Below are 54,584 nucleotides of genomic sequence, written 5' to 3'. Positions count from 1 at the left end.
TCGAGCCCGGCTCGACCGCCATATGGTCGGGAACCGCATAGGAATAGGCTTTTGGCGCCGGCATGGGCACCAGGACCGGCACGACGCGACGGGCCGAAGCGGGCCCGAGCAAATCGCCGAATAAATCGGTTGAATCGCGAGTCATTTTGCCGTGACCTTGCCACGTGTTTCGGTTAAAGAAAACTGCGCTGCGAACCGCAGCCTTGCAGGCCGCAGGGTTTGTCACGGTTCCACCAGAGTTTCAACGCGCGCGATCTCTGCCAACGGAATTCCTCCCCGGTAGATATGCGCCCGAACGGCAATCGTGCCCCAAGGGAGTGACCCCATGAAATTTTTCGTTGATACCGCCGACGTCAAGGAAATCCGTGAGCTGAACGATCTCGGCCTTCTCGATGGCGTCACCACCAACCCGTCGCTGATCCTGAAGTCGGGCCGCGACATCACGGAAGTCACCAAGGAAATCTGCGGCATCGTCGAGGGCCCGGTTTCGGCTGAAGTCACCGCCACCGAATATGCCGAGATGATGAAGGAAGCCGCCGTTCTATCGAAGATCGCCGACAACATCTGCATCAAGCTGCCGCTGACGCTCGACGGCCTCAAGGCCTGCAAGGCGCTGACCTCTGACGGTCACCAGACCAACGTGACGCTGTGCTTCTCGGCCAACCAGGCGCTGCTCGCTGCCAAGGCCGGCGCGACCTTCGTCTCGCCCTTCGTCGGCCGCCTCGACGACATCGCGTTTGACGGCATGGACCTGATCCGCGAAATCCGCCACATCTTCGACAACTACGGCTACGAGACCGAAATCCTCGCCGCCTCGATCCGCACGGTCAACCACGTCAAGGAAGCCGCCCTCATCGGCGCCGACGTCGTCACCGCACCGCCGGCAACGCTGAAGGCGCTCGTCAAGCACCCGCTGACCGACAAGGGCCTGGAAATGTTCCTGGCCGACTGGGCCAAGACCGGCCAGAAGATCGCCTGATCGGTTCAGCAATGAATGAAAAACCCCGCAGCGATGCGGGGTTTTTTGTGCCTATTCGTCGTCGTCCATCAGGCCCGTCAGCCGCATGCCGTCGATCCAGGTGGCGCTGTCTTTGCGGATCACCCGGCGCGGTCGGACGCCTGAGCGCTGCCGCACCTCCTCTGCCAGCCGCTCCGAATGGGTGACGATCCAGATCTGACTTTCGCGCGAGGCGCTGGCGATCATGTCCGCAAGCGCCGGCAGCATGTCCGGATGCAGGCTTGTCTCCGGCTCGTTGAGCGCGATGAAGCGGGGCCGGCGATAGGACAGCAACGCGGCCGCCAGCGCCAGGAAGCGCATCTGCCCATCGGAAAGCTCGCGCGGCGAAAACGGCCGGCTCGGAAAATCCGGAAAGATCAGTGAGAATTCGGCAAACTGGCCGGGCTCGGGAACGTCGAGACGGGCACCGCCGAAGGCGTCGGCGATCGCACGATCGAGATCGACCGTGTCCTCGCGCGTGTGCCGGAGCGTCGCAAAGACCGCCGCCATGTTGACGCCGGTCTCATCCAGCATCGGCGCGGTGACGGCGAGGCAGGGCAGCCGCAGGGGCGATTCGCGGTCGGTGCGGAAGCCATGGAAGAAGCGCCACTGGTCGACGGCACGGCGGAAGGTGCCGACCTCCGGATAATGGCCGGCGTCGCCGAGCAGCGAGATCGCCGTCTCCGAGGTCAAGGCCTGCTCGGGATAGTCCTCCATCCGTCCGCGCTCGCCGCGCACGAAGATACCCGGGCCGGAGCGCTTCATCATCGTCACCGGCCGGCGGCCGGTTTCGACGGTCAGTTCCTCCTCCTTGACCTGCGGCTCATAGGCAAACCCGGCCGCAGGCGGAGGCGGGCGCAGTCCAGCCTCGATGCGGTAACGGAAGGTGATCGCACGTTCTTCGTCCAGAAGCTCGGTTTCGAGCCTAATGCGCACCGGCTTGTCGGCGCGGCGGCGCCCGCTCCAGAGCGCCGAGGACATGCCACCCTCCTCGGCGATCTCGCGCGCCAGCGTTCCACGCGTGGCCGACTGCACGAGCTGAAGCGCGCGATAGAGATTGGACTTGCCGACACCGTTCTCGCCGATGAACAGGTTAACGCCGGTCAGATCCATGCGGATCGACTTCAACGAACGGTAGTTTTCGGCGAACATGGATTGAAGCTGCATGGTGCAAGACCTAGCCGATCCGCCCACCGCCGTGAAGCCCGCGTTCGCACCGGCGTCGACTGTCGCTAGAGCGCGGCCGCCAATTGCAGCCTCGGCCGGAATTCAGCGTCGGCATCGATCGCCAGATCGAAGACCGTGTGCCTTTCCAGCGCCTTCGTCACCTCGCCGGCCTCGCCGTCGAGCGCCTCGGGCGGAATGAGGTTGCCGATGCGGAAGTCGAAGAGATCGCCCTTCTTGTTCAGCAATTCGTGGAAGACGGTCATGTCGCGCAGCTCGGTCGACCACTTGGCGAACCAGTAGAACAGGCCGGAATTGCGGGCGCTCATATGCACCGGCAGGATCGGCAGGCCGTACTTGCGCGCAAAACCCACGGCCGAGGTCTTCCATGGCCGCTCGTTGAGGCAGCCGTCGGCCCAATAGGCGATGCGGCCGGAGGGAAAGAGCACCGTCGCCTTGCCCTCGCCGATCGCCCGGTTGGTCACCTGCAGCGTCTCGCGCGCCTTCAGCTTGCTCTTGTGTTCCTCGCGCCATTCGACCGGGATGACCATTTCGACGAAGCGCGGGTTGACGCGGACCGCATCGCGATTGGCGAAGAACATCATGTCCGGTCGCCGGCTCTTCAAGAGGTCGAAGACGGCGATCCCGTCGGCAATGCCGGTCGGATGGTTGCTGACGAGCAGGAAGCCGCCCTTGCCAGGTATGCGCTCCGGCCGGTCGACGCGCACTTCCAGCGAGAGCAGCGAACTCAGATGCTCGAAGGCCTGGAAACCCGGCATGTTGGCGACAGCATCGGCGAACTCGTGCGCCTTGCGATAGTTCAGCAACGTGTAGAGGAAAGGCCGCATCAGCGGCCAGAACGGGCTCTTGACGATGCGCTGGCCACGCTCCGCGATCAGGGTGTCGACGATGTGGCCAGGCTGCCCCTGGGAGACCAGGGCGATTACTTCAGCAAAATGCGCGAATCCGTTCACCGAATCCCGTCCCGCCATAGTCCGATCCGTTAGTTTGCGGCTGACCATCGCAATTCTATATGATCGAAGGATGACAAATTCCAAGGGTGCATTAGCAAAAACATAAGACGCGTCAGGGCATTGTCGCGGGCGGACATCAATGGAAAGCGACAATGAACGAGCTTCTCGTCATCGGCCATCCGGAGCTCCTCGCCGAGCGCCAGCGCTGGCTCGACGGCCTCATGCGCGAGCGCCGCCTCTCCGACAACACCGTCGAGGCCTATGAGCGCGACACGCGGCAGTTTCTGACGTTTCTCACCGGCCATCTCGCCGGACCGCCAAGGCTTTCCGACATCCGCACGCTGCGCCCCGCGGATCTGCGTGGCTTTCTCGCCCAGCGCCGCAAGGGGGGTGCTGGCGCACGCACGCTTGGCCGCGGGCTTGCCGGCCTTCGCTCCTTCCTGCGCTACCTCGAACGCAACGGCCTTGCCAATGCGGCCGGTGCGGCTGCGGTGCGTTCGCCCAAGCAGCCGAAATCGCTACCGAAGCCGTTGACCGACCGCGAAGCGCTGAATGTGGTGACCTCGCAGGCGCAGCTTGCCGAGGAACCCTGGATCGCCGCCCGCAATGCCGCCGTGCTGACCCTGCTTTACGGCTGCGGCCTTCGCATTTCCGAAGCGCTCGGCCTCACGCCGTCGGAGTTTGCCGGCGCGCCCTCGTCGCTACGCATTCTCGGCAAGGGCGACAAGACCCGTATCGTGCCGCTGATCGACGCCGCACGCGAGGCCGTCGCCACCTATCTCAAGCTCTGCCCCTACCCGATCGCCGCGGACGAACCGCTGTTTCGCGGCGCGCGCGGCGCCAAGCTGCAGCCGGCGATCATCCAGCGCGAAATGCAAAAGCTGCGCGGTGCGCTCGGCCTGCCAGAGACCGCGACGCCGCACGCTTTGCGCCATTCCTTCGCCACCCATCTGCTTGCCGGCGGCGGCGATCTCAGGACCATCCAGGAACTGCTCGGCCATGCCAGCCTGTCGACCACCCAGGTCTATACCGGCGTCGATTCCGCCCGGCTGCTGGAGATCTACGACCGCGCCCATCCGCGTGCCTGATTTTCGGCGGAGAGGCGGATTAACCATGCCCGTTAAGGAAGCCGTGACCGGCCCGGGCCTAGGGTCGACCATCGACCATGCGACTGTCAGGGAAAAACGATGACCGCCTTTGCGAGACCTCAGCGAAACCTGCCGCGTCACCTTTTTGCGCGGCTCGCCGACGGCGCGCTCTGGCTGGTCGCCCTGCTGCATGTCCTGCTCGCCGCCTGCCTCGTCGTCGCTCTCGTCTTCGTCGCTGACGCCGACGCCACGGAAATCGAATGTGGCGGCGCCAATGTTCTGACCGCGCTTGCAAAAACCGACCCGGCGAAACTGGCCGCGCTCGAAGCGGAAGCCGCCGCCATCCCGAACAGCAAGGGCATCTTCTGGAAGATCGAGAAGGACGGTGTCGCGCCGTCCTGGCTGCTCGGCACGATGCATGTCACCGACCCGCGCGTTCTGGCCCTGCCGGCCGCGGCGCCCGCCGCCTTCGAGGCCGCCTCCACGGTCATCGTCGAATCGGACGAGATCATCGACGAGAAGAAGTCGGCCGCCGCGATCCTGATGCGGCCCGATCTCACCATGCTTCCGGACAACAAGACGATCGCCGACTTCCTGAAGCCTGAAGACCGCGAACAGCTCGAAACAGGCCTCAAGGCACGCGGCATTCCGCTCACACTCGTTTCCCGCATGAAACCCTGGATGATCGCGAGCTTCGTCGCGCTGCCTGCCTGCGAAATGAGCCGCAAGGCGGCGGGCGCCTCCTTCCTCGACAAGAAGATCGCCGAGGATGCCGTCAGTCAGGGCAAGACGCTGAAGGGCCTGGAGACGCTGGTCGAACAACTCGCCGCCATGGACTCGCTGCCGACCGAGCTGCATCTGCGCGCGCTCATCGAGACGCTGGCGCTCGGCAAGACGATCGACGACGTCTTCGCGACGATGACCGATCTCTACCTTGCAGGCGACACCGGCATGATCATGCCGATGATGAAGGCCGTGTCGGACAAGAGTACCGAGGATTTCGGCTATGCCGACTTCGAGCAGCGCATCATCGTCGACCGCAACAAGACGATGGCGACGCGCGCCGAACCGATCCTCAAGGACGGCGGCGCCTTCATGGCCGTCGGCGCGCTGCACCTGCCGGGCAAGGAAGGCCTGGTCGAGCTGCTGCGCGACCAAGGCTTCACGGTCACGCGCGCCAACTGATGGCGCTGGTCGGAAGGTGCGGGGTTCGGCACCTTCAGTTCTGCACGGTCACAGCCGAAGCATCTTCGGCCCGAGGCGCAGCAGCGACATCGGGCTCGCCCCTCGATAGGCCGCGATAGCCCCAGACCGCGGCGCCGACGATCAAGGCGCCGGCGGCGAGCGCAATGGTGAAGCCGGCAGGCACGCCGAAGCGGGCGACCACGCCTCCCGACACCGCGGCACCCGCAGCAACCCCTATCCCGAGGCCAGTCGTCAGCCAGGTCAGTCCTTCCGTGAGTTTCGACGGCGGCACCGCGACTTCGCCGATGCTCAAGGCAACGATCATCGTCGGCGCGAAGAACACGCCCGATACGAACATCATGACCGCAAGGCTGCTGATGCCGCCCGCAAACAGCAGCGGCAATGTGCTGGCAGCCGTCATGCCCGCGCCGATCAGGAACAGCTTCGGCAGCGGCAGGCCGATCCTGACCGCGCCGAACGCCAGGCCGGCGATGCAGGAACCGAGCGCATAAAGCGAAAGCACCAGGCTTGCGGCCGCCGGTCGCCCCTCGGCCTCGGCAAAGGCGACGCTGACCACGTCGATCGTGCCGACGATGACGCCCATGCCGGCGAGCGCGACGATCAGCACGCGCAAGGCGGGGTAACGAAGAACCGAACCCGGCGCGATCGTCTCTGCCGGTTTGACCGGTGGCTCGGTCCGCGTCTGCAGCACGAAGGCGGTAACGCCGACGGCAAGGCAGATGGCCGCTGCCAGCGGTCCGGCCTCGGGAAACAAGCCGACGCTCAGGCCGACGGCGATCGGCGGTCCGATGATGAAGCAGATCTCGTCGAAGACGGATTCGAGCGAGAAGGCGGTCTTGAGTTCGGGACGGCCCCGATAGAGCTCCGTCCATCGCGCCCGGGTCATCGCCGACATGCTCGGCGTGCACCCGGCAAGGATTGCAAAGGCGAAGAGCGTCCAGTCCGGCGCCTGCCAATGGGTCGAGATGAGCAGCGCCGACGTGCCGAGAAGGCTGAGCGTGGCGGCAGCCGGCAGGACGCGGCTTTGGCCGAACCGGTCGACGAACCGGGATACCTGTGGCGCCAGGAGTGCAGAGGCGAGCGTAAAGGCGGCAGCAACGCCGCCGGCAAGTCCGTAACTGCCGCGCGACTGGGCCAGCATGGTGATGATGCCGATGCCCATCATCGACAGCGGCAGGCGCGACACCAATCCCGCCAGGGTGAAGCCCACCGTGCCTTTGGCGGCGAAGATCTGTGAGTAGGGATTGGCCATGAAACCTCCTGCGATACTTGTCTGAGCGTCGCGCCATTGGCATACGTCGCGTATGGGAGTGATATTGACATACGCCTCGCATGTCAATTAACATACGCACCGTATGAGAAAAGGAGCTGCAAATGACGAGGCGTGCACGCAGCGACATGATCGCGGAAACGAGAGGAAAGCTGATTGCCGCCGCCCGGGATGCCTTCAGCCGGAACGGCTACGCCGAGACCTCCATGGACGACTTCACCGCGTCGGCCGGCCTCACGCGCGGCGCGCTCTACCATCATTTCGGCGACAAGAAGGGTCTGCTGCGAGCGGTGGTGGAGACCCTGGACGGCGACATGGATGCGCGGCTCGATGCGGCCTCGCAGGCACCGGACCCTTGGGAGGGTTTCGTGCGACGCTGCAGGCTCTATCTGGAGATGGCGCTCGAACCGGAGATCCGGCAGATCGTGTTGAAGGATGCGCCGGCCGTTCTCGGGGCAAGCGTGCTGGAGCCGAGCCGACGCCAATGCCTCGCGTCGCTTGCCGCCAGGCTCTCGGCGATGATGGCCGCGGGCATCGTGCGGCAGGGGGATGCCGAGACCTTGGCGCGGCTGATCAATGGCGCGCTTGCCGATGCGGCGCTCTGGATTGCCGAGGCGGACGATCCGCAGCCGCGCCTTGCCAATGCGATCGACAATCTCGACCTGCTGCTTTCAGGGCTGAAAAACGCTGCGCGGACGGCGACGAGCCGTTAGAAACCCGGCCGGCCGACACCTTCAAGAAGCGTCGGCACGATCATCTTGTGAAACGGCATCACCGCCGCCAGGTAGATGCGCCCGAGCGCGTTGTGGCGGCGGATCAGCGTCGTGACACCGACGATCTGGTTGACCGCCGATCCCGCCCTGACATCGACGACGATGCGAAAATCGAGATGCCTGTCGTCGAACCCCAGCACCACCTCGTCGTCGGTCCTCGACAGCACGGGAAACGCACCCACCAGCCCAAGACGTCCCGGCTTCGGCGCTGCGGACTTCAGACCGATGAGCGAGACAACACGATTGCGCAGGCGCAGCAGATCGCGGACCCAGCGGGGCGAACGGCCGAGCGACAGCTCTGCGGCTTGCGCGGCGGTCATTCCCTTGCCATCCAGGGCCAGCTCGAAGCGATCCGCCCAGTCGGCATGTGGAAGATGCCGGTTCGGCAATGGCGCGGCCACGGCTCTCGGTTTCATGGTTCCTCCTGAGACATCGGCATCCCTGATCGTGCATGACGTGAAGCATGATCGCGCCCCTTTTCTCCGCTGCACAGGCCGCCGCTTGTCGCAGCCCCTCGGGCCAATCGTCACACCTCGCCACCTCCCGCCGGCAAGACCACCCTTCCCTTCGCGCAAGCAAGCCCGCATAACTCGGATCAGACGCCGCAACCGCATCCATTGAGGAGATGAAGATGGAAACCAGCCATGACCCGCGCGAACTCGAAATGGTCGTGCTGATGACGCCCGACATGGCGAACTTCAGCGGCAAGGTCCATGGTGGCGCCCTGCTCAATCTGCTGGACCGCGTGGCCTTCTCCTGCGCCTCGCGCTATTCGCAGCAATATGCGGTGACGCTCTCGGTCGACCAGGTGATCTTCCGCCAACCGATCCAGGTCGGCGAACTCGTCACCTTCCGCGCCTGCGTCAACCACGCCGGCCGCACCTCGATGGAAATCGGCATCCGCGTCGAAGCCGAGAACATCAGGAGCGGCGAGCGCCGGCACACCAATTCCTGTTACTTCACCATGGTCGCCGTCGACGCGGACGGCAGCCCGACGCCGGTTCCCACCCTTGTCACCGACACGGCCGACCGCAAGCGCCGGCAGCGCGCCGCCGAGGCACGGCGCAGCCTGAGGCGCGAGTTCGAGCAGCGTTTCCACGACGCCAGATCTGCAATTGAAGAGTGATACGGTCGCTCGGCGACCAGAAAAGCCGGTGGCGGCAATGTCAGCGGACGCTGACGCCGCCGAGGTGGCGATGGCCACAACGGGTAGTCGGCACGCCCGGAGCGTGGCCGGAAACAGGGGGCCGCTTGCCGCAGCCCCCTCGCATGATCCTTACATGTGGATCGGCTTGAAGAAGGTCGAAAGTGCAGCTTCCTTGACCGCTTCCGACATGGTCGGATGCGCGTGGCAGGTGCGGCCGAGGTCTTCCGACGAACCGCCGAATTCCATCAGCACGGCAATCTCGTGGATCATCTCGCCGGCGCCGAAGCCGACGATATGGCCGCCGAGTACCTTGTCGGTTTCCTTGTCGGCCAGGATCTTCACGAAGCCGTCGGTGGCGAGCATCGCGCGCGCACGGCCGTTGGCGGTGAACGGGAACTTGCCGACCTTGTAGGCGACGCCTGCAGCCTTCAGCTCTTCCTCGGTCTTGCCGACGGAGGCGACTTCCGGCTGGGTGTAGACCACGCTCGGGATGACGTCGTAGTTCACGTGACCGGCCTGGCCGGCGAGGATCTCGGCAACCGCGACACCTTCGTCCTCCGCCTTGTGGGCGAGCATCGGGCCGCGCACGACGTCGCCGATCGCGTAGATGCCGGCAACGCTCGTCTGGTAGTGATGGTCGATCTCGACGCGGCCGCGCTGGTCCATAACGACGCCGGCCTTGTCGAGGCCGAGACCGTCGGTATAGGGCCTGCGGCCGGTGGCGATCAGCACCACGTCGGCATCGAGCGTCTGGGCGTCACCGCCCTTGACCGGCTCGAAGGTCACCTTGGCGCCCTTGCCGTCCTTGACGACGCCCGTCACCTTGGCGCCGAGCTTGAAGTCCATGCCCTGCTTGGCCAGCATCCGCTGGAACTGCTTGGCGACTTCGCCGTCCATGCCGCCGAGGATCGTGTCGAGATACTCGACGACCGTGACCTTGGCGCCGAGGCGGGCCCAGACCGAGCCGAGCTCGAGGCCGATAACGCCGCCGCCGACGACGATCATGTTGGCCGGGACCTTTTCGAGCGCGATGCCGCCCGTCGACGAGATGATCACCTTCTCGTCGATATCGACCTTTACGCCCGGGATGCCGGCGACGTCGGAGCCGGTGGCGATCACGATGTTCTTGGTTTCGAGGATCTGCTCCTCGCCCTTGTCGTTGGTGACGGAAACCTTGCCCTGGCCGAGCACCTTGCCGGTGCCCTGGATGCCGTCGATCTTGTTCTTCTTGAACAGGAACGAAACGCCGTCGACGTTGGCCTTAACGGTCGCGTCCTTGTGCGCCATCATCTTTTCGAGGTTCAGCTTCGGTGCCGCGACTTCGACGCCGAGCGCGTCGACGCCGTGGGCGACCTGATGGAACATCTCGGAGGCATGCAGCAGCGCCTTCGACGGGATGCAGCCGATGTTGAGGCAGGTGCCGCCATAGGTAGCGCGCTTCTCGACGACGGCCACCTTCAGGCCGAGCTGAGCCGCCTTGATGGCGCAGACGTAGCCGCCGGGGCCGCTGCCGATAACGATGAGATCATAAGCCATTTTCTTATCCTTCCTTCAGGGGCGGTTACCGCCCGCCGCTGACATTGAGAATTGCCCCCGTCACATAAGTCGCCTTATCCGACAGGAGGTAGAGAACCGCGTCAGCGACTTCCTCGGCCGTGCCGGGTCGCTGAACGGGAATGGTGTGGGCGAGATCGCGTGCCCTGTCCGGCAGGCCGCCGGAGGCATGGATCTCGGTATCGATGATGCCGGGGCGGACCGCGTTGACGCGAATGCCTTCGGCCGCGACCTCGCGCGAAAGACCTGTCGTCAAGGTATCGATCGCACCCTTGGAGGCGGCGTAGTCGACATATTGCGCCGGCGAACCGAGCACGGCAGCCATCGAGGAGATGTTGACGATGACGCCGCCCTTGCCGCCGTAGCGCGTCGACATGCGCCTGATAGCTTCGGCCGCGCAGCGGATGGAGCCGGTGACGTTGATGCGGAACATGCGCTCCAGCCGATCGACGGACATTTCGTCGACGCGGGCCGTCTGCCCGACGATGCCGGCATTGTTGACGAGGCCGTCCAGCCGTCCGAAAGCCGCATCGACGGCGGCAAAGATCGCCTGGATATCCGCCTCGGAGCCGACATCGCCCTGAACCGCGATCGCTTCACCGCCAACCGACGTGATGGCATCGACAACCGCATCAGCTGCGGCCCGGTTCGAGGCATAGTTGACCGCAACCCGCCAGCCGGCCTTTGCGGCGCCAAGGCAGATTGCGGCGCCGATGCCCCGGCTGCCGCCGGTCACGAGAAGGACGGGGCTTTCGCTCATGCGGCGCATCCCTTGAGCGTGAAGGCGTCCCAGCTGTCGGCCTCCGCCCGGCCCTTGCCCCAGGCGGTCGAGGCCCTGAGCGACGGCCCGAAATCGGGCAGCAACAATCGCTCGGCCGCCGGTTCGGTTTCGGCGGGGATCTCACCGACCGCGCCGACCTTGTCGAGCGCATAGACGACGCCCTGCCACACCGTGCAGGCGCGCAGTTCCTCGCCGGTCGCATCGCCCTCGGGGCAATTGTGCATGATCAGCCCGGTCGCCCGTTCCGGTTCGCCCGCCGGCATGACGACGCCGTCGAGCAGCAGGCCGGACTTCAGGACCGCCACCTTGAAGTGGTTGCTGGTTGCAGCACTTACCGAGCCGACCGGTTCGAAGCGCAGCTCGTAGCCGCCGTCGCGGTCGCCATAGATCGCATGCGACTGCTTGCAGTCGGCGGCAATCGCCGGCGCAGCAAAGGCAAGGCCGAACAGGGTTGAAAGGAGGCGACGGGAGAGCATGATCAGGCGGCCTTCTCCGTCGCGAGCTTGAGGCCGAGCGCAATGAAGACGACGCCGCTGGCGCGGTCGATCCACTTGCTGGCGCGGGTGAAGGCGGCGCGCATGCGCGGCGTCGTCATGAACAGGCTGACGCCGACGAACCAGAGGATCAGGCACGAAGCCATGACGAGGCCATAGCCGAACTTCACGAGGATCGGCGTGTGGGCGCTGACGACGGTCGAGAAGATCGACAGGAAGAAGAACACCGGCTTCGGGTTCAGCGCATTGGCGGCAAAGCCGAGGCCGAAGGCCTTGGCCGCCGACTGCCCCCTGACCGACCCGTTGCCTTCCGTGTGGTCGACCTTGATCTCGGTCTGCCCGGCCCGAAGCGCCTTGATGCCGATATAGATCAGGTAAGCGACGCCGCACCATTTGACGATGTTGAACAGGTAGATCGACTGCGAAATGATCAGCCCGAGACCGAGGATCGTGTAGGTCACGTGGAACATCAGCGACGTGCCGATGCCGAAGGACGTGATGATCGCCGGGCGGCGGCCATGCACGATCGACTGGCGCATGACCATGGCGAGATCGGCGCCGGGAGAGACGATGGCGAAGGCGAAGATTGCCATCAGCGAGGCGAATTCGAGGAAATACTGGCTCATGGGTTTGCGACCGGTGCGTTGAAGGCCCAGACGTGGCCGAAGGGATCCTTGATGCGCGCGTAGCGTGCGTGCCAGAAGGTATCCTGCGGCTCCAGAACTGTCGATGCCCCGGCGGCCATCGCCCTGGCATAGGCTGTATCGACATCGGCGGGCTTTGCCAGGTTGATGCTGATCGCAACCCCGGTGCCGCCGATCGTGTTTGGCGACAGCACGCTGCCGCCGAATTCGGGGAACTCGTCATGCAGCATCACTTCGCCGCCATGGATCGCCAGATTGGCGTGCATGACGCGTATGCCGTCCTCGGCCATCGCGTGGAACGTGTTCACCGCGCCGAGCGCCTTTTCGTAGAAGGCGATGGCGGCAAGCCCGTCCTTGACGCAGATATGCGCCTGTATCGGTGGAACGTCGGGTCCGAATGCCATGCCAGTCTCCTCTTGCCTTGTCGGCGGGATGCTATGCCATGAGCCGGACGACCATCAGCACAAGGGCGATGATCGACACGAACCAGACGAGGGTGCGCAGCACGGGAACGCCGGCCACGTAGAGAGCGGTATAAACCACCCGTGCCAGAAGCCAGGTCACCGCGCCGATTGCGCCGAGGCCACCGGTCTTGCCGGTCACCGCCAGCGCCAGCGCAAGCGCGACGAAGGCAGGAAAGGTTTCCAGCATGTTGTGAAGCGAGCGCAGCAGACGACCGGACACCACGCTCTTGGGCGCCCTTTGCTCGTCGCGCGGGCCGAGCAGGTACTTGATCGTAAAATCGCCGGACAGGTCGAGCGACAGCGCCTGCACCAGGATATGCGCGATCAGGAACAGCACGCTCCAGCCAAGCACCCAGATTTCAGTCGACGCTGCAGCGGCTTCCATCATCCCTCGCAATCGCAGGAGCGGTTCAGATCGGCATCATCGGCCCTGAAGGCCAGTCTCTCCGGCCAGGCCGCAGAGACGGTTCTCGCCGAGCGTAATCGCGGACGGCGATCGGTGGGGGCACGAAAGGCGCCCCCACCGTTTCCGGATCTCAGAGATCGAGAACGAGGCGTTCCGGATCTTCCAGGCTTTCCTTGACGCGCACGAGGAAGGTCACGGCTTCCTTGCCGTCGACGATGCGGTGATCGTAGGAGAGCGCGAGGTACATCATCGGGCGGATGACGACCTGGCCGCCGATGGCGACCGGACGGTCCTGGATCTTGTGCATGCCGAGGATGCCCGACTGCGGCGCGTTGAGGATCGGCGAAGACATCAGCGAACCGTAGACACCACCGTTGGAGATGGTGAAGGTGCCGCCCTGCATGTCGGCCATCGACAGCGCGCCGTCACGGGCAGCCTTGCCGAGGCGACCGATGTCCTTTTCGATCTCGGCGATCGACATCTGGTCGGCATCGCGAACGATCGGAACCACAAGACCCTTGTCCGTGCCGACGGCGACGCCGATGTGGCAGTAGTTCTTGTAGATGATGTCGGTGCCGTCGATCTCGGCGTTGACGGCCGGGATTTCCTTCAGCGCGTGGGTGACGGCCTTGGTGAAGAAGCCCATGAAGCCGAGCTTCACACCGTGCTTCTTCTCGAAGATGTCCTTGTACTTGTTGCGCAGCGACATGACGGCGCTCATGTCCACCTCGTTGTAGGTGGTGAGCATGGCGGCCGTGTTCTGCGCATCCTTGAGGCGACGGGCAATCGTCTGGCGCAGGCGGGTCATCTTGACGCGCTCTTCGCGAACGACGTCTTCAGCCGTCGACGGCGCACGGGCCTGGACCTTGGCCGGCTCGGAAGCGGCCGGCGTCGAGATGCCCTTGGCAACGGCTGCAAGCACGTCACCCTTCAGCACCTGGCCACGCTTGCCGGAGCCGTCGACCTGATCGGCCGAGAGGTTGTTTTCGGCAAGCAGCTTGCCGGCAGACGGTGCCGGCGGCATCGACGAGGCGGCGGGAGCTGCAGCAGCCGCCGGGGCAGCCGGAGCGGCAGCGGCCGGCTCGACCTTCTTTTCGGCGGCAGCAGCCGGAGCGGCTGCAGCGGCGCCAGCGGCACCTGCAGCGATCTGGCCGAGCAGCGCGCCGAGACCGACGGTCTCGCCCGCCTGGGCGACGATTTCGGAGAGCGTGCCTGCGGCCGGGGCCGGCACTTCGATCGTCACCTTGTCGGTTTCGAGTTCGAGCAGGGGTTCGTCGGCCTTGATGGCGTCGCCGACCTTCTTGAACCAGGTGCCGACGGTCGCTTCGCTGACGGATTCGCCAAGGGTGGGAACGCGGATTTCTGTTGCCATGATTTTTGTTCCGTTGATCAGATATCTGTTTCTGGTGGCTCAGAGCGAGGGGAGCGTCAGCCCCCCAGCGCGTCCTCGAGGAAGGCGGCAAGCTGCGCCAGGTGCTTCGACATCAGGCCCGTCGCCGGCGATGCGGCAGCCGGACGACCGGTGTAGCGCACGCGCTGATACTTGGCGTCGATATGGGCGAGAACCCATTCGAGATACGGGTCGATGAACGACCAGGCGCCCATGTTCTTCGGCTCTTCCTGGCACCAGACCATCTCCGCGTTGCGGAAGCGGCTGAGCTCGTTGATGAGCGCCTTGGCCGGGAACGGATAGAGCTGTTCGACGCGCAGCAGGTAGATATCGTCGATGCCGCGCTTTTCGCGCTCTTCGAGCAGGTCGTAATAGACCTTGCCCGAGCAGAGCACGACGCGACGGATCTTCGAGTCCTTCTGCAGCTTGATCGGACCATCCTTGATCACCTCGGCATCGTCCCACAGCAGGCGGTGGAACGAGCTCTCGCCGGCCATTTCCGACAGGCTGGAGACCGCACGCTTGTGGCGCAGCAGCGACTTCGGCGTCATCAGCACCAGCGGCTTGCGGAAGTCGCGCTTCACCTGGCGGCGCAGGATGTGGAAGTAGTTCGCCGGCGTCGTGACGTTGGCGACCTGCATGTTGTCTTCGGCGCAGAGCTGCAGGAAGCGTTCGAGGCGGGCGGACGAGTGTTCCGGACCCTGGCCCTCATAGCCGTGCGGCAGCAGGCAGACGAGACCCGACATGCGCAGCCACTTGCGTTCGCCCGACGAGATGAACTGGTCGAAGACGACCTGCGCACCGTTGGCGAAGTCGCCGAACTGGGCTTCCCAGAGGGTCAGCGCGTTCGGACGGGCAAGCGAATAGCCGTATTCGAAGCCGAGAACCGCCTCTTCCGAGAGCATCGAGTTGATGACTTCGTAGCGCGCCTGGGTCGGCGACAGGTTGGCAAGCGGGATGTAGCGATCTTCGGTCTGCTGATCGTAGAGGACCGAGTGACGCTGCGAGAAGGTGCCGCGTTCGCAGTCCTGACCGGACAGGCGGATCTTGGTGCCTTCGGTCACCAGCGTGCCGAAAGCCAGCGCCTCGGCCATGGCCCAGTCGACACCTTCGCCGGTCTGGATCATGTTGGCGCGGTTTTCCATGAAGCGCTGGATCGTGCGGTGGGCGCTGAAACCAGCCGGGATCTCGGAGATCTTGCGACCGACTTCCTTCAGCTGCTTCATCGGCACCGAGGTCTTGCCGCGGCGCTGTTCGTCCTGGTTGTCGGCCGAGCGCAGGCCCGACCATGCACCGTCAAGCCAGTCGGCCTTGTTCGGATTGTAGGACTGGCCGGCCTCGAACTCCTGCTCGAGATGGGCGCGCCAGTCGGCCTTCATCTTCTCGACTTCGCCTTCGGAGATCAGGCCTTCGGCGATCAGTCGGTCCGAATAGAGCTGGACGACCGTCTTGTGGGCGCGGATGACCTTGTACATCTTCGGCTGCGTGAACGCCGGCTCGTCGCCTTCGTTGTGGCCGAAGCGGCGGTAGCAGAACATGTCGATGACGACCGGCTTGTGGAACTTCATCCGGAATTCGGTCGCGATCTTGGCCGCGTAGACGACGCCTTCCGGATCGTCGCCGTTGACGTGGAAGATCGGCGCTTCGATCATCTTGGCGACGTCGGACGGATAGGGCGACGAACGCGAGAAGGCCGGATTGGTGGTGAAGCCGATCTGGTTGTTGATGATGACGTGCACCGTGCCGGCAACGCGGTGGCCGCGCAGACCGGAAAGGCCGAGGATTTCGGCAATCACGCCCTGGCCGGCAAAGGCCGCATCGCCATGCAGCAGGAGCGGCATGACCTTGGAGCGCTCGCGCAGCGGAATGATGTCGCCTTCGAAGACGGTCGCCATCTGGTCCTGCTTGGCGCGGGCCTTGCCCATGACCACAGGGTTGACGATTTCGAGGTGCGAGGGGTTCGCCGTCAGCGACAGATGCACCTTGTTGCCGTCGAATTCGCGGTCGGAGGAGGCACCGAGGTGGTACTTCACGTCACCCGAACCTTCGACGTCGTCGGGTGCGTAGGAGCCGCCCTTGAACTCGTGGAAGATGGCGCGGTGGGGCTTCGCCATGACCTGCGAAAGCACGTTCAGGCGGCCGCGGTGGGCCATGCCGAGAACGATCTCCTTGAGGCCTTCCTGGCCGCCGCGCTTGATGATCTGCTCGAGCGCCGGGATCAGCGATTCACCACCGTCGAGACCGAAGCGCTTGGTGCCCTTGTACTTGACGTCGATGAACTGTTCGAAGCCTTCGGCCTCGATCAGCTTCTGCAGGATCGCCTTCTTGCCTTCCGGCGTGAAGTCGACACCCTTGTCCGGCCCTTCGATGCGCTCCTGGATCCACGCCTTCTCGTCCGGGTTGGACATGTGCATGAATTCGACGCCGATCGTCGAGCAATAGGTGCGCTCGAGGATTTCGACCATCTCGCGGATGGACGCGTATTCGAGGCCGAGCACGTTGTCGATGAAGATCTTGCGGTCGAGGTCCTTGTCCTCGAAACCGTAGTTCGACGGCGAAAGCTCGTTGTAGTCTTCGACCGGGGCGGCAAGGCCGAGCGGGTCGAGCTTGGCATGCAGGTGGCCGCGGGCGCGATAGGCGCGGATCATCATGATGGCGCGAACGGAATCGCGCGTCGCCTGATGGATGTCGGCAGCGCTGGCGACGGTACCGGTCGCTGCGGCGGCTTCTTCAGCCTTCGCCTTGACCTTCTTCTCGATCACCTTCTCGACCGTGCCCCAGTCGCCATCAAGCGCCGAGACCAGTTCGCCATTGGCCGGGATCGGCCAGTTGTTCTTTTTCCAGGAGGCGCCCTTGGCCGCCTTCACGACGTCTTCGGGCCGGTCGGCGAGCGCCTTGAAGAAGGCCTGCCATTCGGCCGACACGGACGCCGGGTCCGCCTCGTAGCGTGCATGGAGCTGCTCGATATAGGCGGCGTTGGCGCCGTCCAGAAACGAAGTGAGCTGGAATTGCTCGTTGGCCTCTTGCCTTGTCATGGTCTCACGCGGACTGATCTGTCCGCCTCCTGACTGAAGTTGGGTTGCCGGGTATCCCGGTCGTTCATGTTCGTTCGGCGCGTCCGGGCGCCGGGCCTTTTTCCTACGGCGCCGCGCGTCGTCAGGACGCGCCGGGTCACCGTGGCAGTCATTGCCGCATGTCCTGATCTTCAATCAGCCAAGGAAACAGGCGGCAGGCAGCTTGTCCGGGCCGGATCGGCCGGCCCGGACAAATGGTTTGAGATCAGCCCTTGAGGACTTCGACCAGCGTCTTGCCGAGGCGTGCCGGCGAGGGCGACACGCGGATGCCTGCCTGCTCCATCGCAGCGATCTTGGATTCCGCATCGCCCTTGCCGCCGGAAACGACAGCGCCGGCGTGTCCCATGGTGCGGCCCTTCGGAGCGGTACGGCCCGCGATGAAACCGGCCATCGGCTTCTTGCGGCCCTTCTTAGCTTCGTCGATGAGGAACTGTGCAGCATCCTCTTCGGCCGAACCGCCGATTTCGCCGATCATGATGATCGAGGTCGTGGCTTCGTCCGCCAGGAACATCTCCAGCACGTCGATGAACTCGGTGCCCTTGACCGGGTCGCCGCCGATGCCGACGGCCGTCGTCTGACCGAGGCCTTCGTTGGAGGTCTGGAACACGGCTTCATAGGTCAGCGTGCCGGAGCGCGAGACGATGCCGACCGAACCCTTGCGGAAGATCGAGCCCGGCATGATGCCGATCTTGCATTCTTCCGGCGTCAGGATACCGGGGCAGTTCGGGCCGAGCAGGCGCGACTTGGAGCGGTCAAGGCGTGCCTTGACGCGCACCATGTCGGCAACCGGGATGCCTTCGGTGATGCAGGTGATGAACGGGATTTCCGCATCGATCGCCTCGATGATCGCGTCCGCGGCACCTGCCGGCGGAACGTAGATCACCGATGCGTCCGCGCCGGTCTTTTCACGGCCTTCGGCAACCGAGGCGAAGATCGGCAGGCTTTCGCCCTTGGAGCCGGTCCAGGTTTCGCCGCCCTTCTTCGGGTGAATGCCGCCGACCATCTGCGTGCCGTAATAGGCAAGCGCCTGTTCGGTGTGGAAGGTGCCGGTCTTGCCGGTGAGGCCCTGAACGAGGACCTTGGTGTTCTTGTTAACGAGAATCGACATGAGGTCTGGTCCTTCAGTTAGCCGTTGATCGCGGCGACGATCTTCTTGGCAGCGTCATCCAGATCGTCGGCGGCGGTGATCGCCAGGCCGGATTCGTTGAGGATCTTCTTGCCAAGCTCGACATTCGTGCCTTCGAGACGAACGACCAGCGGAACCTTGAGGCCGACTTCCTGCACGGCCGCAACGACACCTTCAGCGATGACATCGCACTTCATGATGCCGCCGAAGATGTTGACGAGGATGCCCTCGACCTTCGGGTCGGCCGTGATGATCTTGAAGGCTGCCGCAACCTTCTCCTTGCCGGCGCCGCCGCCGACGTCGCAGAAGTTCGCCGGCTCCTTGCCGTAGAGCTTGATGATGTCCATCGTCGCCATGGCAAGGCCCGCGCCGTTGACCATGCAGCCGATGTTGCCGTCGAGCGCGACATAGGCGAGATCCCACTTGGAGGCCTCGATTTCCTTGGCGTCTTCTTCGGTTTCGTCGCGCAGCGCCTTGATGTCGTCGTGGCGGAAGAGCGCGTTGCCGTCGAACGAGACCTTGGCGTCGAGAACGCGCATGCGGCCGTTCTTCATGACGATCAGCGGGTTGATCTCGAGCAGGCTCATGTCCTTCTCGACAAAGGCCTTGTAGAGGATCGGGAAGAGCTTTTCGGCGTCAGCCTTGGCTTCGCCTTCGAGCTTCAGGGCCGAGGTGAGCTTGGAAAGGTCAGCGGCGGTGACGCCGGCTTCCGGGTTGATCGCGACGTTGACGATCTTTTCCGGCGTGTCGTGCGCGACAGCCTCGATGTCCATGCCGCCTTCCGTCGAAACGACGAAGGCAACCTGGCCGACCGAGCGGTCGACGAGCAGCGACAGATAGAGTTCGCGCTCGATGTCGGCGCCGTCCTCGATGTAGAGGCGGTTCACCTGCTTGCCGGCAGCGCCGGTCTGCGCGGTGACCAGCGTGTTGCCGAGCATTTCCTTGGCATGAGCCTTGGCTTCGTCGACCGAGAAGGCGAGACGCACGCCGCCCTTGGCGTCGGCGGAAAGTTCCTTGAACTTGCCCTTGCCGCGACCGCCGGCATGGATCTGGCTCTTGACCACGTAGAGCGGGCCCGGGAGCGACTTGGCAGCGGCTTCAGCCTCGTCGGCGGTGAAGATCGCGACACCTTCCGCGACCGGCGCGCCATAGCTCTTCAGGAGAGCCTTGGCCTGATACTCATGAATGTTCATGGTTGTCTTCCTGTCTGGAGCATTGTGCGGGCAGGTGGGGCACCTACCCGCACCAATGCGGCAAAAACAAAGAGGCCGAGCGGAACTCAAGCGTCCGCCCGACGGGAGGCGATTACTGCTTCAGGCTCGGCGCAATGCCGATGCAGGCTTCGCAAAGGCCGGCGACGGACGCGACCGACTTGTCGAACGCTTCCTTCTCGGCCTTGTTGAGATCGATCTCGATGATGCGCTCGACACCACCGGCACCGATGACGGTCGGAACGCCGACATACATGTCCTTGACGCCGTACTGGCCGGTCAGGTGCGCGGCGCAGGGCAGAACGCGCTTCTTGTCCTTGAGGTAGGCTTCGGCCATCTCGATCGCCGAAGCGGCCGGAGCGTAGTAGGCCGAACCGGTCTTGAGCAGGCCGACGATTTCGGCGCCGCCGTCACGGGTGCGCTGGATGATTTCTTCCAGGCGCTCCTTGGTGACCCAGCCCATCTGGACGAGGTCGGTCAGCGGAATGCCGGCAACGGTCGAGTAGCGGGCGAGCGGCACCATGGTGTCGCCGTGGCCGCCGAGAACGAAGGCGGTGACGTCCTGGACCGAAACGTTGAATTCCTGGGACAGGAACAGGCGGAAGCGCGAGCTGTCGAGAACGCCGGCCATGCCGACGACCTTGTTCTTCGGCAGGCCCGAGAACTTCTGCAGCGCCCACACCATGGCGTCGAGCGGGTTGGTGATGCAGATGACGAAGGCGTTCGGGGCATACTTCTTGATGCCGGCGCCGACCTGCTCCATGACCTTGAGGTTGATGCCGAGCAGGTCGTCGCGGCTCATGCCCGGCTTGCGGGCGACACCGGCAGTGACGATGCAGACGTCGGCGCCTTCGATGGCGGAGTAGTCGCTGGCACCCGTCAGGTTCACGTCGAAGCCTTCGACCGGGGAGGACTGGCCGATGTCGAGGCCCTTGCCCTGCGGAATGCCGTCGGCGATGTCGAAGAGGACGATGTCGCCCAGTTCCTTCAGGCCGGCGAGATGCGCCAGCGTGCCACCAATCATCCCTGAACCGATAAGTGCGATCTTGTTGCGAGCCATGAAAGTGCTTCCTTTGTGATCCCAATATGATCAAGGCCTGAAACGCGGCAAACGCCAAACCTTCGCCGGAAGCCATTAAACGGCAAACGTTAAAATATCAATCGATACTTTTTGGTAGAGTAATTTCAATCGGTTAGATCATAAAATTCTTACGTAAACGTAAGAGTTTTCGCCACATCTGCGTCACGAAACAGCAACATTTGCGGGATGCGCTGCGGCATATTCCTCGCTCTGCATCTCGATCAACCGCGATACCGTGCGGTCGAACTCGAAGCCTTCCGTGCCCTTCTTCTGGGTCAAGAGATCCTGCGGCTCGGCGGCGGCAGAGGCAAAGAGCCGGGCACCGTTGTCGTAGAGCGTGTCGACGAGCAGGATGAAGCGCTTGGTTTCGTTGCGCATGTGGGGACCGAGATGCGGCACGTGGTCGACGAAGATCGTCGAGTAACGCTCGAGGATCGCCAGATAGTCCGCAGCCCCGAGCGGCTGCTGGCAAAGATCGGCGAAACTGAAGCGGGCACTTTTTCCCGATGCCGCCGGCACCGGGATCTTCCGGCCCTTGCGCGGCACTTCGGCAGGCGCCGCCTGAGCGTTGCCGGTCTCGTGAGCCCAGGCCCGCGCCATCGCCGCATCGGCCTCGGGCCCAAGCGGCGACAGCCACACCGGGCTGCCATCGGTCTTCGTCAGCCGGTAGTCGGTGTCCGTATCCAGCGAGATGACCTCGGCATTCGCCTTCAGGAGATCGATGAAGGGCAGGAACAGGCCGCGGTTGAGGCCGTCGCGGTAGAGATCGTCCGGCGCCACGTTCGAGGTCGCGACCAGCACGCAACCCTTGGCGAACAGCTCGCCGAACAGGCGGCCGAGGATCATCGCGTCGGCGATGTCGGTCACGGAGAATTCATCGAAGCAGAGCAGCCGGGCTTCGCCGAACAGTTCGGAGGCAACCGGCGGGATCGGATCGGCCTGCTTCGTCTCGCCGTTCTTCAGCTTCTGGCGGTGCTTGTAGATGCGCTCATGCACATCGGCCATGAATTCGTGGAAATGCGCCCGGCGCTTGCGCTGGATCGGCACCGCGTCGAAGAACATGTCCATCAGCATGGTCTTGCCGCGCCCGACGCCACCATGGATGTAGAGGCCCTTGACCGGCGGATGGTCCTTCTTGCGCGAGGCAAACAGCCAGCCGAGCGCATTGGTCTTGCGCGACGGACGGCTGGCGAGCAGCTCGGCCGAGAGATGATCGAAGCGCCGGGCAATCGAAAACTGCGCCGGGTCGCGCTTGCGCTCGCCGCTCGTAACGAGCGCTTCGAGCTTGCGGTAGATGCTGTCGTCAGGATTGAGCACGTCTCACCCGAGATGGGACGGAAAACAAAAGCCCGGCGCGAGACCGGGCTGGAGAAGCGTCAGCGGCTGAGGCTGACCGGCTGGCCGCCATTGGTCGAGCCGTCGAAACGGGCATCGGCCGTCTTGTAGAGGCGGGCGATGGCATTGCCGCTGCGGTCCTTAAGAACCACCTGCTTGCCGGCCACTTCCCAGGAGCCCATGGTCGTCAGTTCGCCGGCGCATCCGCGGGTGCCGCCACGCGAGCCGGAGCCGAGATTGGTGAGCGTCAGGAACATGTCGCAGGAGGAGCCGGCGCTGGAAACGCGCCAGTTGCCGACCATCGATTCCTTGGTGACGTCGAGCCCGCCGCCTGCAGCCGCGGCGACCTGCGTGCCAGGCTGCTGAACCGTACCGGGCGTCACCGTGCCGCTCGTCGGTGCAGCCGGGAATTGCGACGTGTTTCCGCTCGGCGCCGGAAGCTGATTCGACGAAACCGAGGGAACCGGTGCGGCTTGGATGGGAGCGGGCGAGGCGTCCTGGGAGCTGAAACCGCCCATCGACGTCCGTTGGCATCCGGTCAGCGCAAGCACAACCGCCAGCCCCGCCGCCGCATGAATAACCCGCATATCCCTACTCCTGTTCGTGTCCGCGAACCATGATGCAACGCGATAATATAGGCCGAAATACAGCAAATCCACCTGACAAATCAAGGGACGACGATTCCTGGCGATCTGTTGCAGGATTGAAACGTCCGGGCGGCCGGGTCGCGCGCCATGCCCTCGACAAGGTTCATCGCCGCGCTGCCGACGGCCAGGCACTTTGGCATCGCCACAATCACGAATTGTCGGCCGCCCAACAAGGGCATCGAACGGAAAACGGCGGGCCATGGCCCGCCGTCTCTGAATTCTGCTTCCGACCTGACCGATCAGACGCGGCGTTCGACCAGCATCTTCTTGATTTCGCCGATCGCCTTGGCCGGGTTCAGGCCCTTCGGACAGGCCTGGGCGCAGTTCATGATCGTGTGGCAGCGATAGAGGCGGAAGGGGTCCTCGAGGTTGTCGAGGCGCTCGCCGGTCGCTTCATCTCTGGAGTCGATCAGCCAGCGATAGGCCTGCAGCAGAACCGCCGGTCCGAGATAGCGGTCGCCGTTCCACCAATAGCTCGGACAGGAGGTCGAGCAGCAGGCGCACAGGATGCACTCGTAGAGGCCGTCGAGCTTGAGGCGGTCCTCGTGGCTCTGCTTCCATTCCTTGGCCGGCGTCGGCGACACCGTCTTCAGCCAGGGCTCGATCGAGCGGTGCTGGGCGTAGAAGTTGGTGAGGTCGGGCACCAGGTCCTTGACGACAGGCATGTGCGGCAGCGGATAGACCTTCACCGCACCCTTCACCTCGTCCATGCCCTTGGTGCAGGCGAGCGTGTTGGTGCCGTCGATGTTCATGGCGCAGGAGCCGCAGATGCCTTCGCGGCACGAGCGGCGCAAGGTCAGCGTCGGGTCGATCTTGTTCTTGATGTAGAGCAGACCGTCGAGCACCATCGGGCCGCAATCGTCGACATCGATATAGAAGGTATCGATGCGCGGATTGGCGCCGTCATCCGGGTTCCAGCGATAGATGCGGTATTCGCGAACGTTGGTCGCGCCGGCAGGCTTCGGCCAGACCTTGCCTTCCGTCATCTGCGAGTTCTTGGGGAGAGCGAGTTCAACCATGTGGCTTGTTCCTCAAGATCAGTAGACGCGGGCCTTCGGCGCGATCTTCTGGGGATCGATGCCTTCGGCGATCAGGTCGGTATGGACGGGGCGGTAGTCGAGCTTGACGTCGCCGGCCTCGTTGACCCAGGCGAGCGTGTGCTTGCGCCAGTTGACGTCGTCGCGGCCGCCGAGCGGGCCTTCGGTGAAGTCCTCTCGGGCGTGCGAACCACGGCTCTCCTTGCGCGCTTCGGCGCCGTAGATCGTCGTGATGGCGTTGGCCATGAGGTTTTCGAGTTCCAGCGTCTCGACGAGGTCGGAGTTCCAGATCATCGAGCGGTCGGTGACCTTGATGTCGGGCAGTTCCTTCCAGATCGCCGAGATGCGCTTGCAGCCCGATTCCAGCGATTCCTGGGTGCGGAACACGGCCGCGTCTTCCTGCATGGCGCGCTGCATCTTTTCGCGCAGCACCGCCGTCGGCGTCGAGCCATTGGCGTGACGCAGGCGGTCGAAGCGGTCCATGATCCGGTCGCAGGAAGCCTTGTTGAGTTCCGGCACCGGCGCGTTGCGGTCGATCACCTGGCCGGCGCGGATGGCGGCGGCGCGGCCGAAGACTACGAGGTCGATCAGCGAGTTGGAGCCGAGACGGTTGGCGCCGTGCACCGAGGCGCAGCCGGCTTCACCGACCGCCATCAGGCCGGGCGCGATGCGCTCCGGGTTCTGGCTGTCGGCATTCAGGACTTCGCCCCAGTAGTTGGTCGGCACGCCGCCCATGTTGTAGTGCACCGTCGGCAGAACCGGGATCGGCTCGCGCGTCACGTCCACGCCGGCGAAGATCTTCGCCGATTCCGAGATGCCCGGCAGGCGCTCGTGCAGGACGGCCGGATCGAGGTGGTCGAGGTGCAGGAAGATGTGGTCCTTGTTCTTGCCGACGCCGCGGCCTTCGCGGATTTCCATCGTCATGCAGCGCGAGACGACGTCGCGCGACGCAAGGTCCTTGGCCGAGGGCGCGTAACGCTCCATGAAGCGCTCGCCCTCGGAGTTGACGAGGTAGCCGCCTTCGCCGCGTGCGCCTTCGGTGATCAGGCAGCCCGCGCCATAGATGCCGGTCGGGTGGAACTGGACGAACTCCATGTCCTGCAGCGGCAGGCCGGCGCGCGCGATCATGCCGCCGCCGTCGCCGGTGCAGGTGTGCGCCGAGGTCGCCGAGAAGTAGGCGCGGCCGTAACCGCCGGTCGCCAGCACCACCATCTTGGCGGAGAAGCGATGGATCGTGCCGTCGTCGAGGTTCCAGGCGACGACGCCGGTGCAGCGGCCGTCATCCGACATGATCAGGTCGAGCGCGAAGTACTCGATGAAGAATTCGGCGTTGTTCCTGAGCGACTGGCCATAGAGCGTGTGCAGGATGGCGTGGCCGGTGCGGTCGGCAGCAGCACAGGTGCGCTGGACCGGCGGGCCTTCGCCGTAGTTCTGCATGTGGCCGCCGAACGGCCGCTGGTAGATCTTGCCTTCGGCATTGCGCGAGAACGGCACGCCGTAATGCTCGAGCTCATAGACCGCCTTCGGCGCTTCCATGGCGAGATACTGCATGGCGTCGACGTCGCCGAGCCAGTCGGAGCCCTTGACGGTGTCGTAGAGGTGCCACTGCCAGCTGTCCGGCGTCATGTTCTGCAGCGAGGCGGCAATGCCGCCCTGGGCGGCAACCGTATGCGAGCGGGTCGGGAAGACCTTGGTGATGCAGGCGGTCTTCAGGCCCTGCTCGGCCATGCCGAGGGTCGCGCGCAATCCCGCGCCGCCGGCGCCGACGACGACGACGTCGAAGGCGTGATCGACATATTGATAGGCCTTGCCGTTTGCAGCGGGTGAACTGTTCGATGCCATGGCGAAATTACCCTGCAAAAGCGATCTTCAGGATGGCGAAGAGACAGAGCCCGCCAACCGCGATCGTGAAAAATGTATTGAGCATGAGAAGGAGGATCTTCATGCCTTCGCCATGCACGTAGTCTTCGATGATCACCTGCATGCCGAGGCGCATGTGGATGAGGCCCGAGAGCACGACGAGCGCCATGACGACCGCAACGAAGGGGTTCGCAAGTGCGGCAAGGACGTCCGCATAGGGGGCGCCGGCGTAGCGAACGAGGAAGATGACGAAGAAGATCAGGAGCGGAACGTTGGCGACGGCCGTCAGGCGCTGGCGCCAGAAATGATCGGTGCCTTCCTTGGCCGAGCCAAGGCCGCGAACCTTGCCGAGAGGTGTGCGCATATCCATGGGGTATTCTTCCTCTCAGTTAGCGGACGAGAAAGCCGACCACCCAGATCAGCAGCGTCAGCGCCACCGAACCGATGATCGTCGCCTTGGCCATCTTGGTGGCGAAGTGCTTCTCATAACCGTAGCCAAGGTCCCACATGAAGTGGCGCAGCCCGCCGAGCATGTGGTGGACGAGAGCCCAGGTATAGCCAAACAGCACCAGCTTGCCGATCAGCGTGCCGAATAGCCAGCTGACCCAGTCGTAGTAGGCTTCACCCGATGCGGCGGCAATCAGCCACCAGGCAACGAGAATGGTCCCGAAGTAGAGCGCGCCGCCGGTGATGCGGTGCACAATGGACATGACCATTGTCGGGATCGGCTTATAGATTTGAAGATGCGGCGACAGCGGCCGGCTTCTTGTGACATCCGTCATCGGAACCTCACGGAAATGCCCGGATTTACGCCCCAAAAGTGGACGATTTTAGTCCGGTATCGCACCTGATTGTGCGCAATTCAGTCCTTCGGACCTTTAATCACCATATTGCTTAACGACAAGTGTGTTTGCAGTGCAAAATCAATTTAATCGATTAGACGAATTGCGCCATTTTCCGCTCTGCCGGAGACATGCTGGTGCGTTAACGATAGCCGCAGAAAACCAAGCGATTCCGTGACTTTCCGTCGAAAATGGCCCAGAGTGAGCTTAACGATTTGTTAAGCGTCACCCGGAGGGCGGGCAGAATGATTCTGTTCAGGGCAATCCATGCGACCAAAGTGCTAGCGATTGCCGGCCTGGTCATCGCCACCAGCTTCATTCCGATGGAAGCCCGGGACCGGGGTGGGCCACCGGAGATGCAGACGCGAACGCGACATATCCGGCTGAACTCCGATCGCCCCTATCCGCGCCACGAGTTCGACCGCCAGGGCCATCGCAACGACTGGAACCGCAATCGCGGATCGCGCCGTGACTGGGCGTCCAACGGCGGGCCGCCGGAACTGAAGACGCGTGTCCGGCACAATCGCCTGCCACGCCCCTACCCCGAACCCTATGCCGGACAGTGGGAGCATCGTGGCGGATGGGTCCGCGACCGGGCGGGCCGCGACATCTGGACATCCGACGCCCGCAGGCATCATGGTCGCCCCGGCATCTATGACGTGCCGCCGCAGGCCAATACCCGAACCCGGCATGTTCGCCTGCCGCAGTACGGCGCCTATCCCGACCGTTGGGGCAATGGCGGCGGATGGGTGCGCGATCGGTCCGGACGCGAGATCTGGACATCGAGCGGCCGCGACTATCGCCCGAGCTACTATGGCGGCGACGAGTATCCCGACATCATTCCGGGCATCGGCACCTATGTCGGCGGCATCTCCGCCTATGTCGATGTCGGCAACGGCATCTACTTCAGCCAGGAAGGCGACTACCGCTATGGCGAAGACGCCGAGCTTGCGCCGCCGCCGGAAGCAAAACGCGCCAAGATCATCGACGTCACGCCGCAAACGATGAACAGCGCCTGCACCTACGAACACGGGGTTTGCGTGATCCGCCGCTAACCGCCGCGATGCGCAACGCATAAGCCCGCCGCGCCCTGGACACCGACGACCGCCGGCAGCGCCGTCAATTGCGTGGGCTGGTCCCGAAACGCCAGACGGTCGTGCGCTTGACTTCGCTGTCCTCCAGCGCACGGGTGACGGGGACCTCGTAGGCGGCAAGCGCCGTCATCATCTCGCGCGGGCAATAGGAGCGGCCGGGATCGCCGACGATCACCGTTGCGCCGCCTGTTGCGCGCTCGGAAAACCACGGCTTCAGCCGGTCGGCAAAAGCCTTGTCGTAAAAGACGTCGCCGGCGAGATAGACATCGACGTCAAGTTCACGGCCCGTCACGTCCTCGCCCGTATAGGAAAGCGTCACGCCGTTGAGTGCGGCATTGAGCCGGACCGCCGTTTCCGCCCAGGGATCGATGTCGGCGGCAAGCACCGACGCCGCTCCCGCCTTCATCGCCGCGATCGCCACAAGGCCCGAACCGGAGGCGAAGTCGAGGACACGCCGGCCGCGCACGGTTTCCGGGTGATCGAGGATGTAGCGTGCAAGCCCCTGTCCGCCCGCCCAGGCGAAGGCCCAGAACGGCGGCGGCAGGCCGATCTCCTGCAATTCCTCCTCGGTCTTCAGCCAGAGGTCATGCGCCTCGGTCGCCAGATAGAGCCGGATCTCCGGCACGTGCGGCGGCGACATGACGTCGGTATTTTCGAGGATGAAGTTTTCCGGATCGGTCTTCACAAAACTCTCCGCGCCTGCCCGAACGTCTCGGCCAGGCGGAAAACAAGACTAGCGCGGCGGATTGTCGAGCCCGCCCATGCGGCAGACTTCGAGCCATTCGTCCTCGGTCACCGGCTGCACCGACAGGCGCATGGAGGTGACCAGCGCCATCTTGGCGAGCTTCGGGTTGTCCTTGATCTCCTTCAGCGTCACCGGACGCGGCATGTCGGCCACAGCGCGGATATCGACGCAGTCCCAGCGGGCATCGCCCTCGGCGGTCGAGTCCGGGTGCGACAGCGCGCAGACCTCGGTGATGCCGACGATCTCAAGCCCCTCGTTCGAGTGGTAGAAGAAACCCTTGTCGCCGATCTGCATCGCCCGCATGTTGTTGCGCGCCAGATAGTTGCGCACGCCGGTCCATTCGGTGCCCTTGGCGCCCGCATCCTTCTGCATCTGCCAGGACCACTTGAACGGTTCGGATTTGTAGAGCCAATGCGCCATAGTCTCAGGCCTCCGGATTGTTGAAGACCCAGTTGAAGGCCTTGATCTCGACATTGGAAAAGAGGCCCGCCCTGGCATAGGGATCGGCTTCGGCAAGCGCACGGGCTTCATCGATCGTCTCGGCCTTGACGATCACCAGGCTGCCCGTCGGCTTGCCGTCGTCGCCGAGGAACGGGCCGGCCATTTTCAGGATACCCTTGGCGTTGAGATCGTTGAGATAGGCGACATGATCGGGGCGGGTATCGAGCCGAAGCTGCAGCGCGCCTGATTTGTCGGTGCATTGAAGTGCGAAGAGCATGCTTCCTCCTTGAGCTTTCGTCTGGCGCAGGAACGGGCGGAATACCGCCGCCCCTTCATTCCTGCGTGATCGGGCGGGTCATCAACTGTTCGAGCGCGGTGCGGACATCGAGCTTGCCGTCGATGATCGCCGCCACCGCTTCGGTGATCGGCATTTCGACGCCGAGGTCATGGGCGACACGGGCTGCGACCGAGGCTGCGAACGCGCCTTCGACCAGTTCGCCCCTGCGTCCGCTGGCGCGTCCGTCCTTGCCGAGCGAAATGCCGAAACGCAGGTTGCGCGACTGGTGGCTGGTCGCCGTCAGGACGAGATCGCCGAGGCCGGAGAGACCGCGCACCGTATCCGCCTCGCCGCCTTCGGCAGCAATGAAGCGCGACATCTCGGCAAGACCGCGCGAGATCAGAGCCGCACGCGCGCTGTCGCCAAGACCTGCACCTTCGACGATGCCGCAGGCGATCGCCAGCACGTTCTTCAGCGCGCCGCCAAGCTGCACGCCAATGCGATCTTCGGACGGATAGAGGCGGAAGGTCGGGCCGGAGAGCACCTCGGCCAGCATCGTCGCCGTCTCAGCATCGGCGGCGGCGACCACCATCGCGGTCGGCAGCCCCTTGGCGATATCAGCGGCAAAGCCCGGACCGGAAAGCACGCCGATCGCATGGCCGGGCAGTTCCTCCGCCAGCACGTCGGTCAGGAGCCGGCCGGTCGCCTGCTCCATGCCCTTGGCACAGGTGACGATCGTGGCGGCGGCATTGATATGCGGACCATACTGCCGCGCCGCATCCCTATGCGCCTGCGACGGCATGACGAAGAGCACGACCTCGGCATCGGCAAGAACCGAGACGTCGGCCGTATGTTTCAGCGCCGGCGGCAGGTCGATGCCCGGCAGGGCATCCTCGTTGCGGCCGGTGTCGCGGCAGGCCTCGGCAATCCCCGCACGACGGGCAAGCAGCGTCACGTCGCTGCCTTCGGTCGAGGCGGCAACCGCGGCGAGCGCGGTGCCAAAGGCGCCTGCGCCGACCACGACGATCTTCGGCCCGTTCTTGGAAATGTCGCTCATGCTCTATCCGTATGCTTTCTTGTCACGCCTTGGCGCCGCGCTTGCCGGAACCGAGCAGCGCCTGCGCCTGGGCGTCGAGCGGCCAGCGCGAGCGCGGCGCGACATCAAGCCCGTCGGCCGCCATGCCTGCCGCCAGCCGTTCGGCGCCGGCCCAGGCGATCATCGCCGCGTTGTCGGTGCAGAGCGAAAGCGGCGGCGCGATGAATTCGAAGCCGGACTGCGCGCAGAGCGTCTGCAGCGTCGAGCGCAGCACCTGGTTGGCGGCGACACCACCGGCAACCACCAGCGCCGGGCGCGCCACACTGCCATGCTCAGCCTTGAAGCGCTTCAGGCCGCGACCGATGCGATCCTTGAGCGTGCGGGAAATCGCCCGCTGGAAGGAGGCGCAGATATCGGCGATGTCCTGCTCCGTTACCGGCTCCAGCGATTGCGCCGCCTGGCGCACCGCCGTCTTCAGTCCCGAAAAGGAGAAATCGAGCCTGGCGTCGCCGACAAGCGGGCGCGGAAAATCGAACCGCTGGGGATCGCCGGCAAGTGCTGCCCGCTCGACCGCCGGACCACCCGGATAGGGGAGGCCGAGCAGCTTTGCCGTCTTGTCGAAGGCTTCGCCGAGCGCATCGTCGATCGTCGTGCCCCAGCGTTCGTATTCGCCGACGCCCTTGACGAGGATCAGCTGCGTGTGGCCGCCGGAAACGAGCAGCATCAGGTAGGGGAAGGAGAGCCCGTCGGTCAGTCGCGCCGTCAGCGCATGGCCTTCGAGATGGTTGACCGCATAGAGCGGCTTGCCGGTTGCCCGCGCGATCGCCTTGCCGGTCATCAGCCCGACGATCAGGCCGCCGATCAGACCGGGACCACTTGTCGCAGCGATCGCATCGATGTCGGAAAGCGTGACGCCGGCGCGCAGCAGCGCCTCCTCGATCAAGGTGTCGAGCGCCTCCACATGAGCGCGCGCCGCGATCTCCGGAACCACGCCGCCATAGGCGCTGTGCTCTTCCAGCTGGCTTAAGACCACGTCGCCGAGGATGTGGCCCTTGCCATCGGAATCGCGCAGAATGACGGAAGCGGCGGTTTCGTCGCAGCTTGTTTCTATGCCGAGGATGCGCAGGGGCGGAGACATCAGGAACTACTCAAAGATTGCGGTCGCACCGAAAGGTGGGTACACGGAACTCCGGTAACAATGGATAGCCTTTGATGCAAACAAAACCTTTCCGGATCGGCACGCGCGGCAGCCCGCTGGCGCTCGCTCAAGCCCATGAAACGCGCGATCGCCTCGCAGCGGCGCATGGTCTGGCGCCGGAAATGTTCGAGGTCGTCATCCTCTCGACCAAGGGCGACCGCATCACCGACCGCTCGCTCGCCGAGATCGGCGGCAAGGGCCTTTTTACCGAAGAGATCGAGCAGCAATTGCTGTCGGGCGAACTCGATTTCGCCGTGCATTCGTCCAAGGACATGCCGACGAAGCTGCCTGACGGTCTCTGTCTTTCCGCCTTCCTGCCGCGCGAGGACATTCGCGACGCCTTCATCGGCAGGACGGCTAAAAAACTGATGGAACTGCCACAGGGCGTCACCGTCGGCTCCTCGTCGCTGCGGCGCCAGGCGCTGATCCGCCGGCTGCGTCCGGATATCAACGTCATCACCTATCGCGGCCAGGTGGAAACGCGGCTTCGAAAGCTTGCGGAGGGCCAGGTCGATGCGACCCTGCTCGCCTATGCCGGCCTGAAGCGTCTTGGCATGACCGATGTCCCGACCGAACTGCTCGACCCCACGGATTTCCCGCCAGCCCCGGCGCAAGGCGCGATCTGCATCGAGAGCCGGATCGGCGACAGCCGCATCAACGATCTGCTTGCCGCCATCGACGATGCGCGCACGCACGAGGCGGTCGCCTGCGAGCGCGGTTTTCTCGCGACGCTTGACGGCTCGTGCCGCACGCCGATCGCCGGCCTCGCCACCTCGGACGGCACCCGTCTCAGCTTCTCCGGCATGATCCTCACGCCCGACGGCCAGACCCATCATCGCGTCACCATCGAGGGCAAGGCCACCGATGCCGAAGCGCTCGGGCAGAAAGCCGGCGAAGAGATCCGCGCCAAGGCCGGCCCCGGCTTCTTCGCAAGCTGGACGTGAAGCCATGCGCGTGCTCGTCACCCGGCCGCTTCCCGCCGCCGAGGCGACCGCACGCCGGCTGGCGGCCGCCGGCCACCGGCCGATCCTGCTGCCGCTGATGCGGGCAGAACACCTTGCAACCGCCGCCATCGCCGCACTCGAGACGCCGCATGCGGCCATCGTTCTGACCAGTGCCGAGGCGGTAAGGGTGCTTACCTCGTCAGGTGCGGACCTGGCACGGCACCTGACGACCCCATGCTTCTGCGTCGGCGACGCGACGGCACAAGCCGCTGCCGCGTCCGGCTTCACCGATCTGCGCATCGCGGCCGGCACCGGCGAATCCCTGGCCGAACTGATCGGCGCGACCCTGGACACACCGCCGCCGCTTCCCCTGCTCTACCTGGCGGGGACGCCACGCTCCGAGGGACTGGAAAAGGGCCTGAGCCAACGCGGCATCGAGCACAGAACCGTCGAATGCTACCGCATGGAGTCGATCGTCCACCCGCGCGCCGCGGTCGAAGACCTGCGGGGGACCGGCCATCCCGATGCCGTGCTTTTATACTCGCGGGAGACAGCGCGTCAGCTTGTTCGCATCCTGGCTGAGGCCGGTATCGATCCCGCTTCCTTTGCCGCCCGGTACCTCTGCCTCAGCCCTGCGGTTGCCGAGGCGCTGCCGGATGGGGTGGCGGCGGAGACCGCCGCAAGGCCCGATGAAGACAGCCTTATCAGCCTTCTCTAACGTCGAATTCATCCAAAAACGGAACGGAGGGGCTTTCCCTCATCGTTCCGGCTGACTAGGTTTGAAGGAAGAGCCGACAGGCACCAACGGTAAGAGGTCACCATGGTATCGGAAAACCCGCCGCGCCGCTCGAAGTCCGAGAAGGAACCGCTGACGATCGACCTCGAAGCGGAAAAAACCGTTGCGGAACCGGCTGAGCCGGAGGCAACCGGCGAGACGGTGGCAGACGCTGCGACCGAAAGCACCACGAAAAACCCCGAGGCGGATGATCCGGTTACGGACCGCAGCGACGACAGCGTCGCCGGCTCCCGCCTGGAGGAGGAAATCGAGGAGCAGCGCGCCGATGCGGCAGCAGACGCGGCCGCAGCCGTCTTTGACGAAGAGCCGCCGCACACGACCCGCGAGCCGGAACCGGCACCGTCACAGAAGCCCGTATCGAACTCCGGCGCGCTTGCGGCCGGCATCGTCGGCGGCCTCGTGACGCTGCTCGGCTTCGGCGGCCTGCAATATGCCGGTTTCATCCCCGGTCTCGGGCCCGACCGTGGCGTCGAGCAGAACATTTCCGGCGAGCTGCAGGCGCTCCGCGACCAGATCGCCGCCCTGCCCACGCCTGCGGCCGTCGTCGACAACACCGCGCTCGAAGGCCGCATCGCAGCACTCGAACAGTCCGCCTCCCAGCCGGTCGCGAACGGCGTGCCGGGTGCCGAGGTCGAAACCCTGAAGGCGGAAATCGACAACCTCACCAAGGAGCTTGCAGGCCTGAAGACGGCGCTTGCCGACGCGCAACAGGCGGCAAGTGCTGAGAAAGCGGAACTCACCACCCGCATCGAAACCGCCGAGCAGAAGCTCAACGAACCGGTTAACGACATCCAGATGGCCAAGGCCGTCGCCGTTACGGCGCTGAAGTCGGCGATCGATCGCGGCGGGCCTTTCCTCGCCGAACTCGACGCGCTGCGCAGCATCGCACCGGACGAGCAGACGGTCGCCGCTCTCGCCCAGGACGCCCAGGTCGGCGTGCCGACCCGCACCGACCTGCGCCGCGAATTCCCTGGGACTGCCGACGCCATGCTCGACGCTCTCAACCAGCCCGATCCGAACGAAGGCATCTTCGATCGGCTGGTGTCGAGCGCCATGTCCGGCATCCGCGTGCGTCCCGTCGGCAGCGTCGAAGGTGAAACGCCGGAAGCCGTCATCGCCCGGATCGAGGACAAGCTGAACAACGGCGACCTCAAGGGCGCCGCTCTCGAATGGAATGGCCTGCCCGACGCCGCCAAGCCGGCGGGCGAGGCTTTCAAGGCCAGGCTCGACCAGCGTTTGCGCGTCGAAGCCGCGATCGATGCCGCCGTCGCCGCAACGATGGCGAAGTCAGAGGGCTAAGGGAACCAGATATGATCCGTATTCTGATTTTCATCCTGATCGTGCTTGGTCTCGGCCTCGGCTTCGCCTGGCTTGCCGACCGCCCCGGTGAACTCTCCGTCGTCTGGCAGGGTCAGCTGATCGAGATGAGCCTGATGCGTGCCGCGTCGCTGCTGATCTCGCTGATCGCCGCAGTGCTGATCGTCGTCTGGCTGGTGCGCACCATCTGGCTCTCGCCGCACACGGTCACTCGCTACTTCCGCGCCCGCAAGCGCGACCGCGGCTACCAGGCGCTTTCGACCGGCCTGATCGCCGCCGGCGCCGGCGACGCCAATCTCGCCCGCAAGATGACTGCCCGCACCCGTGGCCTGATCAGCGCCGACCAGGAGCCGCTGATCCACCTGCTCGAAGCCCAGACCGCGCTGATCGAAGGAAAGTACGACGACGCGCGCCGCAAGTTCGAGATGATGGCCGACGATCCGGAGACCCGCGAGCTCGGGCTCCGCGGCCTCTATCTCGAAGCCAAGCGCCTTGGCGCGCACGAGGCCGCCCGGCAATATGCCGAGCGCGCCGCGGAAAAGGCGCCGCATCTTCCGTGGGCAGCCCTTGCGACGCTCGACAGCCAGAGCCAGGCGGGACAATGGGACGATGCGCTGCGGCTCCTCGACCAGAGCCGTGTGGCCCATGTGGTCGACCGCAAGGAAGCCGACCGCAAGAAGGCCGTGTTGCTGACGGCGCGCGCCATGACGAAGCTCGAAGGCGACGTGAAGGGTGCCCGCGACGATGCGCTTTCGGCGCTGAAGCTCGACGAACATCTGGTGCCGGCGGCGCTGACGGCCGCCAAGGCGCTGTTTCGCGAAGACAACCTGCGCAAGGGCACCTCGATCCTCGAAAAGAACTGGAAGCAAGAGCCGCATCCGGACGTGGCACGGCTCTACGTGCGCGCCCGCGGCGGCGACACCGCCGTCGATCGGCTGAAACGCGCGCGCAAGCTCGAAGCCCTGAAACCCAACAATGCCGTGGCGATGGCGGCCGTCGCCGAAGCTGCCCTCGAAGCGCGCGAACTGCTTCTCGCCCGCACCAAGGCGGAGGCGGCTGCGAGACTCGATCCGACCGAGAGCATCTTCCTGCTGCTTGCCGACATCGAGGAGGCCGACACCGGCGACGAAGGCCGCATCCGCCACTGGATGGCGCAGGCGCTGAAGAGCCCGCGCGATCCGGCCTGGACCGCCGACGGCGTGACCTCGCCGACCTGGCTGCCGGTCTCGCCGGTGAGCGGCCGGCTCGACGCCTTCGAATGGCAAGCGCCGCCACATACGCTTTCGGCCACCGTCGACCACGACCAGTCCACGGCCGACGAGGCGATCCGCAGCCTGCCCGCCGTGGTGGAAGCACATGTGCACGAGCCCGCACCCACGGCCCGGCGCAGCGAGACGCCGGTGATCCTGGAGGCCGAGCGCGAGGAGCCGCGTCCGCAACCGCAGCCGATCAAGGTCGCCGAGCGCAAGGCGCCGGAGCCGATCGCCGACAAGCCCCCGGTCAACAAGACGGAGAAAGAAGAGGTTGCGAACGGCGAGCATATGCCCGATCCCTTCTTCGGGCGGCCGCCGGACGACCCCGGCGTGCGCGATCCGGCCGGCAGCGAGAAGGCGCCGGAAAAGACGAACTTTCGATTGTTCTGAGTTCTCAAGGGGCTGTGGCAAAATACATGTTTGAACGCTTACGGACGTTTCTCGATGGCCTGACCGGCCCGGCGAAGCGGATAGAGCACGGCGATCCGCGCGTGGCCGTCATCGCCCTCTGTTTTCAGGTGATGGAGGCCGATGGCCGGATCCTCGCGTCCGAGCGGCGCAAGATGCGAAAGGTCATCAAGGAGCATTACAGGCTCGACGATGCCTCCTTGGCGGCACTGATCGAGGCCGGCGAAACTGCCGAAAGCGAAGCGATCGACTTCTATCAGTTCACCGCCGAGCTCAAGCGCCACCTCGACGAGGAGCAACGCATCGAACTCGTGGGCATGCTGTGGGATGTCGTCTATGCCGACGGCGAGCGCAGCGAGATGGAAGATCACGTGATCTGGCGCATCGCCGATCTGCTCGGCGTCTCCGGCCGCGACCGGGTGCTGCAGCGCCAGGAGGCGGCGGCCAGAAGCGACAGGGTCGAGGAAGCCGAGCCGCAACAGGAAAGCTGAAATGCCGATACCCGACGACAGCGCCCGAAAGCCCGTCCTGATCATCTTGCATCAGGAGCGGTCGAGCGCCGGCCGCGTCGGCCAGATTCTCGAGCAGAAGGGTTTCGGGCTCGACATCCGTCGCCCGGCGCTTGGCGACGATCTGCCGGAGACGCTGGAACGGCATAGCGGCACGATCGTGTTCGGCGGCCCGATGAGCGCCAACGACGAGGAAGAGTTCGTCCGCCGCGAGATCGACTGGCTGTCCGTGCCGCTCAAGGAAAACAAACCCTATCTCGGCATCTGCCTCGGCGCGCAGATGCTGGCGCGCAACCTCGGCGGCTCCGTCGCGCCGCATCATGAGGGCATGACCGAAATCGGCTGGTACCCGCTGGTTCCGACCGAAGCCGGAAAGGCGCTGATGGATTGGCCGGCCATGGTCTACCATTTCCATCGCGAAGGCTTCGACCTGCCTTCCGGCGCCGAGCTCTTGGCAACCGGCGACACCTATCCCAACCAGGCGTTCCGCTATGGCGACAATGCCTGGGGCATCCAGTTCCATGGTGAACTGACCCGCGCGATGATGCACCGCTGGGTGGTGCATGGCGCCCATCGCTTCGAACTGCCGGGCGCGCAGATCGGCAAGGCGCATCTCGACGGCCGCATGCAGCATGACGGCCCGCTGCGAACCTGGATGGAGAATTTCCTGGAACTGATCTTCCTGCGCGATGAGCGGCCGGAAGCAACGGCGGGGCGCGTGTAGCGCACCGTACGCCGCCGCAGGACTACTTGTGATGCTCGGGCACGTCGAGCGTGTCGATCTTGCGCAGTTGCGGGAAGCCGAGCGCCCAAAGCCCTGATACGAGCAGCGTGCCCATGCCGCCGAAGACGACGGCAAAGACCGCGCCGAAACCGGACGCCATCATGCCGGCGCGGAATTCGCCAAGCTCGTTCGATGCACCGATGAAGACCATGTTGACGGCATTGACCCGGCCGCGCAGCTCGTCCGGCGTCCAGAGCGTGATCAGAGTCTCGCGCACATAGACCGAGATCATGTCGGCTGCCCCCATGACGACGAGCGCCCCGATCGAGATCCAGGGCGTCGCCGAAAGCCCGAAGACCACGGTTCCAAGGCCGAAGAACGCCACGCCCATGAACATGTAGAACCCGGCGCGATGGCGGATCGGGTGCGCCGCCAACCACACAGCCATGCCGACGGCACCGATACCAGGGGCAGCACGCAAAAGCCCGAGACCCCAAGGGCCGAGATCGAGGATATCGCGGGCAAACACCGGCATCAGCGCCACCGCGCCGCCGAGCAAAACGGCAAAGAGATCGAGCGATATGGCGCCGAGCACCACCTTCTCCGCCTTGATGTAGCGGAAGCCGGCGGTGATCGTTTCCCAGCTCTGGGCCGAAGGTGCTGTGCGCGTCGCCGGCTTCGGGATCGCAAAGACCATGAATGCGGAAGCGAGGAAGAAGCACAAGCCGACGGCATAGGGGAAGACCGCGCCGAGCGCATAGATCAGGCCGCCCGCCACCGGACCGACGATCATCGCCGTCTGCCACGAAGTCGAGTTCCAGGCGATCGCATTGGGCAGGTCTTCCGGCGGCACGAGGTTCGGCGCCAGCGATTGCGATGCAGGGGCAAGAAACGCGCGCTCGATGCCGAAGACGACGAGAACCGCATAGACCGGCCAGGGCGAAAACAATCCGGTGACGGTCAACATCAGAAGCGCTGCGGCACAAAGCGTGCTGACGACCATGCAGACGCCCATGATCATGCGCCGGTTGTAGCGATCGGCTACGGATCCGGTGACGAGGATCAGCACCAGCGATGGCAGGAACTGGAAGAGGCCGATCAGGCCGAGATCGAACGGATCGCGCGTCAGATCGTAGATCTGCCAGCCGACCGCGACAGATATGATCTGGATCGCGAAATAGGCGAGGAAGCGCGAGAAGAAGTAGCGACGATAGCCGACATGCCGAAAGGCGGCAAAGCGATGCGAGGCATGGACGGCGGACATGAGGAAGTCGCTCCTAGGGCGGGTCACAAAAAACGGCGCGGCGGTCTTGCAATAACGACAGGTGAAACATCAAGATTCAAAGCGCAGGCAACGCTTCTGAAGGATCGCGATGCGCATTCGTCGGCACCGACTGTCGAGCGGTCACACGTTAAACATGATCGCGCCCGATAAACCGGCGTACTTGCTCGTTTAGGTCTCAATGTCTACATGTCTGTCAATAACGATTTGGAGACCGGCATGCTTGCTGTTATCGGCACCTTGAACTTCATCATCAACATCGCGTGGTTTCTGGTCATCGCATCGGCCATCTTTTCCTGGCTCTACGCGTTCAATGTCATCAACGTGAACAACCAGGCGATCAACATGATCGGCCGCTCGCTCTACCAGCTGACCGAGCCGCTCTACCGCCCGATCCGCCGCATCCTGCCCGATATGGGCGGCGTCGACCTGTCGCCGCTGGTCGTGCTGGTGATCCTCTATTTCATCCAGCTCTTCCTCAACACCACGATCGCGCCGGCCCTGCTCGGCTGACCATGGCCAATCCGGCCGCAACCGCGCACGGCGACCACGTTCGCCTGACGGTGCGCCTGACGCCGAACGGCGGCCGCGATGCCATTGATGGCCTGGAAGCGGCTGCCGACGGAGACGAACATCTGAAGGTGCGCGTCAGCGCGGTTCCGGAGAAGGGCAAGGCCAACCAGGCCTTGCTTGCCTTCCTCGCCAAGAAGCTCGGTCTTGCCAAGACCAAGCTCTCCCTCATCTCAGGCGAAACACAGCGAAAAAAAATCCTCCGGATCGAGGGCGACCCGGAGGATTTGATGAGGCGTCTTGCCGAACTGGTCGGCAGATAAAGCTTACTTGGCGCCCTTGGCGCGCTCGACGGCTTCCTTGATCAGCTCCCTTGCAACGGAAGCGTCCTTCCAGCCAAAAATCTTCACCCACTTGCCGGGCTCCAGATCCTTGTAGTGCTCGAAGAAGTGCTCGATCTGCTTCAGCGTGATTTCCGGCAGGTCGGTGTATTCGAGCACCTTGTCGTAGCGCTTGGTCAGGTGCGACGAGGGAACGGCGATGATCTTTTCGTCCTGGCCGGAATTGTCTTCCATCATCATCACGCCGATCGGGCGGACGTTGATGACGCAACCCGGAACGAGCGGACGGGTGTTGCAGATCAGAACGTCGATCGGGTCGCCATCGTCCGACAGCGTGTGCGGCACGAAGCCGTAGTTGCCCGGATAGGTCATCGGCGTGTAGAGGAAGCGGTCGACGACCAGCGTGCCGGCTTCCTTGTCCATCTCGTACTTGATCGGATGGCCGCCGACGGGAACTTCAACGATCACGTTGACATCTTCTGGTGGATTCTTTCCGATGGAAATCGCGTCGATGCGCATGGATCTACTCCAGGGTCGGTTTGAGAAGTTTGCCCGTCGGATAAAGGGAAACATGCCGCGATGCAACATAACTTTCGTCCGTAGCGCAGATTCAACCGGTCGTTTCGTGCGTGCCGAACGACCTCCTCAGGTCCCCCAAACGTGTTCAAGGGAGTCCACGATGAACGGAAGGGTTGCATGCCTCGCGCTGGTTCTGTTGTCCGCCGGATCCGCGGTGGCCAATGAGAGCGTCTATGTCAACGTCAGCCGTGAAAAGTGTGTGACGATCAAAGAGGAACCGGGCATGTACTCCGTGATGAGCTGCCCGGGTCATGGCGACTATCCTTCTTTTTTCAAGGAAATGGATATTCGCCAGAGCTTTTCTTTCGGGCATCTCGACAAACGCTATCTCGACGAGGCGTTCGAGACTTTTATCCCCTTCAACCACGCCGGTGCGACGGTGGAGTGGCGCGTTGCCGTAGATGGCACCCCGGTTTCAACAATCCTGCGCTGGTTCATCGAAAACCCCGATCCGACGACAGGACAGTCGGTACCGGCGCTTGAAGGACAGGTTCTGGTCGTCTCCAAGGTGGCGCAGAAGGACGATGGCAAGGGCTGTGTCGCCGGCTATGTCGACGCGCTTGCCAATCCCGATCCCAACGCGCTCGCCCGCAAGGTCGCCGACGAGGTGGCCCCGACCTTTCGCTGCGGCGTCGACAAGGCGGCCTACCATGGCACGCAAGGCGACAGGGCAAGCGCTCCTCGCAACGAACTACCGCAATAGCGCCGTGATTTCAGGGATGCCGCTCGAAAGCGCGGAGGTCAGTTCCAGGCGAAGCCGACCTTCTTCAGGTGCTTGTCGCCGAAATCTTCCATGCCTTCGGCGATGTCGGTGCCGCCGGCGCCCTGGAAGAACTGGTAGGCATGTTCGCTGTCCTCGAGGCACCAGACGACCAGGCCACGGCAGCCGAGCGAACGCAGCAGGCTCCTCGCTTCGCCGAAAAGGACGCGCCCGAGACCGATGCCCTGATATTCGGGCCGGAGATAGATCTCGTAGATCTCGCCTTCCTGCGGCAGCGCCTTGGCGCGGCTGAGGCCGAGCGTTGCATAGCCGGCAATGGTACCGGCGACGTCGACGACGAGCAGCGTTGCCGGACCGCGTGTGGCCTTGCGCCACCAGGTCTCGTCGCGACGGTTGACCATCTGAACGAGGGGACGATGAGGAATGAGACCGCCATAGGCCTGCAGCCAGGAAACGCGGTGCACATCGGCAATTGCCGATGCCTCCTGCGGCTCTCCAGGCCGAATCTCTATCGAAACAGTCTTCATGACTCGCGACTCTAAACACACACAAGGCGAACAGGAATCCCGCCCGGTTGCCGGCTCGCGTTAACCCACAGGCAACTTTAACGGCACCCGATGGAAGGTTAACGCCTTTTTAACTTTATCCGCAAGTCGCCCATCCGTGGCACACACAGCAAAAAACCCCGGATCGCTCCGGGGTTTTTCAGAAAGTCTCGGGATCGCTTGAGATCGATCAGGCAGCGCCCGCGGTGCGGGCCTTTTCGAAGCGCTTGCGATCGTTCGGATCGAGGTGCAGCTTGCGCAGGCGGATCGACTTCGGCGTCACTTCGACGAGCTCGTCGTCCTGGATCCAGGACAGTGCACGCTCGAGCGTCATGCGGATCGGCGGCGTCAGGCGAACGGCTTCGTCCTTGCCGGCGGCGCGCATGTTGGTGAGCTTCTTGCCCTTGAGCACGTTCACTTCGAGGTCGTTGTCGCGGGTGTGGATGCCGATGATCATGCCGGCATAGACCTTCTCGCCGGCGTCGATGATCATCGGGCCGCGGTCTTCCAGGTTGAACATCGCGTAGGCAACCGATTCACCGGCGTCGTTCGAGAGGAGAACGCCGTTGACGCGACCACCGATCTCGCCCTTGTAGGGCTGGTAGGCGTGGAACAGGCGGTTCATGATCGCCGTGCCGCGCGTGTCGGTCAAAAGTTCCGACTGGTAGCCGATGAGGCCGCGGGTCGGCGCGAAGAACACCAGACGGACGCGGTTGCCGCCGGACGGACGCAGCTCGACCATTTCGGCCTTGCGCTCCGACATCTTCTGCACGACGACGCCCGAATGCTCTTCATCGACGTCGATGACGACTTCTTCGATCGGCTCGAGCATCTGGCCGTTGTCGTCCTTGTGCATGACGACGCGCGGACGCGAAACGGCAAGCTCGAAGCCTTCGCGGCGCATGGTTTCGATCAGAACCGCGAGCTGGAGTTCGCCACGGCCGGAGACGAAGAACGAATCCTTTTCGGAGGATTCCTCGATCTTCAGCGCAACGTTGCCTTCGGCTTCCTTGAACAGCCGGTCGCGGATGACGCGGCTCGTCACCTTGTCGCCTTCGGTGCCGGCGAGCGGGCTGTCGTTGACGATGAACGACATGGTAACGGTCGGCGGATCGATCGGCTGGGCGGTCAGCGCTTCGGCGACCGACGGGTCACAGAAGGTATCGGCGACGGTGCCCTTGGTGAGGCCGGCGATCGCGACGATATCGCCTGCCTGCGCTTCTTCGATCGGCTGACGCTCGATGCCGCGGAAGGCGAGGATCTTCGAGATGCGGCCGTTTTCGAGCAGCTTGCCGTCCTGGCCGAGAACCTTGACGGCCTGGTTCGGCTTGATGGAGCCGGAGTGAACGCGGCCGGTGATGATGCGGCCGAGGAAGGGGTTGGCTTCAAGGATCGTGCCGATCATGCGGAACGGGCCTTCGGCGACCGTCGGCTCCGGCACGTGCTTCAAGACGAGGTCGAGCAGCGGCGCCATGCCCTGGTCCTTCGGACCTTCCGGGTTGACGTTCATCCAGCCGTCACGGCCCGAACCGTAGAGGATCGGGAAGTCGAGCTGCTCGTCAGAGGCGTCGAGGTTGGCGAAGAGGTCGAAGACTTCGTTGATGACTTCTTCGTGGCGGCCGTCCGGGCGGTCGATCTTGTTGATCGCGACGATCGGCTTCAGGCCGACCTTCAGCGCCTTGCCGACGACGAACTTCGTCTGCGGCATCGGGCCTTCGGAAGCGTCGACGAGAACGATGGCGCCATCCACCATCGACAGGATGCGCTCGACTTCGCCGCCGAAGTCGGCGTGGCCGGGGGTGTCGACGATGTTGATGCGGGTTCCCTGCCACTCGACCGAGGTCGCCTTGGCGAGAATGGTGATGCCGCGCTCTTTTTCGATGTCGTTGGAGTCCATGACGCGTTCGGCAACGCGCTGGTTTTCGCGGAACGAGCCCGACTGCTTCAGGAGCTCGTCAACAAGGGTCGTTTTCCCATGGTCAACGTGCGCGATAATCGCGATGTTACGAATGCTCATTTTTCGTCTCGGAAGGTTCAGGGCAAGCCCCGATGGGCCACGCCGCTTTTTCAATGGTCGCGCTCATACAGGTTTTTTTGCGATTGCGAAAGGGGGGCGCGCGCATGAGCGTCGTGGTCAAATGCCGGTAGGCCATGGGTTTGCACTCGCCAGGGGGTGCGCGAACGGGGTTTCGAAAGCTCTCGGCCACGAGCGAATTCGTCATGCAATCGCGGCCGGATCGAGCGTCACGCGCCACAGTTCCTGGTCCTGCCGGTCCATCAGTCGGACCGTCATCTGCTGCGTCTGGCCGTTGATATCGACGATGCCGAAGAACTGCAGGCCGGCCGAGGGCGGCAGGTTCTGGTCGATGCCGCCGCCCGATGCCTTGATGAAGCGAACCTCCGGCCCGAAGGTCATGTCGAGCTCCTTCGGCCCATAGGTACCCGAATGAAGCGGCCCCGACACGAACTCCCAGAACGGCGTGAAGTCCTTGAAGGCGGCGCGCGCCGGATCGTAGTGGTGAGCGGCGGTGTAATGCACGTCCGCGGTCAGCCAGACGAGATTGTCGATCGCATTGTCGCGGATGAAGCGCAGGAGATCGGCGAATTCGCGCTCGCGCCCCTGAGGCGCGCCGTTGTCGCCATTGGCGATCGCGTCCGAACCGCGCCTGTTGGTGTAATCGTCCCAGACGACAAGCCCGATCGGCATGTCGCAGGCGATCACCTTCCAGGTGGCCCGCGAGGCGGCCAGCTCCCGCTTCAGCCAGTCGACCTGCCGCCAGCCGAACAGCGCGCCGCCGCCGCCTTCCCCCTGGTTGGCGCCGCGATAGGACCGGAGATCGACGAAGAATACGTCGAGCAACGGGCCATAGCCGACCTTGCGGAAGATGCGGCCGGGCTGCGTTGCCGGCATGCGGATCGGCGTCATCTCGTGGAAGGCCCGCGCCGCCCGCTCGGCGTAGACGGCAACATCCTTTTCCGGATAGCGGGCATCGTCGCGCAGATCGGTCGAGGCCGACCAGTTGTTCAGCACCTCGTGATCGTCCCATTGGTAGAAGGTGGGGCAGACGGCGTTCAGCTGCCGGACATGGTCATCGAGCAGATTGTATTTCCATTGGCCGCGATATTCTTCGAGCGTGCGCGCCACGTCGCGCTTCTCGTGCGTCACCACCCGGTTCTTCCACACGCCACCGTCGCGCAGCTTGATCTCGTCGGGGATCGGGTTGTCGGCATAGATCGTGTCACCGGAATGAATGAAGAAGTCCGGCTCGTGCTGCCGCATCGTCGAATAGGTCTTCATGCCGACGTCGTCGATGCCCCAGCCTTGCCCCGCGGTATCGCCGGACCAGACGAAGCGGATCGAACGCTTGCGCAACGGCGCCGTACGGAAGCGGCCGACAATCGGCTCGGAGACGCGGTTGACATCATAAAGGTCGGTGGCGGTGAAACGGTAGAAGATGTCCTGGTCGGGCAGCAGCCCTTCGAGCGAACACTTGACCGCACAATCCGTCTGCGGCGTCGCCGTCAGATCGGCAAGGCGAAGCGGGTTGGAGAAGCTCTCGGTGGTCGAGTATTCGACCGACACCTTCGACGGGCGATCCACCCGCGTCCAGATCATGCCGGAGGACGTATCGACATCGCCCGATTGCACGCCGTGAGCGAATTCCGGCCGACCGTAGCCTCTCGCATAGAACGGTGTGGCAAGACCTGAGGAGGCCACGAAACCCGCGGCACCGGCGGAAAGCAGGAAAGAACGCCGCGAAAGCGTCTTGAGGATATCGGCCAAACAGACCTCCGATTCGGCAGCGCGACCGCGCGTGCCGGACCTTTGGTCATCCTGGTGTCAGCGACGTAACAGGACCATGAAACTATTTGAACGGTTTGGCGACAGTTCGGTGAAGGCCGGAGCCAGCCGCTACGACAACGGAGCGATGGCAATCGCCGCCAATGCTGCTATCAAAGGCGACGCGCGTTTGCCTTAGTGAATCCGGGCAACGACCCCGCCTCCTGCCGCCGATGGCGGCTCCAATTCGACAGGTCATGATCCGTGTCCCACTCTGCCAACAGCCCCGCCCGCGATCGCCTGGAACAGACCCTGAGCCGGCTCAACGATCGCCGCGGCGAAGAAAAAGTCTTCGTGCGAGTCTATGCGGAAAGTGCCCGCGCCGAAGCGGACGCCGCCGACCGCCGCCGACGGGCCGGCGCCAGCCTTGGTCCGCTCGACGGCAAGATCGTTTCGATCAAGGATCTCTTCGACGTCACGGGCGAACCGACGCTTGCCGGCTCCATCATCCGCCGCGACGCGCCGCCGGCCCAAAGAGACGCGCTCGCCGTTGAGCGGCTGCGCGCCGCCGGCGCCGTGATCATCGGCAAGACGCACATGACCGAATTCGCGTTTACGGCCGTTGGCCTCAACCCGCACTATCCCGTACCCGGCAACGCCACCGACGAAGGCCTGATCCCCGGCGGCTCGTCCTCCGGCGCTGGCGTTTCGGCGGCAGAAGGCACCTGCGACATCGCCATCGGTTCGGATACCGGCGGCTCCATTCGCATCCCCGCGGCGCTGAACGGCATCGTCGGTTTCAAGCCGACCGCCAGCCGCGTTCCCCTCGACGGCGCCTTCCCGCTGTCGCCTAGCCTCGACACGCTCGGCCCCCTCGCCCGCACGGTCACCGATTGCATCCTTGCCGACGCCGTCATGGCCGGTGAGCAACCGATGCCGCTCGTCGCCCGCCCGATTGCGGGCCTTCGCATCGGCGTTCCTCGGGGACGGTTGCTTGAAGACCTTTCACCCGAAATCGCCGACGCCTTCGCGTCAAGCCTCGACCGGCTCGCCAGATCGGGCGCCGAGATCGTCGACTGCGCATTCGACGACCTGATCCAGGGGCTTCGCGAGGCAACGAAGATCGGCTCGATCGCTGGCTTGGAAGCAAGCCGGATCCATGCCGGCTGGCTCGGCGACGAGGCGGCCCCCGTCGACGACAGGGTCAAGGCCCCGTTGCGACGCCGTCTCGCCGTGCCGGACGCCGCCGTCGCTGACCTGCTGGAAACGCGACGCGCGCTTGCCGGCGCAATGAATGAACGAATTTCGGGCTACGATCTCATCGCTCTGCCGACAACGCCGATCGCGGCCGTGCCGATCGCGAGCGTGGAAGCGGACGAAGCCGAATACGACCGGGTCGAAGGCCTGCTTCTGCGCAACTGCCAGGTCGCCAACCAGTTCGACCTCAACGCCATCACCTTGCCGATACCGGGCTGCACGCGCCCGGCCGGCTTGATGCTGATGGGCAGGAATGGCACCGATGCGCACGTGCTGGCGACGGCACTTTCGGTGGAGGCGCTGCTGCGAACAAATTGAACGGCAGCCGGTCGCAACGAAACACCGGCCTGCGACCGGGCCGGTTTTGCTGTCGTTGCTGGTCAACGCCCTGGCGGACAGGGATCTCGCCAAACGATACGCTCGCGACGCTCACGCTCCACGGCCGGCGCAGCCCGCCGGAGCGCGTCGACGCCTAGCGTTGACGCTTCAGGGCTCGAACGATCAGCCAGATCGGCACGCCGATGACCACCAACATCACCACCCAGTGCCAGATAGAAAATGTCATCTTCAAGCGCTCCCTTGCGCTGGCGATCTGCGGCCCCGAGCTCCAGAATCCGAAGGTCGCGGTTGAAACGAGGCGAAGATAAAATACCAATCGGCCGATGCGCAACCGATAGTGGATTGTTCCGAAGGCGCACTCGCCCGTGGGGACGCGCGCCGCTTCAGTGCATCGTTTCGCCGGAGATCTCGTCGCGGAGGATGCGGAACGCATCTTCGAGCGCTGCCACCAGCGCATTGGTCAATTCGTCGCCGTCGTTGTTGGCGAGATAGAGGGCAACCATCTGATCGGATGGGTCGCGGTAATGTTCGATATCGTTCGACATATCATTGTCCTTCATTCGCCGTGTCACATCCCGGCCATTGAGGTGACGATAGGCGAAGGGACTTGCGTAAAGCTGGATGCATGATGCCCGAGGAAGGGTACCTTGCTCACAAGCGTCGCGTAATTCTCGATGCGCTCCCTAACGGGATCGGTCGACAAAGGATAGAGGATAGCGACCTATTTCGCTCGCGCCGGGCGCGCGAGCACGCTAGAGCATGTCGCGCAAAAACGCGGAACGCGGCAGAGATTTGGACGAGATCGCCTCGGCCAAGGAGCGCGCTTTCCTCGAAACGGCCATGACGGATGACGCGGGAAAGAGCATGTCGAAGAAAACCAAGCGCGACGAAACCGCCGACCTGCAGCGCCTGAAGCTCGATTTTCCCGATATCCACGCGGATCTGATGGCCGGCCGCATCCCGTCGCTGCGCAAGGCGCTTGTGGCCGCGGGGCTCATGGACGAGCGCACCCGCCTCGACAAGCTCAAGAATTCCTGGGCCAAGGCGAGCCCCGCCGAACGTGAGACTTTCCTGAAGTGGCTGAGCAGCAATGGCGCCGTGGAAACGGCCGCCCCACAAACTGAAACGGACCCGCCAATCGTAACGCACCAAGTCGTGGCGATTGCCAGCGGTCGCTACCTGCTTCCCGAAACGATCGCCGAAATCCGCACCATCATGAACCGCCGCCGCATGCGGGCAAACGACATCATGGCCGAGATGGGTTTTGCCGGCGACGACCTGTCCCTGACCCGCGCTCTGTCCAAGGGCGCAAGCCTGCGGCTGTCGGTGATTGCCGCGCTGGAAGCCTGGCTGCGCAACAACGCCGCGCATTGAGCCCGCCGGACGGCTGCACCGGCGCCACCGGACAAATCGCCGAAGGCGTAACGCGAGACCAACAGCGTCCCTGACCCCGGGATCGGACCCCGGGATCGCACTTCGGGCGCGGGCGCCGGGTCCGGCCCGCCCGCGCGTGCCGGTGAACATCTTGCAGCCCTGTCGTGGCTACCCGCGATCCGGCCCCACGGCCGGCGATTCGCCTGCTTCCCTCCTGCCTCGGCTGCCCGGTCACCGGCCAGTGAAGATCCCGGCGCACCAAGGCGCGTGTTGAGGCGCCACGTTCCGCCGTTTCCGCAAGTTGCCGAGAACTGGGCAAATACATCCACAAGTGCTAATATTTTAGTGCCGAGGGTTCCAGACGAACCGGTCTCGCAGACGATAATCAGATAAACGCGAATTGCTTGCAGCCAATTGCCGCGCCGTCGGACGACCACTCCATGAGTGCTGTCGATGTCCGACGACATCAACGTGGAGGAAAAGCCAATGGCCAGCAATCTTGTTTCGTATATCGCGCAATTGCTTACCCCTGACATGATCGCACGCATCGCTTCGGCGCTCGGGCTCGACACAAACAAGGTGCAGGGCGCCGTCAACGCCGCCATTCCCGCGGTGCTGGCGGGACTGACGGGCGTCGCGGCGCAGCCGGGCGGCGCGCAAAGGATCGCCGACACCGCAAGTCAACAGGGCGGATCGCTCGACAATCTCCTCGGCATGCTTGCGGGCGGCGATCAGGCATCGCTTGCCCAAAGCGGGTCGCAGATCATCTCGTCGCTGTTCGGCGCCAGGGATGGCAATGCGCTTGCAGGCGCCATCGGCAACGTTTCCGGCATGGACCCGCGCACGAGCGGCTCGCTGCTGGCGACACTCGCTCCGCTCGTGATGGGCGGCCTCGCCCGGCAGAGCGGAGACGTGAGCGCCAACGGTATTGCCGGCTTGCTCGCGAGCCAGAAGGACAACATTGCCGCCGCGCTACCGGCCGGCGCAAGGGAGCTGCTCGGCGGCAGCGGCCTGCTGAGCGCCCTCGGCGGCTCTGCGCAATCGGCCGCGGCCTCCGTCGGCCAGACCGCGCGCGATACGGCGGCCACCGTCGGCACCGCCGCCGAGCGCACAGCCGCGACGGCCACGCCGTCCGGGTCGCGCAATTGGCTCTACTGGGTGATCGCCGTACTCGCGCTTGCGGCCGTGCTTTTCTATCTGTTCGGCAAGCCGGGCGGGGAGGTCGCGCCCGAGGCCGGCGCGCCCGGGCCGGGATTGACGGTCGGCGGAGTCGACATCGGCCAGCAGGTCCAGGACAGCATGGCGAGCCTGCAGACGACGCTGACCGGCATTACCGACGCCGCCTCGGCCACGGCCGCCCTGCCGAAACTGGAGGAGATCTCCGGTGGGCTCGACAAGGTCGCAGGCGCCGCCGGGCAACTGTCTGCCGAACAGAAGGCAGCCCTTTCAGCGCTCGTCGGGCCGATGATGCCAACGCTCAACGGGCTTTTCGACAAGGTGCTGGCGATCCCCGGCGTCTCCGACATCCTCAAACCCGCAATCGATGCGTTGAAGGCCAAGCTCACCTCACTTGCGGCCTGAAGGACCAGTCATTCAAAGAGGCCGCCGGCCCCTGCATTCCGCATGGACCGGCGGCGATGTCATCGACGAAACCGGATAAGGGAGGATCGGCCATGGCCGACAAATCGACATTCACCCCGGAAGAATGGACGCTGCTGCTGGAGAGCGTGATGATGGCCGGCATTGCCGTGACGGCCGCGGAACCGAGCGGCCTCTGGGGCATGATGAAGGAAGGCATCGCCAGCAGCAGCGCACTGCTGCAGGCCAAGACCGATGCGTCAGCAAATCCGCTCCTCAAGGCGCTGGTCGCCGACTTCGAAACCTCGGAAGGCCGCACCGCCGCCCGCGACGGCCTGCAGGCGAAACTGAAAGGTGCCAAGCCAGAGGACATGAAGGCCAGATGCATCGAAACGCTGAAACAGGCCCGAACGCTCGTCGAGACCAAGGCGCCGGGTGATGTCGCGGCCTTCAGCGCATGGCTCTACCAGATCAGCCAGAAGGTGGCGGAAGCCGCCAAGGAAGGTGGCTTCCTGGGCTTCGGCGGCGTCTCTGTCAGCGACGCGGAGAAGGCCACCCTGTCAGAAATCTCCGCGGCGCTGAAAGTCGCCTAAAGCGCGTCGCGATCCTTTGGATTCGCTCGGCGCGCTTTAAGTTATTGATTTGTCCCATGTCGTAGTTGCAAAACCGCTGCGCACTTTTGCGCGACATGAGCTAGCGCAGCTGCGTTTCGCCGCGGAAACACGGACCGTGCCGTCAGCCCGGCCGCCGGCGCCCTTGCCCGGTTCGCAAGGGCGCCGATGGGTATCGTTCGGCAAACAGCAATCGGCGGCGGCAACGCCGCGACACCGTGGTCAGTGGGCCATCCTTTGACGCGGCGCACGACCCGCGATCGCGATATCGGGGCTATCGGACGCGCCGGATGACCGCCGTGATGTTCGGCCGCGACGAGAACGATCGCCCGCCCCCTCCGACACAGCAGGAACGTCCCGAGCCGCCGCGTCAAAGGGCACCGTTCCCGCAATCCTGCCGCGATCAGATGCCGCAAACCTCTGAACTGACGACGATTTCGCCGATAGGAGCGTTGTCCTCAGTCGAATAGACGCCGCGTACGTTGAGACCAAAGTCCATCAATTTCTTGAATTGATCTGTCTGGCACCACATGCCCTTCATATACGCCTTCCAGCCATCATCCGGAGGCGCGCTTGCGACCGTGTAGAAATAGGTAAAAGTACCGTCCTTGTATTCGGCGCCGGTCAGTGTGGTCGCTTCATCGACCTTCGCTGGCCCCTTTATGGCCCCGGCCGCTTCCTGCATCGCCTTGTCGAATTGCAGGCGCCAGTCATCGCACAGCGCTGGATTGACCTTCAACTCGCCAAGCTGCTGCTAAAAAGGAACCGCGGAATCGTCCACGAGCCGCCCCAAGCCGGGCTGCTTCGCACATCATAATGGTGATGGGATAGATTATGGCGGAGAGGGTGGGATTCGAACCCACGGTACGGTTGCCCGTACGCCGCATTTCGAGTGCGGTGCTTTCGACCACTCAGCCACCTCTCCGCTTTGCTGGTCGGCGCTTGTTCAGCGCGGTCGGGTTCATAGCGGCAGATTCGGGTGCTGGCAAGGGCCTGTTTGAAGAATAAATTGCAGCCCTGTTGCTTTCGCCTTGACACAGGCGCGCAAATCCTTGTAATCCGCGCAATGAAGTGGTGTGGCCTAGCTTCACCGCATCGGGTGTGATTTGCGCCCATTCACCGGTGGATATCCGAAAAGGAGATCCACTCAACTGTCGACTGACAAAAAGACGGCCTTGCCCTCGGGCGGAGAGCCGGATCGAACATGAAAGGATAAAAAATGTTCGCAGTCATCAAGACCGGCGGTAAGCAGTACCGCGTGGCCGCCAACGACGTCCTCACCATCGAAAAGCTGGAAGGCGTTGCAGGCGACAAGATTGAATTCACCGAGATCCTGATGGTCGGCGTCGGCGCCGATGCAACCATCGGTGCTCCGTTTGTCGAAGGCGCCGTAGTCAGCGCTGAAGTTGTTGAGCAGGGTCGCGCCAAGAAGGTCATCGCCTTCAAGAAGCGTCGCCGCCAGAACTCCAAGCGCTCGCGCGGTCACCGCCAGCACCAGACGACTGTCCGTATCCTGGACATCGCTGCTGCCGGTGGCAAGGCAAAGAAGGCTTCGAAGAAGTCTGAAGCTGCCGCCGAAGCCGCTGCAAACTGAGTTCAGGGATCTAAGGTTTAAAGGAGAACACCAATGGCACACAAAAAAGCTGGCGGTTCGTCGCGTAACGGTCGCGATTCTCAGTCCAAGCGCCTTGGCGTGAAGAAGTTCGGCGGCGAAAACGTCGTTGCGGGCAACATCATCGTGCGCCAGCGCGGCACGAAGTGGCATCCGGGCGCCAATGTCGGCCTCGGCAAGGACCACACGATTTTTGCACTCACGGCTGGCAACGTTGACTACCGTACGAAGGCCAATGGCCGCGTGTACGTGTCTGTAATGCCGAAAGCCGAAGCAGCGGAATAAGCCGGTAGCGCTCTAAAACAGCCGGCGTCTCATCGACCCGGCTGACGCACCAGATGGTTCCAGGCCAGACTTAAAAGGGGAGATGGGGCAAGACCCAATCTCCCCTTTTGTCGTTTCTGGAGGACGAACCATGCAAACCGAACTGTTGAGGGAAGACCAATCACGGTCTCCCGAACAAAGGCTGCGGCCCCAACGGTCAAGGACCGATTGCCCGATATTGTTGTCACCCCGGCTCGTTCTGCGCGCCCCTCATGAAGACGATATCGACGCCCTTGCCCATCTTGCCAACAATGCCAATGTCGCGACCATGGTCTCGCGCATGCCGCACCCGTATACGACGGCCGATGCCGCCGACTTCGTGCGACGCGCGAAAGCCGGCACGATTGGCAAGTGCGTCTACGCGATTACCAAAGCGGACAATGGCGCATTTCTCGGTTGCTGCGGTATCGAACCGCATCCCGATGGCAAGACGGCGGAACTCGGCTATTGGCTGGGCGAGCCCTATTGGAACCAGGGCTATGCCACCGAGGCCGCCCAGGTCCTGACCGACATGGCCTTCCGCACCCGCGACATCGACCAGATCGATGCGCGCTGCCGGGTCATGAACCTCGCTTCGCGCCGGGTCATCCAGAAGTGCGGCTTCCAGTTCCAGGGAAGCGGCATGGTCGGCAGCCTGGCGCTCGGCGGCTCGATCGCCGTCGAATGGTACCGGCTCGACCGCAAGACCTGGGTCTCCCTGAGAAGCTGGGGAGGCATGCGATGAACGCGCTCGTTTCCGAACGCCAGCGGGTCGTCGCCCGCCCCGGTCCCGGACCTTGCCCGGTCATCGAAACCCGGCGTCTGGTCCTGCGGCCGCATCGCCGGGCCGACGCCGAAGCGATCGCCCAGTCGCTCGGCGATTTCCAGGTTGCGCGCATGCTGGCGCGAGTGCCCGCACCTTACGATCAGCAGGACGCGCTCGACTGGCTGACGGCGCAGACATCGGGACTGACACCCGACTGGACCTTCGCCATCACCACCGGCGACGACGTGCATATCGGCTGCGTCGGCATCGAGCTCCGCCACGGCCAATGGCATGTCGGCTACTGGCTGAACCGCTTCTACTGGGGCAAGGGCTTTGCCTCGGAGGCTGCCTATGCGGCGGTCGAGCGCTTCTTCCGCCGCATGCCCGAAACGACCCTGCACTCCGGCGTCTTTGCCGACAATCCGGGATCGCTGAAGGTGCAGGAGAAGATCGGCTTCCAGATCACCGGCTGCACGCAGGTCTATGCGCTCGCGCGCAACGCCATGGTCGCCCATATCGAGACGCGGCTCGCCGCCGCCGATCTGCGCCGACCGCACTGAAGGACATCCCCGCGAAGCTGAGCTTCGCGGGGATTCTTGTCATGCGAGCGTGAAGCCCACGGGCAGGTGATCGGAGCCCCTGGCCTCATAGTCGGTCCAGGCGTCCGTCAGGCGCGAAATGAGGCCGGCACTCAGGAAACAATAGTCGAGATGCATGCGTCTTTCGGGGTTTTCGGGATGGATCCAGCTGTAGCTTTCAGGCGTCAGGCGGCCGAGATGGGCAAGCGCATCGACCGGATTCTCGAGCCGCAGCGAACGGCCGTAGAAGGCATCGCGCGAGCCCACCATGGCGTTATACTCCGGCGTCTCCGGCTCCATGTTGAAATCGCCCATGACGACGAAGTCCTCCGGATGCGGCGGCTCGGCCAAGCCGAAGTCGGCCGCCCCGGTGATCGCGCCGCCTTCGAGCGGGTAGCCGAGCAGCCGCTCCTTCAGGTAGCGGATCTGGGCGATGCGTTCGGCCGGCAGCACATGGTCGAGATGCACGGAATAGACCCGGAGCGGGCCGCCGGGCGTTGCGATCAGCGCCTCGGTCGCACCGCGCTGCAGGTTCATCGGGCTGATCGTGCGGGTGCGCGGCAAGGGGATCAGCCGTGTTGCAAGGATCGGCCAGCGCGACAGGATCATGTTGCCGAACTGGAAGCGGCGGCTGACCGCGCGTCCATCCTCGATCGCCGAGCCGATGTCGATGTCGCAGGGCGCATGGAAGGCGGAGAAGTGACCGGGAAACAGCTTTTCGAAGCGGGTGACGAGATCGACATGGCCGTTGCGGTGAAAGCCGCGCGTCACTTCCTGAAGCGCGATGATGTCGGCGTCCCCGATCGAGGCGGCGATGCGCTCGGGATCGAAGCGACCGTCGAGGCCGATGCCGTATTGGATGTTGTAGCTGACGAACCGCACGATATTCTTTGACCTCCGAATAAACCGCCTATATCGATGGCGGCAAAATGAAGCGCGATGAGGAAATGAGGATGCGGTTTACCGCCAGCATCCCGCTCTCACCGTGAACTAAGACCGCGCAATTACACAAAACAGATGGCAGCCCAATGAAATTTCTCGACGAAACGAAAGTCTATATCCGCTCCGGCGACGGTGGCGCAGGCGCCGTCTCGTTCAGG

The 54,584-nt window shown here is 64.1% G+C and carries 59 protein-coding genes and 1 tRNA gene (2 of these 60 only partly in view); 24 read left to right on the top strand and 36 right to left on the bottom strand.

What is annotated here, in order from left to right; genetic code table 11:
- Window positions 1-145, bottom strand: partial view of a primosomal protein N' gene (locus tag C1A35_RS17520; protein WP_104665552.1) — the beginning only. Its footprint begins 2,072 nt before the window's first position; the window shows 145 of its 2,217 coding nt (coding positions 1-145); the start codon lies at window positions 143-145; its stop codon lies beyond the left edge, outside the window.
- A 180-nt stretch (window positions 146-325) separates the two neighbouring features.
- On the opposite strand from C1A35_RS17520, the gene fsa reads away from it, so the two are divergent.
- Window positions 326-979, top strand: a complete 654-nt coding sequence (fsa, locus tag C1A35_RS17515) for a fructose-6-phosphate aldolase (RefSeq protein WP_104665551.1) — start codon at window positions 326-328, stop codon at window positions 977-979.
- Window positions 980-1,030: 51 nt separating this feature from the next.
- Here the strand turns inward: fsa and C1A35_RS17510 are convergent, their stop codons facing one another.
- A complete protein-coding gene (locus C1A35_RS17510; protein WP_104665550.1) occupies window positions 1,031-2,164 on the bottom strand; it encodes an AAA family ATPase in 1,134 nt (377 codons plus the stop codon).
- Window positions 2,165-2,229: 65 nt separating this feature from the next.
- Window positions 2,230-3,153 (bottom strand): GNAT family N-acetyltransferase, encoded by a 924-nt coding sequence (locus tag C1A35_RS17505; protein WP_104665549.1) that lies wholly within the window; start codon window positions 3,151-3,153, stop codon window positions 2,230-2,232.
- 134 nt (window positions 3,154-3,287) lie between these two features.
- On the opposite strand from C1A35_RS17505, the gene C1A35_RS17500 reads away from it, so the two are divergent.
- Window positions 3,288-4,223: a tyrosine recombinase XerC gene (locus tag C1A35_RS17500; protein WP_104665548.1), complete on the top strand. Its 936-nt coding sequence runs from the start codon at window positions 3,288-3,290 to the stop codon at window positions 4,221-4,223.
- A 99-nt stretch (window positions 4,224-4,322) separates the two neighbouring features.
- Entirely contained in the window at window positions 4,323-5,408 is a 1,086-nt protein-coding gene (locus C1A35_RS17495; protein ID WP_104665547.1) for a TraB/GumN family protein, read from the top strand.
- A gap of 34 nt (window positions 5,409-5,442) precedes the next feature.
- Here the strand turns inward: C1A35_RS17495 and C1A35_RS17490 are convergent, their stop codons facing one another.
- Window positions 5,443-6,681 carry an MFS transporter gene (locus tag C1A35_RS17490; RefSeq protein WP_104665546.1) on the bottom strand — a complete coding sequence of 413 codons (1,239 nt, stop codon included), beginning with the start codon at window positions 6,679-6,681 and terminating at the stop codon, window positions 5,443-5,445.
- Between the two features lie 122 nt (window positions 6,682-6,803).
- Between C1A35_RS17490 and C1A35_RS17485 the strand changes: the two genes are divergently transcribed.
- Entirely contained in the window at window positions 6,804-7,412 is a 609-nt protein-coding gene (locus C1A35_RS17485; protein ID WP_104665545.1) for a TetR/AcrR family transcriptional regulator, read from the top strand.
- Here C1A35_RS17485 and C1A35_RS17480 read toward each other — a convergent pair.
- Window positions 7,409-7,888: a DUF2867 domain-containing protein gene (locus C1A35_RS17480; RefSeq protein ID WP_104665544.1), complete on the bottom strand. Its 480-nt coding sequence runs from the start codon at window positions 7,886-7,888 to the stop codon at window positions 7,409-7,411. The two genes, C1A35_RS17485 and C1A35_RS17480, sit on opposite strands and share 4 nt — an antisense overlap.
- A 215-nt stretch (window positions 7,889-8,103) precedes the next feature.
- On the opposite strand from C1A35_RS17480, the gene C1A35_RS17475 reads away from it, so the two are divergent.
- On the top strand, window positions 8,104-8,598 hold the full coding sequence (locus tag C1A35_RS17475) for an acyl-CoA thioesterase (RefSeq protein ID WP_104665647.1): 495 nt from the start codon (window positions 8,104-8,106) through the stop codon (window positions 8,596-8,598).
- A 150-nt stretch (window positions 8,599-8,748) separates the two neighbouring features.
- Here the strand turns inward: C1A35_RS17475 and lpdA are convergent, their stop codons facing one another.
- From lpdA to sdhC, 17 genes are all read right to left on the bottom strand, one after another.
- Window positions 8,749-10,155 carry a dihydrolipoyl dehydrogenase gene (gene lpdA / locus C1A35_RS17470; protein ID WP_104665543.1) on the bottom strand — a complete coding sequence of 469 codons (1,407 nt, stop codon included), beginning with the start codon at window positions 10,153-10,155 and terminating at the stop codon, window positions 8,749-8,751.
- A gap of 25 nt (window positions 10,156-10,180) precedes the next feature.
- On the bottom strand, window positions 10,181-10,933 hold the full coding sequence (locus tag C1A35_RS17465) for an SDR family oxidoreductase (protein WP_104665646.1): 753 nt from the start codon (window positions 10,931-10,933) through the stop codon (window positions 10,181-10,183).
- Window positions 10,930-11,430 carry a hypothetical protein gene (locus C1A35_RS17460; RefSeq protein ID WP_104665542.1) on the bottom strand — a complete coding sequence of 167 codons (501 nt, stop codon included), beginning with the start codon at window positions 11,428-11,430 and terminating at the stop codon, window positions 10,930-10,932. The genes C1A35_RS17465 and C1A35_RS17460 overlap by 4 nt, the downstream gene beginning before the upstream one ends.
- A 2-nt stretch (window positions 11,431-11,432) precedes the next feature.
- Window positions 11,433-12,074: a LysE family translocator gene (locus tag C1A35_RS17455; RefSeq protein ID WP_104665541.1), complete on the bottom strand. Its 642-nt coding sequence runs from the start codon at window positions 12,072-12,074 to the stop codon at window positions 11,433-11,435.
- The gene (locus C1A35_RS17450; RefSeq protein WP_104665540.1) at window positions 12,071-12,496 is read right to left on the bottom strand and encodes a VOC family protein; all 426 of its coding nucleotides are present in this window, start codon (window positions 12,494-12,496) and stop codon (window positions 12,071-12,073) included. Before C1A35_RS17450 ends, C1A35_RS17455 begins: the two co-directional genes overlap by 4 nt.
- A 31-nt stretch (window positions 12,497-12,527) precedes the next feature.
- Entirely contained in the window at window positions 12,528-12,944 is a 417-nt protein-coding gene (locus C1A35_RS17445) for an MAPEG family protein (RefSeq protein ID WP_337441997.1), read from the bottom strand.
- Between the two features lie 148 nt (window positions 12,945-13,092).
- Window positions 13,093-14,334, bottom strand: a complete 1,242-nt coding sequence (gene odhB, locus C1A35_RS17440) for a 2-oxoglutarate dehydrogenase complex dihydrolipoyllysine-residue succinyltransferase (RefSeq protein ID WP_104665539.1) — start codon at window positions 14,332-14,334, stop codon at window positions 13,093-13,095.
- Window positions 14,335-14,390: 56 nt separating this feature from the next.
- Window positions 14,391-17,387 (bottom strand): 2-oxoglutarate dehydrogenase E1 component, encoded by a 2,997-nt coding sequence (locus C1A35_RS17435; protein ID WP_104665538.1) that lies wholly within the window; start codon window positions 17,385-17,387, stop codon window positions 14,391-14,393.
- Between the two features lie 244 nt (window positions 17,388-17,631).
- Window positions 17,632-18,534, bottom strand: coding sequence for a succinate--CoA ligase subunit alpha (gene sucD, locus C1A35_RS17430; protein WP_034802559.1), 903 nt, complete (start codon window positions 18,532-18,534; stop codon window positions 17,632-17,634).
- A gap of 17 nt (window positions 18,535-18,551) precedes the next feature.
- On the bottom strand, window positions 18,552-19,745 hold the full coding sequence (sucC, locus tag C1A35_RS17425; RefSeq protein WP_104665537.1) for an ADP-forming succinate--CoA ligase subunit beta: 1,194 nt from the start codon (window positions 19,743-19,745) through the stop codon (window positions 18,552-18,554).
- A gap of 112 nt (window positions 19,746-19,857) precedes the next feature.
- Window positions 19,858-20,823 carry a malate dehydrogenase gene (mdh, locus tag C1A35_RS17420; protein ID WP_034802565.1) on the bottom strand — a complete coding sequence of 322 codons (966 nt, stop codon included), beginning with the start codon at window positions 20,821-20,823 and terminating at the stop codon, window positions 19,858-19,860.
- Between the two features lie 183 nt (window positions 20,824-21,006).
- A complete protein-coding gene (gene zapE, locus C1A35_RS17415; protein WP_104665536.1) occupies window positions 21,007-22,161 on the bottom strand; it encodes a cell division protein ZapE in 1,155 nt (384 codons plus the stop codon).
- A 59-nt stretch (window positions 22,162-22,220) separates the two neighbouring features.
- On the bottom strand, window positions 22,221-22,766 hold the full coding sequence (locus C1A35_RS17410; protein ID WP_104665535.1) for a protease inhibitor Inh/omp19 family protein: 546 nt from the start codon (window positions 22,764-22,766) through the stop codon (window positions 22,221-22,223).
- 299 nt (window positions 22,767-23,065) lie between these two features.
- Entirely contained in the window at window positions 23,066-23,845 is a 780-nt protein-coding gene (locus tag C1A35_RS17405; RefSeq protein WP_034802573.1) for a succinate dehydrogenase iron-sulfur subunit, read from the bottom strand.
- 18 nt (window positions 23,846-23,863) lie between these two features.
- Window positions 23,864-25,705, bottom strand: a complete 1,842-nt coding sequence (gene sdhA, locus C1A35_RS17400; protein WP_104665534.1) for a succinate dehydrogenase flavoprotein subunit — start codon at window positions 25,703-25,705, stop codon at window positions 23,864-23,866.
- A 7-nt stretch (window positions 25,706-25,712) separates the two neighbouring features.
- Window positions 25,713-26,093: a succinate dehydrogenase, hydrophobic membrane anchor protein gene (gene sdhD, locus C1A35_RS17395; RefSeq protein WP_077968107.1), complete on the bottom strand. Its 381-nt coding sequence runs from the start codon at window positions 26,091-26,093 to the stop codon at window positions 25,713-25,715.
- A gap of 19 nt (window positions 26,094-26,112) precedes the next feature.
- Window positions 26,113-26,505 (bottom strand): succinate dehydrogenase, cytochrome b556 subunit, encoded by a 393-nt coding sequence (gene sdhC, locus C1A35_RS17390; RefSeq protein ID WP_104665533.1) that lies wholly within the window; start codon window positions 26,503-26,505, stop codon window positions 26,113-26,115.
- A gap of 305 nt (window positions 26,506-26,810) precedes the next feature.
- Between sdhC and C1A35_RS17385 the strand changes: the two genes are divergently transcribed.
- A complete protein-coding gene (locus C1A35_RS17385) occupies window positions 26,811-27,620 on the top strand; it encodes a hypothetical protein (RefSeq protein ID WP_104665532.1) in 810 nt (269 codons plus the stop codon).
- A gap of 64 nt (window positions 27,621-27,684) precedes the next feature.
- On the opposite strand, the gene C1A35_RS17380 is transcribed toward C1A35_RS17385, so the two are convergent.
- From C1A35_RS17380 to tsaD, 5 genes are read right to left on the bottom strand one after another with little or no spacing between them, the layout of a single operon-like run.
- Window positions 27,685-28,344 carry a class I SAM-dependent methyltransferase gene (locus C1A35_RS17380; protein ID WP_104665531.1) on the bottom strand — a complete coding sequence of 220 codons (660 nt, stop codon included), beginning with the start codon at window positions 28,342-28,344 and terminating at the stop codon, window positions 27,685-27,687.
- A gap of 48 nt (window positions 28,345-28,392) precedes the next feature.
- Window positions 28,393-28,824 (bottom strand): EVE domain-containing protein, encoded by a 432-nt coding sequence (locus tag C1A35_RS17375; protein ID WP_104665530.1) that lies wholly within the window; start codon window positions 28,822-28,824, stop codon window positions 28,393-28,395.
- Window positions 28,825-28,828: 4 nt separating this feature from the next.
- On the bottom strand, window positions 28,829-29,122 hold the full coding sequence (locus C1A35_RS17370; protein ID WP_104665529.1) for a YciI-like protein: 294 nt from the start codon (window positions 29,120-29,122) through the stop codon (window positions 28,829-28,831).
- A gap of 55 nt (window positions 29,123-29,177) precedes the next feature.
- Window positions 29,178-30,179, bottom strand: coding sequence for an NAD(P)H-dependent glycerol-3-phosphate dehydrogenase (locus C1A35_RS17365; protein ID WP_104665528.1), 1,002 nt, complete (start codon window positions 30,177-30,179; stop codon window positions 29,178-29,180).
- A 22-nt stretch (window positions 30,180-30,201) separates the two neighbouring features.
- The gene (gene tsaD / locus C1A35_RS17360) at window positions 30,202-31,296 is read right to left on the bottom strand and encodes a tRNA (adenosine(37)-N6)-threonylcarbamoyltransferase complex transferase subunit TsaD (protein ID WP_104665527.1); all 1,095 of its coding nucleotides are present in this window, start codon (window positions 31,294-31,296) and stop codon (window positions 30,202-30,204) included.
- 74 nt (window positions 31,297-31,370) lie between these two features.
- Here tsaD and hemC point away from each other — a divergent pair, with 74 nt between their 5' ends.
- The 6 genes from hemC to C1A35_RS17330 all read left to right on the top strand — a co-directional run bounded on the left by hemC (window position 31,371) and on the right by C1A35_RS17330 (window position 37,307).
- On the top strand, window positions 31,371-32,300 hold the full coding sequence (gene hemC, locus C1A35_RS17355; protein ID WP_104665526.1) for a hydroxymethylbilane synthase: 930 nt from the start codon (window positions 31,371-31,373) through the stop codon (window positions 32,298-32,300).
- A gap of 4 nt (window positions 32,301-32,304) precedes the next feature.
- On the top strand, window positions 32,305-33,018 hold the full coding sequence (locus C1A35_RS17350) for a uroporphyrinogen-III synthase (RefSeq protein WP_104665525.1): 714 nt from the start codon (window positions 32,305-32,307) through the stop codon (window positions 33,016-33,018).
- Window positions 33,019-33,120: 102 nt separating this feature from the next.
- Window positions 33,121-34,395, top strand: a complete 1,275-nt coding sequence (locus C1A35_RS17345) for a COG4223 family protein (protein WP_104665524.1) — start codon at window positions 33,121-33,123, stop codon at window positions 34,393-34,395.
- An 11-nt stretch (window positions 34,396-34,406) separates the two neighbouring features.
- Window positions 34,407-36,056, top strand: coding sequence for a heme biosynthesis protein HemY (locus tag C1A35_RS17340; protein WP_104665523.1), 1,650 nt, complete (start codon window positions 34,407-34,409; stop codon window positions 36,054-36,056).
- Between the two features lie 26 nt (window positions 36,057-36,082).
- Window positions 36,083-36,565: a TerB family tellurite resistance protein gene (locus C1A35_RS17335; protein WP_104665522.1), complete on the top strand. Its 483-nt coding sequence runs from the start codon at window positions 36,083-36,085 to the stop codon at window positions 36,563-36,565.
- Window position 36,566: 1 nt separating this feature from the next.
- The gene (locus C1A35_RS17330; RefSeq protein ID WP_104665521.1) at window positions 36,567-37,307 is read left to right on the top strand and encodes a glutamine amidotransferase; all 741 of its coding nucleotides are present in this window, start codon (window positions 36,567-36,569) and stop codon (window positions 37,305-37,307) included.
- 22 nt (window positions 37,308-37,329) lie between these two features.
- Here C1A35_RS17330 and C1A35_RS17325 read toward each other — a convergent pair whose 3' ends face one another.
- Window positions 37,330-38,571 (bottom strand): MFS transporter, encoded by a 1,242-nt coding sequence (locus C1A35_RS17325; protein ID WP_104665520.1) that lies wholly within the window; start codon window positions 38,569-38,571, stop codon window positions 37,330-37,332.
- A gap of 237 nt (window positions 38,572-38,808) precedes the next feature.
- Here C1A35_RS17325 and C1A35_RS17320 point away from each other — a divergent pair, with 237 nt between their 5' ends.
- Window positions 38,809-39,102 carry a YggT family protein gene (locus C1A35_RS17320; RefSeq protein WP_089044330.1) on the top strand — a complete coding sequence of 98 codons (294 nt, stop codon included), beginning with the start codon at window positions 38,809-38,811 and terminating at the stop codon, window positions 39,100-39,102.
- Between the two features lie 2 nt (window positions 39,103-39,104).
- On the top strand, window positions 39,105-39,422 hold the full coding sequence (locus C1A35_RS17315) for a DUF167 domain-containing protein (RefSeq protein ID WP_104665519.1): 318 nt from the start codon (window positions 39,105-39,107) through the stop codon (window positions 39,420-39,422).
- Between the two features lie 3 nt (window positions 39,423-39,425).
- Here the strand turns inward: C1A35_RS17315 and ppa are convergent, their stop codons facing one another.
- Complete coding sequence (ppa, locus tag C1A35_RS17310) at window positions 39,426-39,959, bottom strand: inorganic diphosphatase (RefSeq protein WP_104665518.1); 534 nt, start codon at window positions 39,957-39,959, stop codon at window positions 39,426-39,428.
- Between ppa and C1A35_RS17305 the strand changes: the two genes are divergently transcribed.
- Window positions 39,937-40,722 (top strand): hypothetical protein, encoded by a 786-nt coding sequence (locus tag C1A35_RS17305; protein ID WP_234822897.1) that lies wholly within the window; start codon window positions 39,937-39,939, stop codon window positions 40,720-40,722. The genes ppa and C1A35_RS17305 overlap by 23 nt on opposite strands.
- Window positions 40,723-40,760: 38 nt before the next feature.
- On the opposite strand, the gene C1A35_RS17300 is transcribed toward C1A35_RS17305, so the two are convergent.
- From C1A35_RS17300 to C1A35_RS17290, 3 genes are all read right to left on the bottom strand, one after another.
- Window positions 40,761-41,267, bottom strand: coding sequence for a GNAT family N-acetyltransferase (locus C1A35_RS17300; RefSeq protein ID WP_104665516.1), 507 nt, complete (start codon window positions 41,265-41,267; stop codon window positions 40,761-40,763).
- Window positions 41,268-41,475: 208 nt separating this feature from the next.
- Window positions 41,476-43,302, bottom strand: a complete 1,827-nt coding sequence (gene typA / locus C1A35_RS17295) for a translational GTPase TypA (RefSeq protein WP_104665515.1) — start codon at window positions 43,300-43,302, stop codon at window positions 41,476-41,478.
- Window positions 43,303-43,503: 201 nt separating this feature from the next.
- Window positions 43,504-45,069 (bottom strand): alkaline phosphatase D family protein, encoded by a 1,566-nt coding sequence (locus C1A35_RS17290; RefSeq protein WP_104665514.1) that lies wholly within the window; start codon window positions 45,067-45,069, stop codon window positions 43,504-43,506.
- A 261-nt stretch (window positions 45,070-45,330) separates the two neighbouring features.
- On the opposite strand from C1A35_RS17290, the gene C1A35_RS17285 reads away from it, so the two are divergent.
- Window positions 45,331-46,641 carry an amidase gene (locus C1A35_RS17285; RefSeq protein WP_104665513.1) on the top strand — a complete coding sequence of 437 codons (1,311 nt, stop codon included), beginning with the start codon at window positions 45,331-45,333 and terminating at the stop codon, window positions 46,639-46,641.
- Between the two features lie 404 nt (window positions 46,642-47,045).
- On the opposite strand, the gene C1A35_RS36395 is transcribed toward C1A35_RS17285, so the two are convergent.
- On the bottom strand, window positions 47,046-47,207 hold the full coding sequence (locus C1A35_RS36395; RefSeq protein WP_199772962.1) for a hypothetical protein: 162 nt from the start codon (window positions 47,205-47,207) through the stop codon (window positions 47,046-47,048).
- Window positions 47,208-47,526: 319 nt separating this feature from the next.
- Between C1A35_RS36395 and C1A35_RS17275 the strand changes: the two genes are divergently transcribed.
- The 3 genes from C1A35_RS17275 (at window position 47,527) to C1A35_RS17265 (ending at window position 50,207) form a co-directional block, all read left to right on the top strand.
- Entirely contained in the window at window positions 47,527-48,036 is a 510-nt protein-coding gene (locus C1A35_RS17275; RefSeq protein WP_104665644.1) for a hypothetical protein, read from the top strand.
- Window positions 48,037-48,522: 486 nt separating this feature from the next.
- Window positions 48,523-49,617 (top strand): DUF937 domain-containing protein, encoded by a 1,095-nt coding sequence (locus C1A35_RS17270; RefSeq protein ID WP_158665091.1) that lies wholly within the window; start codon window positions 48,523-48,525, stop codon window positions 49,615-49,617.
- Window positions 49,618-49,709: 92 nt separating this feature from the next.
- Entirely contained in the window at window positions 49,710-50,207 is a 498-nt protein-coding gene (locus C1A35_RS17265) for a hypothetical protein (RefSeq protein WP_104665510.1), read from the top strand.
- Between the two features lie 421 nt (window positions 50,208-50,628).
- On the opposite strand, the gene C1A35_RS17260 is transcribed toward C1A35_RS17265, so the two are convergent.
- Both C1A35_RS17260 and C1A35_RS17255 read right to left on the bottom strand, forming a co-directional pair.
- On the bottom strand, window positions 50,629-50,964 hold the full coding sequence (locus C1A35_RS17260; RefSeq protein ID WP_104665509.1) for a hypothetical protein: 336 nt from the start codon (window positions 50,962-50,964) through the stop codon (window positions 50,629-50,631).
- Window positions 50,965-51,060: 96 nt separating this feature from the next.
- A tRNA-Ser gene (locus C1A35_RS17255) sits at window positions 51,061-51,150 on the bottom strand.
- A 294-nt stretch (window positions 51,151-51,444) separates the two neighbouring features.
- Between C1A35_RS17255 and rplU the strand changes: the two genes are divergently transcribed.
- The 4 genes from rplU (at window position 51,445) to C1A35_RS17235 (ending at window position 53,466) form a co-directional block, all read left to right on the top strand.
- Entirely contained in the window at window positions 51,445-51,819 is a 375-nt protein-coding gene (gene rplU, locus C1A35_RS17250; RefSeq protein WP_034802644.1) for a 50S ribosomal protein L21, read from the top strand.
- Between the two features lie 33 nt (window positions 51,820-51,852).
- Window positions 51,853-52,122, top strand: coding sequence for a 50S ribosomal protein L27 (gene rpmA / locus C1A35_RS17245; protein ID WP_077968181.1), 270 nt, complete (start codon window positions 51,853-51,855; stop codon window positions 52,120-52,122).
- Between the two features lie 130 nt (window positions 52,123-52,252).
- Complete coding sequence (locus tag C1A35_RS17240; RefSeq protein ID WP_034802649.1) at window positions 52,253-52,885, top strand: GNAT family N-acetyltransferase; 633 nt, start codon at window positions 52,253-52,255, stop codon at window positions 52,883-52,885.
- Complete coding sequence (locus tag C1A35_RS17235) at window positions 52,882-53,466, top strand: GNAT family N-acetyltransferase (protein WP_104665508.1); 585 nt, start codon at window positions 52,882-52,884, stop codon at window positions 53,464-53,466. Before C1A35_RS17240 ends, C1A35_RS17235 begins: the two co-directional genes overlap by 4 nt.
- 39 nt (window positions 53,467-53,505) lie before the next feature.
- Here C1A35_RS17235 and C1A35_RS17230 read toward each other — a convergent pair whose 3' ends face one another.
- On the bottom strand, window positions 53,506-54,366 hold the full coding sequence (locus tag C1A35_RS17230; RefSeq protein ID WP_104665507.1) for an endonuclease/exonuclease/phosphatase family protein: 861 nt from the start codon (window positions 54,364-54,366) through the stop codon (window positions 53,506-53,508).
- A gap of 146 nt (window positions 54,367-54,512) precedes the next feature.
- Between C1A35_RS17230 and obgE the strand changes: the two genes are divergently transcribed.
- Window positions 54,513-54,584: the 5' end (the start) of a GTPase ObgE gene (gene obgE / locus C1A35_RS17225; RefSeq protein WP_104665506.1), read on the top strand. The gene runs 951 nt beyond the window's last position; only the first 72 of its 1,023 coding nucleotides appear in the window; its start codon is at window positions 54,513-54,515; its stop codon lies off the right edge, out of view.

The sequence above is a fragment of the Ensifer adhaerens genome, assembly GCF_002940685.1.
Taxonomy (GTDB): Bacteria; Pseudomonadota; Alphaproteobacteria; order Rhizobiales; family Rhizobiaceae; genus Ensifer; species Ensifer adhaerens_E.
The sequence above is the reverse complement of the archived record's forward strand: the minus strand, read 5'-3'. Positions and strand labels throughout refer to the sequence as shown.

Excerpts from the sequence above, each read along its gene's own strand:
- C1A35_RS17305 (WP_234822897.1), top strand. The coding sequence starts at position 39,937 with ATGGAAATCGCGTCGATGCGCATGGATCTACTCCAGGGTCGGTTTGAG.
- C1A35_RS17275 (WP_104665644.1), top strand. The coding sequence starts at position 47,527 with ATGTCGAAGAAAACCAAGCGCGACGAAACCGCCGACCTGCAGCGCCTG.
- C1A35_RS17365 (WP_104665528.1), bottom strand. The coding sequence starts at position 30,179 with ATGAGCGACATTTCCAAGAACGGGCCGAAGATCGTCGTGGTCGGCGCA.
- rplU (WP_034802644.1), top strand. The coding sequence starts at position 51,445 with ATGTTCGCAGTCATCAAGACCGGCGGTAAGCAGTACCGCGTGGCCGCC.
- sdhA (WP_104665534.1), bottom strand. The coding sequence starts at position 25,705 with ATGGCATCGAACAGTTCACCCGCTGCAAACGGCAAGGCCTATCAATAT.
- sdhC (WP_104665533.1), bottom strand. The coding sequence starts at position 26,505 with ATGACGGATGTCACAAGAAGCCGGCCGCTGTCGCCGCATCTTCAAATC.
- C1A35_RS17510 (WP_104665550.1), bottom strand. The coding sequence starts at position 2,164 with ATGCAGCTTCAATCCATGTTCGCCGAAAACTACCGTTCGTTGAAGTCG.
- C1A35_RS17505 (WP_104665549.1), bottom strand. The coding sequence starts at position 3,153 with ATGGCGGGACGGGATTCGGTGAACGGATTCGCGCATTTTGCTGAAGTA.
- C1A35_RS17495 (WP_104665547.1), top strand. The coding sequence starts at position 4,323 with ATGACCGCCTTTGCGAGACCTCAGCGAAACCTGCCGCGTCACCTTTTT.
- C1A35_RS17325 (WP_104665520.1), bottom strand. The coding sequence starts at position 38,571 with ATGTCCGCCGTCCATGCCTCGCATCGCTTTGCCGCCTTTCGGCATGTC.
- sdhD (WP_077968107.1), bottom strand. The coding sequence starts at position 26,093 with ATGGATATGCGCACACCTCTCGGCAAGGTTCGCGGCCTTGGCTCGGCC.
- C1A35_RS17435 (WP_104665538.1), bottom strand. The coding sequence starts at position 17,387 with ATGACAAGGCAAGAGGCCAACGAGCAATTCCAGCTCACTTCGTTTCTG.
- C1A35_RS17375 (WP_104665530.1), bottom strand. The coding sequence starts at position 28,824 with ATGGCGCATTGGCTCTACAAATCCGAACCGTTCAAGTGGTCCTGGCAG.
- C1A35_RS17350 (WP_104665525.1), top strand. The coding sequence starts at position 32,305 with ATGCGCGTGCTCGTCACCCGGCCGCTTCCCGCCGCCGAGGCGACCGCA.
- lpdA (WP_104665543.1), bottom strand. The coding sequence starts at position 10,155 with ATGGCTTATGATCTCATCGTTATCGGCAGCGGCCCCGGCGGCTACGTC.
- C1A35_RS17460 (WP_104665542.1), bottom strand. The coding sequence starts at position 11,430 with ATGCTCTCCCGTCGCCTCCTTTCAACCCTGTTCGGCCTTGCCTTTGCT.
- C1A35_RS17315 (WP_104665519.1), top strand. The coding sequence starts at position 39,105 with ATGGCCAATCCGGCCGCAACCGCGCACGGCGACCACGTTCGCCTGACG.
- mdh (WP_034802565.1), bottom strand. The coding sequence starts at position 20,823 with ATGGCTCGCAACAAGATCGCACTTATCGGTTCAGGGATGATTGGTGGC.
- hemC (WP_104665526.1), top strand. The coding sequence starts at position 31,371 with ATGCAAACAAAACCTTTCCGGATCGGCACGCGCGGCAGCCCGCTGGCG.
- C1A35_RS17340 (WP_104665523.1), top strand. The coding sequence starts at position 34,407 with ATGATCCGTATTCTGATTTTCATCCTGATCGTGCTTGGTCTCGGCCTC.
- C1A35_RS17465 (WP_104665646.1), bottom strand. The coding sequence starts at position 10,933 with ATGAGCGAAAGCCCCGTCCTTCTCGTGACCGGCGGCAGCCGGGGCATC.
- rpmA (WP_077968181.1), top strand. The coding sequence starts at position 51,853 with ATGGCACACAAAAAAGCTGGCGGTTCGTCGCGTAACGGTCGCGATTCT.
- C1A35_RS17320 (WP_089044330.1), top strand. The coding sequence starts at position 38,809 with ATGCTTGCTGTTATCGGCACCTTGAACTTCATCATCAACATCGCGTGG.
- C1A35_RS17335 (WP_104665522.1), top strand. The coding sequence starts at position 36,083 with ATGTTTGAACGCTTACGGACGTTTCTCGATGGCCTGACCGGCCCGGCG.
- tsaD (WP_104665527.1), bottom strand. The coding sequence starts at position 31,296 with ATGTCTCCGCCCCTGCGCATCCTCGGCATAGAAACAAGCTGCGACGAA.
- C1A35_RS17270 (WP_158665091.1), top strand. The coding sequence starts at position 48,523 with ATGGCCAGCAATCTTGTTTCGTATATCGCGCAATTGCTTACCCCTGAC.
- C1A35_RS17480 (WP_104665544.1), bottom strand. The coding sequence starts at position 7,888 with ATGAAACCGAGAGCCGTGGCCGCGCCATTGCCGAACCGGCATCTTCCA.
- C1A35_RS17455 (WP_104665541.1), bottom strand. The coding sequence starts at position 12,074 with ATGAGCCAGTATTTCCTCGAATTCGCCTCGCTGATGGCAATCTTCGCC.
- C1A35_RS17500 (WP_104665548.1), top strand. The coding sequence starts at position 3,288 with ATGAACGAGCTTCTCGTCATCGGCCATCCGGAGCTCCTCGCCGAGCGC.
- C1A35_RS17485 (WP_104665545.1), top strand. The coding sequence starts at position 6,804 with ATGACGAGGCGTGCACGCAGCGACATGATCGCGGAAACGAGAGGAAAG.
- ppa (WP_104665518.1), bottom strand. The coding sequence starts at position 39,959 with ATGCGCATCGACGCGATTTCCATCGGAAAGAATCCACCAGAAGATGTC.
- C1A35_RS17345 (WP_104665524.1), top strand. The coding sequence starts at position 33,121 with ATGGTATCGGAAAACCCGCCGCGCCGCTCGAAGTCCGAGAAGGAACCG.
- typA (WP_104665515.1), bottom strand. The coding sequence starts at position 43,302 with ATGAGCATTCGTAACATCGCGATTATCGCGCACGTTGACCATGGGAAA.
- C1A35_RS17410 (WP_104665535.1), bottom strand. The coding sequence starts at position 22,766 with ATGCGGGTTATTCATGCGGCGGCGGGGCTGGCGGTTGTGCTTGCGCTG.
- sucD (WP_034802559.1), bottom strand. The coding sequence starts at position 18,534 with ATGTCGATTCTCGTTAACAAGAACACCAAGGTCCTCGTTCAGGGCCTC.
- C1A35_RS17300 (WP_104665516.1), bottom strand. The coding sequence starts at position 41,267 with ATGAAGACTGTTTCGATAGAGATTCGGCCTGGAGAGCCGCAGGAGGCA.
- C1A35_RS17490 (WP_104665546.1), bottom strand. The coding sequence starts at position 6,681 with ATGGCCAATCCCTACTCACAGATCTTCGCCGCCAAAGGCACGGTGGGC.
- C1A35_RS17445 (WP_337441997.1), bottom strand. The coding sequence starts at position 12,944 with ATGATGGAAGCCGCTGCAGCGTCGACTGAAATCTGGGTGCTTGGCTGG.
- sucC (WP_104665537.1), bottom strand. The coding sequence starts at position 19,745 with ATGAACATTCATGAGTATCAGGCCAAGGCTCTCCTGAAGAGCTATGGC.
- fsa (WP_104665551.1), top strand. The coding sequence starts at position 326 with ATGAAATTTTTCGTTGATACCGCCGACGTCAAGGAAATCCGTGAGCTG.
- C1A35_RS17330 (WP_104665521.1), top strand. The coding sequence starts at position 36,567 with ATGCCGATACCCGACGACAGCGCCCGAAAGCCCGTCCTGATCATCTTG.
- C1A35_RS17265 (WP_104665510.1), top strand. The coding sequence starts at position 49,710 with ATGGCCGACAAATCGACATTCACCCCGGAAGAATGGACGCTGCTGCTG.
- C1A35_RS17405 (WP_034802573.1), bottom strand. The coding sequence starts at position 23,845 with ATGGTTGAACTCGCTCTCCCCAAGAACTCGCAGATGACGGAAGGCAAG.
- C1A35_RS17240 (WP_034802649.1), top strand. The coding sequence starts at position 52,253 with ATGCAAACCGAACTGTTGAGGGAAGACCAATCACGGTCTCCCGAACAA.
- odhB (WP_104665539.1), bottom strand. The coding sequence starts at position 14,334 with ATGGCAACAGAAATCCGCGTTCCCACCCTTGGCGAATCCGTCAGCGAA.
- C1A35_RS17370 (WP_104665529.1), bottom strand. The coding sequence starts at position 29,122 with ATGCTCTTCGCACTTCAATGCACCGACAAATCAGGCGCGCTGCAGCTT.
- C1A35_RS17475 (WP_104665647.1), top strand. The coding sequence starts at position 8,104 with ATGGAAACCAGCCATGACCCGCGCGAACTCGAAATGGTCGTGCTGATG.
- C1A35_RS36395 (WP_199772962.1), bottom strand. The coding sequence starts at position 47,207 with ATGTCGAACGATATCGAACATTACCGCGACCCATCCGATCAGATGGTT.
- C1A35_RS17385 (WP_104665532.1), top strand. The coding sequence starts at position 26,811 with ATGATTCTGTTCAGGGCAATCCATGCGACCAAAGTGCTAGCGATTGCC.
- C1A35_RS17450 (WP_104665540.1), bottom strand. The coding sequence starts at position 12,496 with ATGGCATTCGGACCCGACGTTCCACCGATACAGGCGCATATCTGCGTC.
- C1A35_RS17235 (WP_104665508.1), top strand. The coding sequence starts at position 52,882 with ATGAACGCGCTCGTTTCCGAACGCCAGCGGGTCGTCGCCCGCCCCGGT.